General features: G+C 44.7%; 56 protein-coding genes and 1 tRNA gene (1 of these 57 cut by a window edge). 46 read left to right on the plus strand and 11 right to left on the minus strand.

Annotation, left to right across the window (positions count from 1 at the left end):
- The 5 genes from ACOMA8_RS08660 to ACOMA8_RS08680 form a co-directional block, all read left to right on the plus strand.
- On the plus strand, positions 1 to 837 hold the 3' portion of the coding sequence (locus ACOMA8_RS08660) for an ABC transporter permease (protein WP_421370081.1). The gene continues 123 nt to the left of window position 1, outside the view; 837 of the gene's 960 nt are visible here — the last part of the coding sequence; the start codon falls outside the window, past its left edge; it ends in the stop codon at positions 835 to 837.
- Entirely contained in the window at positions 834 to 1,667 is an 834-nt protein-coding gene (locus ACOMA8_RS08665) for an ABC transporter permease (protein ID WP_421370083.1), read from the plus strand. Before ACOMA8_RS08660 ends, ACOMA8_RS08665 begins: the two co-directional genes overlap by 4 nt.
- A 2-nt stretch (positions 1,668 to 1,669) precedes the next feature.
- Positions 1,670 to 2,461 carry an ABC transporter ATP-binding protein gene (locus tag ACOMA8_RS08670; protein ID WP_161898241.1) on the plus strand — a complete coding sequence of 264 codons (792 nt, stop codon included), beginning with the start codon at positions 1,670 to 1,672 and terminating at the stop codon, positions 2,459 to 2,461.
- On the plus strand, positions 2,458 to 3,345 hold the full coding sequence (locus ACOMA8_RS08675) for an ATP-binding cassette domain-containing protein (RefSeq protein WP_421370085.1): 888 nt from the start codon (positions 2,458 to 2,460) through the stop codon (positions 3,343 to 3,345). Before ACOMA8_RS08670 ends, ACOMA8_RS08675 begins: the two co-directional genes overlap by 4 nt.
- A 146-nt stretch (positions 3,346 to 3,491) precedes the next feature.
- On the plus strand, positions 3,492 to 3,893 hold the full coding sequence (locus tag ACOMA8_RS08680; protein ID WP_161898239.1) for an OsmC family protein: 402 nt from the start codon (positions 3,492 to 3,494) through the stop codon (positions 3,891 to 3,893).
- Positions 3,894 to 4,070: 177 nt separating this feature from the next.
- Here ACOMA8_RS08680 and ACOMA8_RS08685 read toward each other — a convergent pair whose 3' ends face one another.
- Positions 4,071 to 4,355 carry a DUF1905 domain-containing protein gene (locus ACOMA8_RS08685; protein WP_161898238.1) on the minus strand — a complete coding sequence of 95 codons (285 nt, stop codon included), beginning with the start codon at positions 4,353 to 4,355 and terminating at the stop codon, positions 4,071 to 4,073.
- Positions 4,356 to 4,441: 86 nt separating this feature from the next.
- Between ACOMA8_RS08685 and ACOMA8_RS08690 the strand changes: the two genes are divergently transcribed.
- Complete coding sequence (locus ACOMA8_RS08690) at positions 4,442 to 5,917, plus strand: amidase (protein ID WP_421370088.1); 1,476 nt, start codon at positions 4,442 to 4,444, stop codon at positions 5,915 to 5,917.
- A 165-nt stretch (positions 5,918 to 6,082) separates the two neighbouring features.
- Here ACOMA8_RS08690 and rnhC read toward each other — a convergent pair whose 3' ends face one another.
- Positions 6,083 to 7,042, minus strand: a complete 960-nt coding sequence (gene rnhC / locus ACOMA8_RS08695) for a ribonuclease HIII (RefSeq protein ID WP_421370090.1) — start codon at positions 7,040 to 7,042, stop codon at positions 6,083 to 6,085.
- Positions 7,043 to 7,430: 388 nt separating this feature from the next.
- On the opposite strand from rnhC, the gene zapA reads away from it, so the two are divergent.
- The 8 genes from zapA to ACOMA8_RS08735 all read left to right on the plus strand — a co-directional run bounded on the left by zapA (position 7,431) and on the right by ACOMA8_RS08735 (position 17,093).
- Entirely contained in the window at positions 7,431 to 7,901 is a 471-nt protein-coding gene (gene zapA, locus ACOMA8_RS08700) for a cell division protein ZapA (RefSeq protein WP_161898235.1), read from the plus strand.
- A gap of 136 nt (positions 7,902 to 8,037) precedes the next feature.
- Positions 8,038 to 8,586 (plus strand): CvpA family protein, encoded by a 549-nt coding sequence (locus ACOMA8_RS08705; protein WP_161898234.1) that lies wholly within the window; start codon positions 8,038 to 8,040, stop codon positions 8,584 to 8,586.
- 124 nt (positions 8,587 to 8,710) lie between these two features.
- Entirely contained in the window at positions 8,711 to 11,074 is a 2,364-nt protein-coding gene (locus ACOMA8_RS08710; protein WP_421370093.1) for an endonuclease MutS2, read from the plus strand.
- 184 nt (positions 11,075 to 11,258) lie between these two features.
- A complete protein-coding gene (gene trxA, locus ACOMA8_RS08715; protein ID WP_161898232.1) occupies positions 11,259 to 11,573 on the plus strand; it encodes a thioredoxin in 315 nt (104 codons plus the stop codon).
- A gap of 180 nt (positions 11,574 to 11,753) precedes the next feature.
- Positions 11,754 to 13,583 (plus strand): excinuclease ABC subunit UvrC, encoded by a 1,830-nt coding sequence (gene uvrC / locus ACOMA8_RS08720; RefSeq protein ID WP_421370095.1) that lies wholly within the window; start codon positions 11,754 to 11,756, stop codon positions 13,581 to 13,583.
- Positions 13,584 to 13,942: 359 nt separating this feature from the next.
- A complete protein-coding gene (locus ACOMA8_RS08725; protein ID WP_421370097.1) occupies positions 13,943 to 14,557 on the plus strand; it encodes a hypothetical protein in 615 nt (204 codons plus the stop codon).
- 384 nt (positions 14,558 to 14,941) lie between these two features.
- A complete protein-coding gene (locus tag ACOMA8_RS08730) occupies positions 14,942 to 15,841 on the plus strand; it encodes an ABC transporter ATP-binding protein (RefSeq protein ID WP_421370099.1) in 900 nt (299 codons plus the stop codon).
- Positions 15,834 to 17,093, plus strand: a complete 1,260-nt coding sequence (locus tag ACOMA8_RS08735) for an ABC transporter permease (protein ID WP_421370101.1) — start codon at positions 15,834 to 15,836, stop codon at positions 17,091 to 17,093. The genes ACOMA8_RS08730 and ACOMA8_RS08735 overlap by 8 nt, the downstream gene beginning before the upstream one ends.
- A 427-nt stretch (positions 17,094 to 17,520) precedes the next feature.
- On the opposite strand, the gene ACOMA8_RS08740 is transcribed toward ACOMA8_RS08735, so the two are convergent.
- Both ACOMA8_RS08740 and gloA read right to left on the minus strand, forming a co-directional pair.
- Positions 17,521 to 18,234 carry a gamma-glutamyl-gamma-aminobutyrate hydrolase family protein gene (locus ACOMA8_RS08740; RefSeq protein WP_421370103.1) on the minus strand — a complete coding sequence of 238 codons (714 nt, stop codon included), beginning with the start codon at positions 18,232 to 18,234 and terminating at the stop codon, positions 17,521 to 17,523.
- Positions 18,235 to 18,275: 41 nt separating this feature from the next.
- A complete protein-coding gene (gene gloA / locus ACOMA8_RS08745) occupies positions 18,276 to 18,650 on the minus strand; it encodes a lactoylglutathione lyase (RefSeq protein ID WP_421370105.1) in 375 nt (124 codons plus the stop codon).
- A gap of 182 nt (positions 18,651 to 18,832) precedes the next feature.
- Here gloA and ACOMA8_RS08750 point away from each other — a divergent pair, with 182 nt between their 5' ends.
- The gene (locus tag ACOMA8_RS08750) at positions 18,833 to 19,279 is read left to right on the plus strand and encodes an NUDIX hydrolase (protein ID WP_161900206.1); all 447 of its coding nucleotides are present in this window, start codon (positions 18,833 to 18,835) and stop codon (positions 19,277 to 19,279) included.
- Between the two features lie 413 nt (positions 19,280 to 19,692).
- On the opposite strand, the gene yidA is transcribed toward ACOMA8_RS08750, so the two are convergent.
- From yidA to ACOMA8_RS08765, 3 genes are all read right to left on the minus strand, one after another.
- Complete coding sequence (yidA, locus tag ACOMA8_RS08755) at positions 19,693 to 20,505, minus strand: sugar-phosphatase (RefSeq protein ID WP_161900205.1); 813 nt, start codon at positions 20,503 to 20,505, stop codon at positions 19,693 to 19,695.
- 227 nt (positions 20,506 to 20,732) lie between these two features.
- Positions 20,733 to 22,067: an HD domain-containing protein gene (locus ACOMA8_RS08760; RefSeq protein WP_421370237.1), complete on the minus strand. Its 1,335-nt coding sequence runs from the start codon at positions 22,065 to 22,067 to the stop codon at positions 20,733 to 20,735.
- Positions 22,068 to 22,074: 7 nt separating this feature from the next.
- Positions 22,075 to 22,899 (minus strand): lipoate--protein ligase family protein, encoded by an 825-nt coding sequence (locus ACOMA8_RS08765; RefSeq protein ID WP_421370108.1) that lies wholly within the window; start codon positions 22,897 to 22,899, stop codon positions 22,075 to 22,077.
- A gap of 276 nt (positions 22,900 to 23,175) precedes the next feature.
- Here ACOMA8_RS08765 and ACOMA8_RS08770 point away from each other — a divergent pair, with 276 nt between their 5' ends.
- Together ACOMA8_RS08770 and rpoE are read left to right on the plus strand one after the other, a co-directional pair.
- Entirely contained in the window at positions 23,176 to 23,610 is a 435-nt protein-coding gene (locus ACOMA8_RS08770; RefSeq protein ID WP_421370110.1) for a YwiB family protein, read from the plus strand.
- Between the two features lie 163 nt (positions 23,611 to 23,773).
- Positions 23,774 to 24,397 (plus strand): DNA-directed RNA polymerase subunit delta, encoded by a 624-nt coding sequence (rpoE, locus tag ACOMA8_RS08775; protein WP_161900202.1) that lies wholly within the window; start codon positions 23,774 to 23,776, stop codon positions 24,395 to 24,397.
- 543 nt (positions 24,398 to 24,940) lie between these two features.
- Here the strand turns inward: rpoE and ACOMA8_RS08780 are convergent.
- Positions 24,941 to 25,012: transfer RNA gene (locus tag ACOMA8_RS08780), tRNA-Arg, on the minus strand.
- A 52-nt stretch (positions 25,013 to 25,064) separates the two neighbouring features.
- On the opposite strand from ACOMA8_RS08780, the gene rpoN reads away from it, so the two are divergent.
- From rpoN to ACOMA8_RS08815, 7 genes are all read left to right on the plus strand, one after another.
- Positions 25,065 to 26,384: an RNA polymerase factor sigma-54 gene (gene rpoN, locus ACOMA8_RS08785; protein WP_421370112.1), complete on the plus strand. Its 1,320-nt coding sequence runs from the start codon at positions 25,065 to 25,067 to the stop codon at positions 26,382 to 26,384.
- 179 nt (positions 26,385 to 26,563) lie between these two features.
- Complete coding sequence (locus ACOMA8_RS08790) at positions 26,564 to 27,655, plus strand: sugar-binding transcriptional regulator (protein WP_202622216.1); 1,092 nt, start codon at positions 26,564 to 26,566, stop codon at positions 27,653 to 27,655.
- A 41-nt stretch (positions 27,656 to 27,696) separates the two neighbouring features.
- A complete protein-coding gene (gap, locus tag ACOMA8_RS08795) occupies positions 27,697 to 28,698 on the plus strand; it encodes a type I glyceraldehyde-3-phosphate dehydrogenase (RefSeq protein ID WP_161900199.1) in 1,002 nt (333 codons plus the stop codon).
- A gap of 134 nt (positions 28,699 to 28,832) precedes the next feature.
- Positions 28,833 to 30,023, plus strand: a complete 1,191-nt coding sequence (locus ACOMA8_RS08800; RefSeq protein WP_161900198.1) for a phosphoglycerate kinase — start codon at positions 28,833 to 28,835, stop codon at positions 30,021 to 30,023.
- A gap of 111 nt (positions 30,024 to 30,134) precedes the next feature.
- Positions 30,135 to 30,890, plus strand: coding sequence for a triose-phosphate isomerase (gene tpiA, locus ACOMA8_RS08805; protein WP_421370115.1), 756 nt, complete (start codon positions 30,135 to 30,137; stop codon positions 30,888 to 30,890).
- A 118-nt stretch (positions 30,891 to 31,008) separates the two neighbouring features.
- On the plus strand, positions 31,009 to 32,313 hold the full coding sequence (gene eno / locus ACOMA8_RS08810) for a phosphopyruvate hydratase (protein WP_161900196.1): 1,305 nt from the start codon (positions 31,009 to 31,011) through the stop codon (positions 32,311 to 32,313).
- A gap of 264 nt (positions 32,314 to 32,577) precedes the next feature.
- Complete coding sequence (locus ACOMA8_RS08815; protein WP_421370117.1) at positions 32,578 to 33,603, plus strand: branched-chain amino acid aminotransferase; 1,026 nt, start codon at positions 32,578 to 32,580, stop codon at positions 33,601 to 33,603.
- A gap of 82 nt (positions 33,604 to 33,685) precedes the next feature.
- Here ACOMA8_RS08815 and spxB read toward each other — a convergent pair whose 3' ends face one another.
- Positions 33,686 to 35,413 carry a pyruvate oxidase gene (spxB, locus tag ACOMA8_RS08820; protein WP_421370119.1) on the minus strand — a complete coding sequence of 576 codons (1,728 nt, stop codon included), beginning with the start codon at positions 35,411 to 35,413 and terminating at the stop codon, positions 33,686 to 33,688.
- A gap of 139 nt (positions 35,414 to 35,552) precedes the next feature.
- Positions 35,553 to 36,257: a TIGR00266 family protein gene (locus ACOMA8_RS08825; RefSeq protein ID WP_421370121.1), complete on the minus strand. Its 705-nt coding sequence runs from the start codon at positions 36,255 to 36,257 to the stop codon at positions 35,553 to 35,555.
- Between the two features lie 332 nt (positions 36,258 to 36,589).
- Here ACOMA8_RS08825 and ACOMA8_RS08830 point away from each other — a divergent pair, with 332 nt between their 5' ends.
- From ACOMA8_RS08830 to ACOMA8_RS08915, 18 genes are all read left to right on the plus strand, one after another.
- Positions 36,590 to 37,564 (plus strand): alpha/beta hydrolase, encoded by a 975-nt coding sequence (locus ACOMA8_RS08830; protein ID WP_421370123.1) that lies wholly within the window; start codon positions 36,590 to 36,592, stop codon positions 37,562 to 37,564.
- A 1,064-nt stretch (positions 37,565 to 38,628) separates the two neighbouring features.
- A complete protein-coding gene (locus ACOMA8_RS08835; RefSeq protein WP_421370125.1) occupies positions 38,629 to 38,895 on the plus strand; it encodes a (4Fe-4S)-binding protein in 267 nt (88 codons plus the stop codon).
- Between the two features lie 59 nt (positions 38,896 to 38,954).
- On the plus strand, positions 38,955 to 39,230 hold the full coding sequence (locus ACOMA8_RS08840) for a GNAT family N-acetyltransferase (RefSeq protein WP_161900190.1): 276 nt from the start codon (positions 38,955 to 38,957) through the stop codon (positions 39,228 to 39,230).
- Positions 39,231 to 39,500: 270 nt separating this feature from the next.
- Complete coding sequence (gene secG, locus ACOMA8_RS08845; RefSeq protein WP_161900189.1) at positions 39,501 to 39,737, plus strand: preprotein translocase subunit SecG; 237 nt, start codon at positions 39,501 to 39,503, stop codon at positions 39,735 to 39,737.
- Positions 39,738 to 40,060: 323 nt separating this feature from the next.
- A complete protein-coding gene (locus ACOMA8_RS08850; protein ID WP_421370128.1) occupies positions 40,061 to 40,822 on the plus strand; it encodes an alpha/beta hydrolase in 762 nt (253 codons plus the stop codon).
- Complete coding sequence (gene rnr, locus ACOMA8_RS08855) at positions 40,819 to 43,188, plus strand: ribonuclease R (RefSeq protein ID WP_421370239.1); 2,370 nt, start codon at positions 40,819 to 40,821, stop codon at positions 43,186 to 43,188. Before ACOMA8_RS08850 ends, rnr begins: the two co-directional genes overlap by 4 nt.
- Before the next feature lie 92 nt (positions 43,189 to 43,280).
- Complete coding sequence (gene smpB, locus ACOMA8_RS08860) at positions 43,281 to 43,742, plus strand: SsrA-binding protein SmpB (RefSeq protein ID WP_161900186.1); 462 nt, start codon at positions 43,281 to 43,283, stop codon at positions 43,740 to 43,742.
- 442 nt (positions 43,743 to 44,184) lie between these two features.
- A complete protein-coding gene (gene atpB / locus ACOMA8_RS08865) occupies positions 44,185 to 44,913 on the plus strand; it encodes a F0F1 ATP synthase subunit A (protein ID WP_161900185.1) in 729 nt (242 codons plus the stop codon).
- A gap of 52 nt (positions 44,914 to 44,965) precedes the next feature.
- Positions 44,966 to 45,178 (plus strand): ATP synthase F0 subunit C, encoded by a 213-nt coding sequence (atpE, locus tag ACOMA8_RS08870; RefSeq protein ID WP_161869654.1) that lies wholly within the window; start codon positions 44,966 to 44,968, stop codon positions 45,176 to 45,178.
- Positions 45,179 to 45,282: 104 nt separating this feature from the next.
- Positions 45,283 to 45,807, plus strand: a complete 525-nt coding sequence (gene atpF, locus ACOMA8_RS08875; protein WP_161900184.1) for a F0F1 ATP synthase subunit B — start codon at positions 45,283 to 45,285, stop codon at positions 45,805 to 45,807.
- The gene (locus ACOMA8_RS08880) at positions 45,794 to 46,333 is read left to right on the plus strand and encodes a F0F1 ATP synthase subunit delta (protein ID WP_421370131.1); all 540 of its coding nucleotides are present in this window, start codon (positions 45,794 to 45,796) and stop codon (positions 46,331 to 46,333) included. The genes atpF and ACOMA8_RS08880 overlap by 14 nt, the downstream gene beginning before the upstream one ends.
- A 60-nt stretch (positions 46,334 to 46,393) precedes the next feature.
- Positions 46,394 to 47,956 carry a F0F1 ATP synthase subunit alpha gene (atpA, locus tag ACOMA8_RS08885; RefSeq protein ID WP_161900182.1) on the plus strand — a complete coding sequence of 521 codons (1,563 nt, stop codon included), beginning with the start codon at positions 46,394 to 46,396 and terminating at the stop codon, positions 47,954 to 47,956.
- Between the two features lie 50 nt (positions 47,957 to 48,006).
- Complete coding sequence (locus ACOMA8_RS08890; protein ID WP_161900181.1) at positions 48,007 to 48,909, plus strand: F0F1 ATP synthase subunit gamma; 903 nt, start codon at positions 48,007 to 48,009, stop codon at positions 48,907 to 48,909.
- Positions 48,910 to 49,095: 186 nt separating this feature from the next.
- On the plus strand, positions 49,096 to 50,502 hold the full coding sequence (atpD, locus tag ACOMA8_RS08895; RefSeq protein WP_421370134.1) for a F0F1 ATP synthase subunit beta: 1,407 nt from the start codon (positions 49,096 to 49,098) through the stop codon (positions 50,500 to 50,502).
- 45 nt (positions 50,503 to 50,547) lie between these two features.
- A complete protein-coding gene (locus tag ACOMA8_RS08900) occupies positions 50,548 to 50,973 on the plus strand; it encodes a F0F1 ATP synthase subunit epsilon (protein WP_161900179.1) in 426 nt (141 codons plus the stop codon).
- A 444-nt stretch (positions 50,974 to 51,417) separates the two neighbouring features.
- Positions 51,418 to 51,654, plus strand: coding sequence for a DUF1146 family protein (locus ACOMA8_RS08905; protein WP_161900178.1), 237 nt, complete (start codon positions 51,418 to 51,420; stop codon positions 51,652 to 51,654).
- A gap of 94 nt (positions 51,655 to 51,748) precedes the next feature.
- The gene (murA, locus tag ACOMA8_RS08910; RefSeq protein ID WP_161900177.1) at positions 51,749 to 53,050 is read left to right on the plus strand and encodes a UDP-N-acetylglucosamine 1-carboxyvinyltransferase; all 1,302 of its coding nucleotides are present in this window, start codon (positions 51,749 to 51,751) and stop codon (positions 53,048 to 53,050) included.
- Between the two features lie 63 nt (positions 53,051 to 53,113).
- A complete protein-coding gene (locus ACOMA8_RS08915; RefSeq protein ID WP_421370136.1) occupies positions 53,114 to 53,290 on the plus strand; it encodes a DNA-directed RNA polymerase subunit beta in 177 nt (58 codons plus the stop codon).
- Between the two features lie 102 nt (positions 53,291 to 53,392).
- Here ACOMA8_RS08915 and ACOMA8_RS08920 read toward each other — a convergent pair whose 3' ends face one another.
- Positions 53,393 to 53,896 (minus strand): TetR/AcrR family transcriptional regulator, encoded by a 504-nt coding sequence (locus ACOMA8_RS08920; RefSeq protein ID WP_421370138.1) that lies wholly within the window; start codon positions 53,894 to 53,896, stop codon positions 53,393 to 53,395.
- Between the two features lie 144 nt (positions 53,897 to 54,040).
- On the opposite strand from ACOMA8_RS08920, the gene ACOMA8_RS08925 reads away from it, so the two are divergent.
- The 4 genes from ACOMA8_RS08925 (at position 54,041) to ACOMA8_RS08940 (ending at position 57,397) form a co-directional block, all read left to right on the plus strand.
- Entirely contained in the window at positions 54,041 to 55,000 is a 960-nt protein-coding gene (locus tag ACOMA8_RS08925; RefSeq protein ID WP_421370140.1) for a 2-dehydropantoate 2-reductase N-terminal domain-containing protein, read from the plus strand.
- A 496-nt stretch (positions 55,001 to 55,496) separates the two neighbouring features.
- Positions 55,497 to 56,204 (plus strand): 3D domain-containing protein, encoded by a 708-nt coding sequence (locus ACOMA8_RS08930; RefSeq protein ID WP_421370142.1) that lies wholly within the window; start codon positions 55,497 to 55,499, stop codon positions 56,202 to 56,204.
- 408 nt (positions 56,205 to 56,612) lie between these two features.
- Positions 56,613 to 56,900: a membrane protein insertion efficiency factor YidD gene (gene yidD / locus ACOMA8_RS08935; protein WP_161900172.1), complete on the plus strand. Its 288-nt coding sequence runs from the start codon at positions 56,613 to 56,615 to the stop codon at positions 56,898 to 56,900.
- Positions 56,897 to 57,397: a GNAT family N-acetyltransferase gene (locus ACOMA8_RS08940; RefSeq protein ID WP_421370144.1), complete on the plus strand. Its 501-nt coding sequence runs from the start codon at positions 56,897 to 56,899 to the stop codon at positions 57,395 to 57,397. Before yidD ends, ACOMA8_RS08940 begins: the two co-directional genes overlap by 4 nt.
- The last annotated feature ends 274 nt before the right edge of the window (positions 57,398 to 57,671 follow it).

The following is a 57,671-nucleotide window of genomic DNA, read 5'->3' on the forward strand; positions in this document are numbered from 1 at the left end:
AACATGAGTCAGGCCCAAATTGATCTGTTGCGACAAAAAAATGGGTTAGATCAGCCATTTTTGATTCAGTATTTTTTGTGGCTGAAAAATATCTTGCATGGTGATTTTGGCCATTCTTTGGTATCGCAAACCAGTATCGCTCAAGAGTTGGCGGTGCGGATACCCAATACCATCAAGCTGGTCGTACCGGCTTATTTGACAGCCTTGTTGTTGGCCTTTCTTTTGGGACTGGCTGCAGCGGCACACAAAGATCGCTGGCCAGACCGACTGATTAATGGGATTGCCTCATTTGGAATTGCTGTACCGACGTTTTGGTTTGCCATGATTTTGATTTATCTCTTGGGGTATCGGCTGAATGTGTTTCCGATTATCGGTATGCACACGGTGGGGCAAGAAGGCTCTTTTGCGGATTTTCTGGCGCATTTTTTCATGCCTTACCTGACGTTGACGGTGGCTTTTTTCCCAGAGTTGACGCGCTATATCCGATCATCAGCACTGCAGCAGGTGGCAGAAGACTATGTCACGGTTCAAAAAGCTTTTAAAGCAACTCGCTGGCAGATTTTCAAACGCCACATTAGTCGCAACGTCTTGGTTCCGGTAGTCACACAGTTGGGGATGGCATTGCCGATGCTAGTGACTGGTGCGATTATTACCGAAAGTATCTTCGGCTGGCCGGGAGTTGGCCCTTATCTTATGAACAGCACCAAAAGTTTGGATTATCCGGTCATTATGGCATTGATGTTGTTGTCAGCGACCTTGGTAATTTTGGGGAATCTGCTGTCTGATATTTTGTATTCTTTGGTGGATCCCCGCATCAGAAAAGGAGGACAGTCATGACCCGACGATTTCAAAAAAGCCGGCAGGCGCTGTTTTCCTCGCCGGTCTATCTCTTTAGTTTTTTCTTTCTGACGTTGTTGATCTTATTGTCATTGGCAGCACCCTTGATTCCCATCGATCCAAACGCTACCGATGTCAGCCAGATGTCACAAGCCCCCAGCTGGCAGCACTTATTCGGAACGGATGAAGTAGGAAGAGATTACTTTATCCGCGTGTTGTACGGTGGGCGGATATCCCTTTTGGTGGGTGTCTTGGCGATGCTGACAGCAACAACGATTGGGACAGTAGTTGGTCTAGCTGCCGGCTATTTCGGTGGCTGGCTGGACAATCTTTTGATGCGCTTAGTGGATATTTTATCTTCAATCCCTTGGCTGGTTTTAGTCATTGTTTTGAGTGTCTTTTTGAAACCGGGATTGTCGACGATTATCATCGTGATTGGTGGTTTTTCCTGGATGAGTATTGCCCGCTTGATTCGCGGCGAGACGTTGGCGGTTAAGGAGCGGGAATACGTGTTATACAGTCAATTTGTCGGGGTGACTACTCCCAAGATTATCCGTCGTCATATTTTGCCGGCGGTTTTGCCTACATTAACTGTGGCGGCTTCAAACAGTATATCCAGTGCTATCATGACTGAATCGGCACTGAGCTTTTTGGGGATGGGCATCCAACAACCGCTGGCATCATGGGGCAGTTTATTGCAAAATGCCCAAAACAGTTTGCAACGAGCACCATATATGGCGATTTTGCCAGGACTGTTTGTGGCACTAACTGTTTATTCATTCAATAATCTCGGGGATTATCTTAAATCTCTGTTGCAACGGGAGGGCTGAAAATGACTGAACTGATTGAGGTTCGTCACCTAAAAGTGCGACATGTACCGAAGAAAGCAGCGGCCAAAGAATTGGTCAAAGGCATTGATTTAAGTATTACTAAAGGCCGAATTATCGGTATTATCGGTGAATCCGGTAGTGGAAAAAGTATGGCGATGAAGGCTTTGATGGGGTTGTTACCAGAAGGAGTCCAAGCTGAAAGCCAAAGCTATCTTTTTGACGGACAAGCAGTGAAAGATGCGGCAGACTTGCCCATCAGTATGATTTTTCAAGATCCTATGACTTCGTTAGATCCGGTACGCACAGTGGGCTATCATCTGCGAGAGGTGATTTTTCGACAACAAAAATTGTCAAAGGCTGCATGCGACCAATTGGCTATTCAACAATTAGAAAAAGTTGGAATTCCGCAACCGGAGCAACGATTGAAACAATATCCTCATGAGCTATCCGGTGGCATGCGGCAGCGGGTCATGATTGCGATGGCTTTGTTGACAAATGCCCAGGTATTGATTGCCGATGAGCCGACAACGGCACTGGATGTAACTGTGCAGGCCCAGATTTTGGCGCTGATTCAGCAATTACAAGAAGAAACGGAACTGACGGTGATTTTAGTTTCCCATGATTTCGGAGTTGTCGCTGGCATGTGTGACGAGGTGCATGTGATGTTAGAAGGACAATTTGTAGAATCTGGCAGTGGCGAAGATATTTTTTATCGTCCACAACATCCATATACGAAGAAATTATTGCAAGCCGCAGCTTTTGTTGAAGAAGATCAAGGAGGGGCATCTCTGTGAAAAAAGAATTGATTCGTGTAGAGGGGGCCTCCAAGATTTTTCGCTCCCGTAACTGGCGTGGCCAAAATCTCACCGTTGAAGCGGTGAAAGAAGTCGATATGGTAGTATATGAAGGAGAAACAGTTGGACTTGTCGGAGAATCCGGAAGTGGCAAGACTACTTTAGGCCGTAGTATTTTGGGCTTAGAAGCGTTGACTGCCGGAGACGTTTTCTTTGAAGGCACTTCTTTAGACAGCCTCGAAAAAAGTGAACGCAAACGTCGTTATCAGCAGATGCAAATCATTTTTCAAGACCCATATTCTGCATTGAATCCGCGCATGACGGCATTGGAATTGGTGCAAGAACCATTGTTGAACGTCCCTCGCAAGACTGCCCAGGACAAGGCAGTGGCCATGCTTTCGTTAGTGGGTATTACAGGAGAAGATGTTCATAAATTGCCGCGGGCGTTTAGCGGCGGGCAACGGCAGCGCATTGGGATTGCTCGGGCCTTAATCAATGAGCCGCGATTTGTCTTGTGCGATGAACCAACTTCCGCACTGGACGTGTCGATTCAGGCCCAGATATTGAAACTCTTGGCGGAGCTGCAACAAAAAATTGGGGTGACGTATCTGTTTATTTCTCATGATTTGAATGTGATTCGCCACATCAGTGATCGGATTTTTGTGATGTACCAAGGGCAAGTCGTCGAGGCTGGCCCAGCAGCTGCCATTTTCAATGACCCGCAGCACGCCTATACGAAACGATTACTGGCAGCAGCCCCGATTCCGGATCCCCAAAAGGCGCGAAAAGCTTTAAAACAATGGCGAGGCATCAATGGCAAAGCAGAAATCGTGGTGGGCAATCAGTTAGTACCCTATGCCAATGAGCATTTCGTTCGGATTTGATTGTTGGACTTGCAATTTTTTGTGGTTGGTTTAGCATGGGAGAAAAGCGCGAGCTAAGCTGAGACCGGTTAGAATGTTGACAAAGAGTTGTCGGAGTTGTTAGGGCAACTTTGAGATAACTAAAAACTTATGAGGAGTGGATTTTTATGAGTAATGGACAAAATGAATTGCAGCTAATCAGTGGGGAGCACGGCTTTGAACTGCCCCGAGAAGGCAGCGAAAACTGGGTGTTGCGAAAGGAATTTGGCTATTCACCAGTCCAAAGTTTAGTAGCAGCGGTGGGGGCTTGTGGCGGATACGTCTATCAGGAAGTCCTGGAAAATTCCAAGATTCCGGCTGTTTTTCATAAAGTGGAACTGCGCTATGAGCGAAATCCAGACAAGAAAGCGGAACCTTTGAAACGCATCGAAGTAACCTTCTTTGTGACTGTGGCAGAGGAATTAAAAGGCCGGGCGGAGCGGAGTGTACGCTTGGTATCTCAACACTGCCCGGTTATCCAATCTTTGGACCCAGCGATTGAAGTTGTGGAAAAAGTCGAATTTATTTGATTGGTGACTAGCTGTAAAACTTGAAGGTGTCGGTGAAACAGTTTGTGAAAGTAGCGATCCTTATCGCGATACGAAGCAGTAAAAAAGAGCGGGAATCTCCAGCGATATCGTCATCGTCGGTGTTTCCCACTCTTTTTTAGGTTAGTGGTTCAATAAGCTGCAATGTGGGCACTAAGCTTATGTTCGTTCAACGACCGTCACTTGTAGAAAATCACCAATCGTTTTACCCAGCTGTTGCCGGATATCTTTGCGGACTCCTAGAATATAGCAGATTTGGTCTTTGTTTTTGACACCCATATTGACGATGCTGCCCTCATAGGGAATGCCGTCAAACTCGGCATGCACTTTCACTCGACCTTTGCCAAATTCTTCACGGATATTATAGGGGAAGATTACGTAGGCTCCCCCTTTACCGACTTCTGAGGGAAGAATTTCAGCTGTAAAGTGGTATGTTTTATTCATAGGGATCATCTGCTTTCTAAATCGTCTTTTCTCATAGTATAATCGTTTCAAACACCGGAGCAACTTTCCGAATCGGAGGCACAAATATGCAAGATGCAACTTATTGGGCCGAAGCCCTCAGAAAAAAAACGATTAGCTTTGGCGAACTGGTAGCTCAAATCAAGGAAAAGGTCGAAAAAGAGAATCCAGCCCTAAATGCCTTGGTGGCCATCGACTATCAAGCAGCACAGGCAGAATATGAAAAACGCGCCGCGACTGAAAATTTGTCCGACAGCCTTTTTGCCGGATTACCGGTACCCTTGAAGATTCTCGGCCAAGCAAAAAAAGGCTGGCAAGATAGTGGTGGTTCCCGCTTGTTTGCTGACGCGGTCTCTTCAGAAAGCAATCATTTTGTGAAACAGATGGAGAGTTTGGGTATTGTTCCTATGGGTCAGACCAATGCGCCGGAGTTTGGCTTTAAAAATATCACAGATCCTGAACTTTTTGGTCCCACTCGCAATCCATGGGATCAGGCTCGCTATCCTGGTGGCTCTAGTGGTGGGGCAGCAGCGGCAGTCGCCAGTGGCATGTTTCCGCTGGCCGGGTCTAGTGATGGAGGCGGCTCCATTCGTATTCCTGCTTCTTTTAGCGGATTGATTGGTTTGAAGCCTACGCGAGGAACGATGCCGGTGGGACCGGATGGCTGGCGAGGCTGGCAAGGTGCGTCGATCAATTTTGCTCTTACTGTTTCCATGCGAGATACAGCGGCCTTTTTCTACGGGATGAGAGGCACCGAAAATGCGGCGCCTTACCAAGCGCCGCGCAATGAATGGCAGCACGATCAGAACCAAAAATTACAGTTACAGCGCCCCTTGAAAATTGCTTTTACGACAGTTTCTCCGGTAGGCAGCGCAGTCTCTGCTGAGGCCGTTGCAGCTGTTCATCAAGCGGTCAGCTTTTTGACAGCAACAGGACACCAAGTGACGGAAATCAAGTATCCTTTAGATGGTGATCGGATTATTCGCAGTTATTATCAGATGAACGGGGCCGAGACGGCGGCGATGTTTGATAATATTCAAGCTGGTTTGCAGCGACCAGTGTCTAAAAACGAGGTAGAATTGATGACATGGGGGATTTGGCAGTATGGCCGCAAGTTACCGGCTGCCGGGTATGTGAACTCTTTGGCTGTCTGGGATCAAGCAGCAGCTGAGATGAGTCGCCTTCATGAAACCTATGACCTGTTTTTGACCCCCACCACCGCACAAGTGGCTCCTCGCTTGGATCAAGAGCTGGTCAGTCAAAAAATAGTTGAAGAGCTGGCCGTGATGGATCAGAAAACGACTGAAGCAGGAGCAGAGCTGATTTATCGTATGTTTGAAAAAAGTCTGGCCCTCTCTCCATTTACACAGCTGGCAAATCTGACGGGACAGCCGGCAATCAGCCTACCGACGCATGTGACAAAAGCAGGACTGCCACTGGGAATCCAATTTATGGCTCAAAAAGGGCGGGAAGACCTATTGTTGGCAATCGGTCGTAGTTTTGAAGCAGCGGGCTTGTTCCGACTACCGACTGCATGGCAATAGGTGGCATTAGCTGTTAGCTTTTGACGTCTAAGAGTAATTGAAAAAAGCAAGGCGGCCGCAGAGAAAATTAATCGATGCGGTTTGCCTTACTTTTTTGTGTAGCTATTTATGTGAGATATGGGCAGTTCTTGTGATCCTTAAGCTATCAACTGATTACTGGAAATATTACTTTCCAGCGATTTTCAATGCCTTTTGGGTATTGGCAAAGTGGAGCTTAGCATAGTTGCCTAATAGCTCCAAGCCACCTTTTTGAATGAGGCGGGCAGCCACTTGATCGGATTTCGCACCGGCTCCTGAAGGGAGAGTCAGCCCTGCTTCGGCAGATTCCTTCTCCAGTTCTTCTAAGAAACTCGCCCGGCATAAAATAGAGGCCGCTGCTACAGCAAGGTGATATTGCTCTCCTTTTGTTACGAAATACATGGGTTCAGTCACTTTGTGAGACTCATCTTTCAGATAGTTGCGGTAATTCGCGGGACTGGTGAATTGATCCACCAAGATACCGTCGGGTTCTTCCGGAGCGATTTCTTGTAAAAGCAAATACAAGGCTTGATTATGCAAGACGGCTTTCATATGAACAGCATTGTAACGAGGCTGAACGGCATTGTATTTTTCTGGTGTAACGACTAGTTTACGATAAGGCACCAACTCCATGATTGCCGGAGCCATTTGCCGAATCTGAACATCCGTCAGCATTTTTGAATCCTTGACTCCTAGTTTTTGCAAAGCGGGTAATTTTTCTTTTGCCGCATAGACGGCACAAACCACCAGGGGGCCAAAGTAGCTGCCGTTGCCGACTTCATCAGAGCCCGCCACACTCCAGCCGGCAAAGCCGGCGGGAAGTTTAGCTGTGTCGACAGCAGCAGATTTTCCCTTAGATGTGGTTGTTTTTTTTATTGACTTAGAGTTGGAGGCTGTCGGGGAAACTGACTGCCAGCGCCCGGCTTCTTTTTCGGCACCGCCGCCTTGGAACATCACTTTTCCAGAGCTGTAAGCGGTGATAGTGACGGCGCCGACTTTGGCAGTAAAGGCGGCATAGGGATTTTTATTTGGTATTAGCTGCGGCTGATAGTGCTTTTTCATGGCCTGCAGCTGGGCAGTATCTGGTTTCAAAACGACTTGTGTCATAGCTCTCATCCATTCTGTAAATTGTCGAGGATAAGTGTAACATAATTGCTCAGTTTTTTGCCGATGATGACTAAAAACTGTAAGAAATCGTTGTGGCTTATATTTAGACGTGGAAATTCACCGTCGTTTAACATATAATGTATAGGTGTTTTCGTGTGCCGTGAAGAGCGACTTCGGGATTGTGGCAGAAGATTCGTGGGCATAGAAAAAAACGGCTGCCTTAGCTTCTATTTTTTCAGCAAGTCTGAAAAGCAGCCAATTAGGCTTCAAGGCGTAAGTACTGGCGACCCTTGGGGAAACGGCAGTAAGCAGACGAAATTGCGGATGCGGCAGAAGCAAGTGTTCTGCGGCGCCTTTTTGTACATCATTACAGGAGGAATCAGTGGGCATGCCTGCAGAAAAGAAACGTTACAAAGCAGTGATCGCCAATCAAACCTATACCATCATCGGTCATGAAACGGCCGCCCATATGGATATGGTGATCAAACTGGTAAATGACCAGTTAAAAGAAATCAAAAGTCTTTCACCCGCCATTGATAACGAACAGGCCGCCATTCTTTTGGCAGTCAATGCAATCAGTGATCAATTGAAGCGGCAAGAAGAGTTGTTAAAGCTGCAAAAGAAAAATCGGGAACTGCGAACACAGGCGTTGAAAGCGACAGAATTGGAAAATCGCATCAAACGCATTGAAGCAATCGAAGCTGAAGCCAAGCAGGTATTGGAACAGTCTGGTCGCAGCGATATTGTAATTCACAATCATGTGGAAGCACAGCAAATTCTAAATCAACATCGTAAACAAGAAATTCGTGGCAAAGTGCCACAGGAAAAACAGGAGACTGGCGGACCGCAAACTAAGTGAGCGGAAAGCGGCTATTTTCTGGGTAAAGCTACCACGGGTAGCGGTAGCGTCTGCCGCCACCTTCAAGACTTATTGAAGGCAGGCGGATAGAAATAGTGTTGGGCAGGCAGTACCTGCAGACAGAAAGGAACGATATATGATCGGGTTAATCATCCTTATTCTCCTAATTGTCGCTTTTTATGTGGGTGGCAGACGAGGAGCGCCGTTGCAGATTTCATATTCTGTCGGTTATCTGATCGCTTTTATAGTTGCATGCAGCAAGTATCAAGGTCTTGCCAAAAAGCTTGAACTTTATATCCCTTATCTTTCAGTGACCCAAGACAGTAAGTTAGTATTTTATACGATGGAACAGGCATTGGATTTGGACAAGTCCTATTATGCTGCTGTTGCTTTTATCATCATTTTATTTGTTGGTTGGCTGATTACGAAGTTTTTAGGCATCTTTTTGTATAATCTGCGCTTCAAGCGGATGACGGAAAATTTTGACTGGCTAATCAGTGGCATACTGAATGTGCTGACCGTCTATCTGGTGATTTTTCTACTACTTTCGGTGTTGTCCATGATTCCATTGGCAACCGTCCAAAATCTTTTCCGCAAGAGCTTTGCGGCCCGCACCATCGTGGAGCATTCGCTTTTCTTTTCTAACTTTTTTGAAGGCTTGTGGTTTACGAATATCTTGAAATAATTGCAGGGCAGACGGTGAGACACGGTCTGCCTTTGATGCATTCTTTGCAAAAATTGCCCGCAGATCGTAGTTTTGCTCAGTTAAAAACACGTTGCGGGAACTATTAAACAGGCAGGTGAACAACGTGAATGAACGTATATTGAATACATTGGAATTTCATGCAGTCAAACAGATGGTAGCCAACTTTTTGGTAACAGAACCGGGCAAAGAAGAGCTGGCCCAGTTACAACCCACCGATGAAGCAGTCACCATTGCCCAGTGGCTGCAAGAGACTTCAGACGGCCTAAAAGTCCAACGGTTGCGAGGGGGAATTCCAATCCCAAAAATTGAAAATATCCGTCCACAAATGAAACGGATTGAAATCGGTGCGGATTTGAACGGCATCGAATTGGCTCAAGTGACACGAGTTTTGACGACCGCCAGTGAGCTGACGCGCTTTTTGGATGATTTAGAAGAAGCGGAAATCGAGTTTGAACGACTGTATGAGTGGCGGGACAAATTAGTCACTTTACCGGAACTGACCAGACAGTTGAAGACCGCCATCGATGAAGACGGGCGGGTGACCGATGATGCTTCACCGGAATTAAAGACAATCCGCAACAGCATTCGCCGCAGTGAACAGACTGTCAGAGAGCAGCTTGACAGCATTATCCGCGGAGGCAATGCCAAATACTTGAGTGATGCGATCGTCACGATGCGAAACGATCGTTACGTGATTCCTGTTAAACAAGAATACCGTGGTGTCTTTGGCGGCGTCGTCCATGATCAAAGTGCTTCTGGACAAACGCTTTTCATCGAGCCTAAACAAATCGTAGAAGCCAATAATCGGCTGCGTTCCCAACAGATTGCCGAACGTCGGGAAATTGAACGGATCTTGGCGGAGCTTTCAGCAGCTTTGGTCCCTTATCGCCGAGATATTTTGCAAAACGCTTATGTGATTGGCCGTTTGGATTTCATCAATGGGAAAGCACGCTTTGGTCAAGATTTAAAAGCAGTGGTGCCAGCTGTCAGTCCAGAAAATCATGTGATTTTCAAACAAGCACGACATCCTTTAATTGATCAGGAAAAAGTCGTTGCCAACGATATTTTAATCGGGCAAGAATATCAAGCAGTAGTAATCACAGGGCCGAATACCGGTGGGAAGACGATCACATTGAAGACGTTGGGACTTTTGCAATTGATGGGTCAAGCCGGCCTGCCTATTCCGGTAGAAGAAGAGAGCCAGATGGGGATTTTTGATGAGATTTTCGCCGATATTGGCGACGAACAGTCTATCGAACAAAGCCTGTCCACTTTTTCTTCACACATGACCAACATTGTCTCGATTTTGAAGAAGGTCGATGCCCATAGTCTGGTGCTGTTTGACGAGTTGGGGGCTGGTACAGATCCACAGGAAGGGGCAGCGCTGGCGATTTCTATCTTAGATGAGCTGGGGGGAAAATCCGCTTATGTCATGGCGACTACCCATTACCCAGAACTGAAAGTCTATGGTTACAATCGTGCCAACACAATCAATGCATCGATGGAATTCGACGTGGATACACTGAGCCCCACCTATCGACTTTTAATTGGTGTTCCCGGGCGGTCCAATGCCTTTGAAATCTCTAAACGCTTAGGCTTAGACGGACATGTAATCGATGCTGCCAAAGCAATTATGGATGGTGAAAGTCAAGACCTGAATGAAATGATCGCAGACCTGGAAAATCGTCGCAAAATGACGGAGACTGAATACTTGGAGCTGCGGCATCACGTCGAAGAAGCCGAAAAACTCCATCGTGATCTACAGCAAGCATATACGTATTTCTTTGAAGAACGAGAAAAAGAAATGACCAAAGCCAAGCGTAAGGCCAATGAGTTAGTGGAAGAAGCCAAAGATGATGCGGAAGCAATTATTTCCGATCTGCGGAAGCTGCAGTTGGCAGGGGGCCAAAACAAGGTCAAAGAGCATGAACTCATCGATGCTAAGAGCCGCTTGAATGATTTACATCAAGAAGAACACCTGCAAAAAAATAAAGTGCTACAAAAGGCCAAGGCCGCTAAAAAACTAAAAGCCGGCGATGAGGTCTTGGTGACTTCTTATGGTCAGCGAGGAGTATTGGTACAAAAAGTCGGCAAGGATCAATGGCAGGTTCAGTTGGGGATTTTGAAGATGACCTTGCCAGAAGCCGACTTGCAATCGGTCACACCGGCTAAAGAACCTGTTCAACGTATGGTTAGCACGGTTCGTTCTGACAATGCGTCTCATGTCTCTACACAATTGGACCTGCGAGGCAAGCGCTATGAAGAAGCGTTGAACGAGGTGGATCAATACCTGGATGCTGCAATCTTAGCTGGCTATCCGCAAGTGACGATTGTGCATGGGAAAGGGACTGGTGCCTTACGACAAGGCATCACCGATTATCTTAAAAACCATCGCAGTGTAAAATCCTTTGAATTTGCTCCAGCTAACCAAGGCGGCAATGGAGCCACCATCGTGAAATTCAAATAGCCTGCGGGGATTTCTTGGGAATCTTACAAATTGTAAGCAGAACAATGTTCATTGAATGAGTTGCGTGCTATAATATTCTCAGTGAACGAGGGAAACCTCAAAATAACAAAATTAAGCAGACTGAGATGCATTTTTCACAAGTTGATTGATGTTTTCAGTGGGCAAAATAACTGGAGGTATAGACATGGCTAAGGCTATTTCTGATGCAACTTTCTCACAAGAAACTGACAACGGATTGGTTTTGATCGACTTTTGGGCAACTTGGTGTGGCCCTTGTCGGATGCAAGCTCCGATTTTGGAACAACTTTCCGGAGAATACAGCGAAGACGAATTGAAGATCGTAAAAATGGATGTGGATGAAAATCCTGAAACACCAAGCCAATTTGGCATCATGTCAATTCCTACCTTGTTGTTGAAAAAAGACGGCGAAGTGGTAGACAAAGTTGTTGGGGTACACACGAAGGAACAATTGCAACAATTGATCCAACCCCACATGTAAAAACAGCGTAAAACATCCAAATGAATTCCTGCCAGCTCGGACTTTTGCAGTAACTGCTTTTTAATAAGCAGTTGCCCAATGGTTCGGGCTGGCACTTTTTCGGTCGCTTTAGTATAGTCAAAACGTAAGCGGCGTCTTTTTTTCGCAGCAAGTTTGGGATCCAACAGGAAGGTGAGGCTTTTGAACGAACGGATCAAAAATAAATTAGCTCTTTTGCCGGATCAGCCAGGCTGTTATCTGATGAAGGATAAAAATGGAACGATTATTTATGTAGGTAAAGCCAAGATTCTGAAAAATCGGGTGCGTTCGTATTTTACCGGCAGTCATGATACCAAGACCGAGCGACTGGTATCTGAGATTGAGGATTTCGAATACATTGTTACCGAATCAAATATTGAAGCACTACTGTTAGAGATCAACCTTATCAAAAAGAATGATCCTAAATACAATATCATGCTCAAAGATGACAAGACCTATCCTTTCATCAAGATTACCAACGAAGATTATCCTCGTCTGCTGATCACTCGGAAGGTCTTAAAAGATAAAGCATTTTACTTTGGGCCTTACCCGGATGTCGGTGCAGCCAATGAGACAAAAAAACTGCTGGATCGATTGTTTCCGCTGCGAAAGTGTAAGGTGTTACCTAAGGAAGTCTGCCTGTATTACCACATGGGCCAATGCCTGGCACCTTGTGTTTTTGACATTCCCAAGCAGACTTATGTGGATATGGTCAAAGAGATCAAGCAGTTTTTAAATGGTGGCCACAGTGAGATCCAGCATGACTTACAAGAAAAAATGACCACTGCTGCTGAAAATATGGAATTTGAAAAAGCCGCGGAATATCGGGATCAGATCAAAGCCATCGAAACTGTCATGACCCGACAAAAGATGACGCAAACTGACTTTATGGATCGAGACGTCTTTGGCTACTCAGTGGACAAAGGCTGGATGTGTGTTCAGGTCTTTTTTGTTCGTCAAGGAAAACTGATTGAACGGGATGTCTCGATCTTTCCTTTCTATAATGACGCTCCCGATGATTTTTTGACTTATATCGGCCAGTTTTATCAAGAAAACGAACACTTTGTTCCTAAAGAAGTGTTGATTCCTGATGATATCGATTCAGAGTCAGTCGAAGCACTGTTGCAAACCAAAGTTTTACAGCCGAAGCGAGGGGAAAAGAAGAAATTAGTCGACCTTGCTGGGAAAAACGCTCGCGTTGCTTTGAGCGAAAAATTCCAGTTGATTGAGCGCAAAGAAGAACGAACAATCGGCGCAGTGCAAAAGCTGGGGGATGCGATGAACATTCCGACACCGATTCGAATCGAAGCCTTCGACAACTCCAACATCCAAGGTTCAGATCCAGTGTCTGCCATGATCGTCTTTATTGACGGTAAGCCAGCCAAAAACGAATACCGCAAATACAAAATCAAAACTGTAGTAGGGCCGGATGACTATGCCTCGATGCGAGAGGTCATCTACCGCCGCTATTCTCGAGTCTTGAAAGAGGGCTTGCCGTTTCCAGATCTGGTGGTGATTGACGGTGGGAAAGGCCAGGTAGATGTAGCACGAGATGTCTTGGAAAATCAGCTGGGATTAGATATTCCCATTGCCGGTTTGGCTAAAAATGACAAGCATAAAACCAGTGAGCTGCTTTTTGGACCAGAGTTGTCTGTAGTACCGTTGGCGCGGAATTCGCCAGAGTTTTTCTTGCTGCAGCGAATCCAAGATGAAGTCCACCGTTTTGCCATCACCTTTCATCGGCAACTCCGCAGTAAAAACAGCTTTTCTTCTAAGCTGGACGGCGTCGAGGGCTTAGGACCTAAGCGTAAAAAGCTTTTGCTGAAGGAATTCAAATCATTGAAGAACATTCAAGCAGCAAGTATTGAAGAAATTCGCCTGTTGGGGATTCCAGAAAAAGTGGCTCAGGCAGTAAAACACGCACTAGGAGATCCCTCACAACCAGAGACACCAGAGACTTCAGAAAAAGCCGATGATGCCTCAATTGATTAAAAATGGCCGGCAGCTTTTTATAGAGTTGCCGGTCTTTGCTTTTGTTAAGTACTAGATAGCCCTGGGGCAGTCTGATCTGAAAGAGACAGCCATTCTTCTGTTTTTTAATTTTTGACGACGATGCTTCGAAAATGCCACCTAATTTAGAGATAGATCATAAAAATTGAAGGACGAGAGCTGCAGGTAAAGAGTGATTAAGGGAAATTTAACCATGGTAAAAACAGTTAAAATTTCGTAGATTAATTTTATTTTAAATGTTTTATAATCGCTGTAAGGCTTGAAAACATTTAAATTTAGATGGAAAGAGCTTATTTGTTTTGTTATAATAAGCGAAAATGCAATTTGAGGGGGATTGATTTGTGGAAGCTTCGACTATCGCGATCATTGCGTGTGTAATTGCACTGACAGCTGTGGCTGTATCGGCATTGAGTCAATACAACAGTCGCAAACAGATCACGCAAATGGGACGTCGTTTATACGAAATGAACAATGAGCAAGAGAAAAAAAAGGGTGAAATTGAGCGGGTGGTGGCGACGTTGCGTCAAGAGGTTGTCAATGAGTGCCGCAATTTGACACAGGAAGAAACATCCCTACTAAAAAAGAACCTTCACGACAGTTTGAAGGAAGAAGGTCTTTTGTTGAACCAGCTTTCTGAAGAACTGATCGCATTGCAAGATAAAACGGCAGCTGAGTTCGATGGTATGCTGACATGGCGCCAAGAGTTGGAAACAACGATGGGGATCCAAGTAGAAAATCAAGGTGTCTTTGTGGATCATGTCCGCACCCAGCTGGATGAGTTTGCCAAACACAGCCGTAGTTTGCCGGATCAACTGGATACCATTGCTGGTAAGCTGGAACAGATTCGCCGGTTAAAACGGGAATTGGCAGAAGTACAGCAGCCGATTCAATTGGATGCTTGGAAGGACGAACATTTTACTGAAGAGGTTGCATCAGTGACTGAAGGCGCCGTCTAAGAGCCAAAAAATGGTAAAAAAGCTAAAATCATTATAAGCTAGTCGATCCTGCAGAGGGTCGGCTTTTTTTGATTTGAGACAGTTTGGTTGGCTGATACGCTTATGCAACAGCTGATTACAATTTCGGCGACGTATCGCAAAGGACAACCTGTGGATTGTAATCAGCTGTTTTTAGGTCAAGGCTGAATTTAACAGTTGATTTCACCAAATGACAAAAAAATTCTTTGTGTTTCTAAAAAAAATTGCAAGAACTCTTTGTATTCTTTCTGGTTTCAGATAGAATAGAAAAAGGAAACGATTGTGAGGTTAACGCAATCTGCTGGTCGCCGGTTACTTAGAGTTTGGTAGGGCTGCGGCAAAATTATGGCAAAGGAGCAATGAAAGATGTTAGAGGTCAAAAACTTAAAGAAGACTTTCGGCGATTACACCGCGGTAGATGATTTGTCTTTTACCATCAATGATGGGACAATCATGGGTCTGATTGGTCAAAATGGCGCCGGGAAAACGACGACTTTTCGACTAATTTTAGACTTTTTGGAAGCTGATCGAGGCGAAGTGTTATGGAATGGACATGCAATCAGCAGCAAAGAATATAACTTAATTGGTTATCTGCCGGAAGAACGAGGGCTGTACCCTAAAGTTTCCATTCAGGATCAGCTGGTTTTCTTTGCAGAACTGCGAGGGAAAAGCCGTAAAGAGATTCTGCCAAAAATTGATGAGTGGATGGATAAATTTCAGGTGAAAGGTAAGAAAACCGATAAAGTAAAATCTTTGTCTAAAGGGAATCAGCAGAAGGTCCAACTGATTGCCACCTTGATCCATGAGCCGAAATTAGTCATTTTGGATGAGCCTTTTAGCGGATTGGATCCGGTCAATGCTGAATTGCTGAAAGACGGAATTATTGAACTGAAAGCCAAAGGATCCTGTGTCATTTTTTCCAGTCACAATATGGACAACGTTGAAAAAATTTGCGACCACCTAATCATGTTGAATAATGGTGTAACGGTGTTGAACGGAAAAGTCCACGATATCCGTGAATCCTTTGGTCGTACCAAATTGTTCTTGGAATCAGGGCTTAGTCAAGACCAATTGGCGAATTTGTCAGGCGTACAGACGGTTGCCACCAGAGAAGACGGCAGCTTGGAAGTCACCTTGTCTGATCCCAATGTCGGTCGCGACATCTTCTCATTGGCTACTGCTGATGGCTATATCCCAATGTTTAATCAGCAGCCGCCTACTCTGGAAGAGATCTTCAAAATGAAAGCAGGTGAGCACCATGAGTAAGTTTTGGGTGATCGCAGGAGATGTGTATAAGAAAAATGTAAAATCCGCTAGTTTTGCTATCTTGATTTTGGCGCCATTTTTATTCGGAGCATTTTTCTGGTTTGTAAATAACATTGCTTCCGGCAGTGATTTAAATCAGATTGGTGTTTATGCGGCAGATGCCGGTGTGGCAGAAGCTTTTACCAAAATGGAGGGGGATGACTACGAATTTGTAGCGGTGGACAGCGAAGAAACGGCTAAAAAGCAGTTGAAAGAGGAAAAACTAGATGCTTATCTGGTCTTGAAGATGTCTGATGAAGCTGTAGAGGGCACCATTTTTTCCGAATCTTCGGTGGGGACTACATTGCAGATGACTGTTCAGCAGATTTTGAACAGCATGCAGCGTAGCGCCCGTTCACAAGCGTTGGGACTGACAGCAGAGCAAGTTGCGCAATTGGACCAGCCGGCAGTCTTTAAAACTCAGAAAGTCAGCTTTGACGAATCTGGGAAGATGGAAGACAAAGACGACCATAGCTCTATTCAAAATATTGTAGCAATGGTGGCAACGATTTTGCTTTTGGTTTTCATCATGACTTACGCAAGCATTATTGCACAAGAAATTGCTTCGGAAAAAGGTACTCGAATCATGGAAGTTATCTTGTCGTCTACCAAAGCGCAAACTCATTACTATGGAAAATTAGCAGGAGTGCTGCTGGTGGCTTTGACCCAGATGGTTATCTATGTAGTGATGGGGATCATTGGTTGGCAAAAATTCAAAGACATGGATGTGGTGAAAGAATTTTTAGGAGAGGCTTCTCTTGAAAAACTCTTCGGTCCATTTTTGATTTTTACGGTGATCTTCGTATTGCTGGGAATCTTGATTTATTCCGTGTTGGCTGCGTTATGCGGCTCTCTGGTCAACAAAGCGGAAGATACTGCCAAAGCCATCGTTCCGGTGACCTACTTGTCTATGGCCGGCTACTTTATCGCTTATCTGATGGGATTGATGGATCCTCATAGCGCCATTTTGCGGGTAACCTCTTATATTCCATTTTTCTCCAGCTTTTCCATGCCGGTGCGACTGGCTTCGGATACGGCCACCGTTTCAAGTGCCGTCGTGTCGGTAGTAATTTTAGCGGTCGTCACACTGGTGATGATGCTGGTTTCTGCGGGGCTGTATAAATCCAATGTGCTGGTTTACAACGACAACGGCTTTTTTGCTTCGTTGAAACAATCTCTTATGTTGTTGAAAAACGACCGCAAAAAGGGCTGATAATAAAAATTGCCTGCTGGGAATGTGACAATAGTTGAGTCACCGTCCTACGAAGCGAACACTACCGAATGTGAGCTCCCAAAAGCCGACGATCTTCCATTAAAATCATTGGAAGATCGTCGGCTTTTCATAGCTAAAAATTTCAGACATAGACTTTCCTTGATTTCATTAAGGAAAGTCAGCCTCATTCACTTCTCTTTACACGTATGGTCATGTTCTCTCCTCGGACGAAGACATCAAGAGGATCACAAATCTTTCTCATCCGGATACTTTTTATTAATTGTGGCTAAACAGCCGCTGTTTAGCCCTTGGAAATTACTTATGTCACAGCCCCAGCAGACGGTTTATTGAGCTTCCCAATATAGAAAATAGTGGGCAACTCCTCAGTACCGGGAATACTTATCCAGAGGGCAGTATCATAAAGAGACTATAGTTGTTGAACGAAAAATTCAAAAATCTGCTGCTCTGTTTCAATCTGTCCACAGGTCAGCTCCGGATGCCATTGGATTCCTAAAATTCGTTGTTCTTTATGTTCCAACCCTTCAACAACCCCATCAGGAGCGGTGGCAATAACAGCAAGCTTTGGTGCTACCGCAGCAATCGTCTGATGGTGAAACGAATTGACTTGATAGTCTTGATCTGTCGGTAAGACGGCAGCTAAGAGGCTGTCTTTAGCAATCGTCACTGGATGCGTTGGTTGATGAAAAGGTGTCGGTACTTGGACGTGTTTCAGGGCTTTTTCCGGGCGCAAAGAAAGGTCTTGATAAAGTGTTCCACCAAAGGCAACATTCAATAGCTGCATTCCGCGACAAACACCAAAGATGGGCTTTTGCTGCGTGACAGCTTCTTTGACCAAGGCTAGTTCAAAAGCGTCCCGCTGCGGATTTGTGCCACCGAGGGTTTGATCCGGCAGCTGCCCATAATGCTTGGGATCAATATCCTGACCACCGGCAAGCAGCAACTTGTCGATACTTGCGATATAGCGGGGAACGTCAGCTAGATCACCGATAGGCAGGATTAACGGAATCCCACCGGCGCGCTTTACGCCAGTGACAAAATTTTTAGGGGTGTAACTGATCCAATGACTGTCGGCATCCACCATAACGGTTTCATTGCCGGCAATGCCGATGATTGGCTTCATGAAAATTCCTCGTTTCTCGTTACCGCAAAGATTTGCGGCACTTATTTTTCACGGATGATTTCGATTTTATAACCGTCGGGATCGACGATGAAATAGTAAGAAGGGGCAGTTCCCGGCAAACCTTTGAGTTCAGTAATTTCAAAACCAGCTGTTTGATGTTTTTCATGAAGAGCTTCCAGGTCACTGACAGCAATGGCGATATGACCGTACCCATTGCCAAGATCATAAGCTTCATGATCGTAATTGTAGGTCAGTTCCAACTCGTAGTTGTCATTTGGTAATGTCAGATAAACCAGCGTAAATTTGTTTTCGGGAAAGTCGCGACGAGAGGTTTCCACAAAATCAAATGCGGATTGATAAAAATTTAGTGAGGCCTCCAGATCTTTGACCCGAACGCAGGTGTGTGCCATTTTCATAGAAGGATCTTCCTTTCTTTTTGAGGCAGCGAGACTGCCGATAGTTTGAAAATAACAGGTCTGGCCTGTCATTATCATCTTAACACAGCAACAAAGCAGTGATAAGAAATCAGCTCTTTGCTTGTACATCGGCGCAGGATTCGGTAAAATTATCAGAAAATGGGGAAATGGGGAGTTTGTGGATGGAAAGACCGGTATTTGGTGAGAAAGTAACAGATAAAAATTATCAGGCCCGTTATGGCGCTTATGTAGTGATTCCGCGGGCTACTGGGGAAATTGTTTTGGTTCAGGCGCCGAATGGGGCGTATTTTTTACCAGGAGGCGAGATTGAAGCAGGCGAGGATCACGAGATGGCCATCCGGCGGGAAATGCTGGAAGAAGTTGGTTTTGAAGTGGTTATCGGTGAATACCTGGGAGAAGCGGTGGAGTATTTTTATTCCCGCCACCGGGACACTTATTTTTATCATCCGGGCTATTTTTATGAAGTCACCTCTTTTAGCCAGGTTGCAGAACCCACCGAGAAAACCAATGTTATCGAGTGGCATGCGCCTGAAAAAGCTCTGATGCTGTTAAAACGCGGCAGCCATCGTTGGGCAGTAGAACAATGGCTGCTGACACGTCACAGTTGATCGAGTATCATACCGGTATGTAATAAAGAGACGGTGACGATCCTTGTGTCAGACTCAGAAAAAGGCACACTACCATACGTCTAAGATTATTCTATGTTTGAAATTTTAACAACTAAAAGCCAGGTTCCTTCCACTGTTTTTACGGAAGGTACCTGGCTTTTACTGTAACTCACGTTTGGTAGTACTCGCTTCGTATGAGGTTAACTAGACGATTGCCACAATTCTTTTTGTGAAAGAGCGGACTTGCTGTCCACTTGTGCAAAACAGCACTCGTCAGTTGCTCTACTAATGAGGATTGTAAAAAGATGAGAGTCGCAAAAAATAGGGTGGTGCTGGTTTATGATAACCGACTTCTTTTAGGCGCGCATGTAACGATTTTTGTCTTCAAAATGGACTATTTATCAAAGCAAGCCTTAAAGAACGTACTGTTCAACGATTAAAGCCACGCCGTCTTCATCGTTGGAAGCAGTGGTGACGTCGGCTGCCTCTTTGACTTCATCGATGGCATTTGCCATGGCGACACCAATTCCAGCGTAATCGATCATGGTCAGATCGTTTTCGTTGTCGCCAATCGCCATTACTTCATCTGCTTTTAAGCCAAGATGATTGGCCAAGTGTGACAAGGCGACACCTTTACTGGCCCCTTGATGCAGGATCTCCAGATAAAAAGGCGCACTTTTTACGACGGTGTAGCGTTCTCTAAACTCAGCTGGCAGTTGCGTAATCGCCGCATCTAATATTTCTGGTTCGTCAATCATCATCATTTTGATGATTGCTACTGGATCGGCCATCATTTCGTCTGCACTACGGTATTTGATGGGCATATGCACCAGAAAAGACTCATAGACAGTGTAAGGACTGATGTCGCGATTAGCAGTGTAGATGGCATCTGTCGAAGACGTGTGTAGATGGACGCCTAGTTTTTGTGCCATGTAATTGATCTCTAAAAAGTCGTCGTTGGTCAGCCCGGCAGAGAAAATCGTGTCTTTTGTGCCGACATTTTGAACCAGCGAGCCGTTATAAGTGATGACATAATCTTGAGCGGTCACTAGCCCCAGCTCAGCTAGTTCCGGTTCGACGCCTGGAAAAGGACGACCGGTGCAAAGAACAATCTTGACGCCTTTTTCTCGGGCAGTCATCAGTGTTTGTTTGACCTTTTCGGTGATTTTTCGCTCTGAATTAACCAGGGTGCCATCGATATCAATGGCAATCATGCGGATTGACATAGTGTAATTCTCCTTTTGCAGTATTGAACACCCGTGGCGCTGTGCAATTTGAAGCCAGTAGCCAGCTGCATTTTATTTAGCGTGAGGAGTAACGGCTTTTCATACTATTAGGCAATAAAAAAGTAAAACTGCTCAGCCGGGCGGGGTGTTCTTGCTTTTTTAGGATACTGAAAGCTGAAAAAACGAGGGACCGCTTAGGCGATTCCTCGTTTTAAATCCTTCGAGTATCAGATCAGGGCGCCGTTATGGATATGGACGGCAAATTCCTGATACGTATCGCTAAATAAATCATAGTTGGCGGAAGCTTTACGGTCAACCATTTCTTTTGGAAAATAAAAACGGTGATCAATGGTTTTCTGACCAGCGATAGCGGCCACCAGCTGGCTGACTTTTGACAACTCTATCAAGGTGCCATCGTTTTGCTGCAGTTCAATCTGGGTACGATGAACGCCAGATTTCGGTCGGTAAAAGTCATAGGGCAGATCATAGCTGGAATTGATAGCCGTGTAATACTGCGGGTCAAAGCCGACTGTTTCAACCAGATGTTTCAATTCAGCAATCAAAGGCAGCTGTGTTTCTTCATCAAAAGCAGCAGATTTCAATGGCTTGCGATTCAGCCAACGTTTCGCTAAATCACTCAAAAGTGGATCTGCTTCATCGGCCCACTGGATGAAATAAGTGGTCAAAACACCGTCGTCCAACTTCAAGTAATCGGCCAAGGTGAACTCTTCTTTTAGAAAAGGGATTAAAAGCTGGGAATGCATCGCAAAGATTTCCGGAGAATCCTGATAAAGCTCGTGTGCGCGATCCAGTAAATGTTCCAGCATAACTTCCATCCCCCGGGAGACTTTGTGGAAATAGACTTGGACATACATTTGGTAGCGACTAACGATGTAATCCTCTACTGCGTGCATCCCACTGTATGAAAATGCGATTCCCCCTTCATACGGCCGAATCACTCGCAAAATACGAGTCAAATCAAAGGTTCCGTATTCGGTACCGGTAAAATACGCATCTCGCAACAGGTAATCCATACGGTCAGCATCAATCTGACTTGAAATCATCTGAACTACTTGCGGATTGGGATATTCATGAGTGATAACACTAGCAACTTTTTCTGGGAAGCCGGCTTCGACTCGATTGAGAATCTGAAAAATTTCTGTTTCCGGTGAAGTGATAATTTCAACGGTGACAGCCTCATGATCTGTGTGGAAAATATGCTCAAAGGTGTGAGAAAAGGGCCCATGTCCTAAATCATGAAGTAAGGCAGCACACAGCGTAACGAGACGCTCACTATCATCCCAGCCGCCAGGGCCGATTTTTTCAACCGAATAATTGCGGACGAAAATATCACAGATTCTTCTGGCAATCTCATAAACTCCTAACGAGTGGGCAAAGCGGGTATGCTCGGCACCATGGAAGGTAAAAGAAGAAGTTCCTAATTGCTTGACTCGGCGCAATCGTTGGAATTCTTTGGCGTTGATCAAATCAAGAATCACCTGATGCTGAACATGGATATAATTGTGGACGGGATCACGAAATACTTTTTCAATGGGGAGCATTTGCTCTTTATAACAGATCACTTTCTGTCAACTCCTTTATTAACTGATTGCGTTGGATCATGCTGTTGATCCGCTGTTGGTACAGCTCAAGGTCGCCATTTTCCAGCAGCCATTGACTGCTGTTTATGATTTGAGCAGCTGGATGAAAGGCAGTACAAAAGCGTTGGGTCGCTTCTTTGATACTAATAGGAGATGCCAAACAGTCGGCCACCGTTGTCATACTGTCTGGGTCTACTGGCGGATAGCCATCGGTTCCAAATGCTTGTTGCAGGCCTTGATGATAGAAGTCTTCAACGATTTGCCCCCGTTGCTGTTGATCACCGTTGACACTCAGATACATCATTACCGCCACACCTTGTTTGATCCGTCGTTGGGCAATGCCGGCGATTTTGCGACCGTTGACGCTGAGATCAAATTCACCTGGACAATAAGAAGTTGTAACTTCACCGGTAGTGAGACTCAGTTCCGGAAAGGCTCGTTGGGTCAAGGCCAGCATTTTTTCGTAGGCTGCAGCAGTGGTTAAGGGGGTGTCTTTCAAAGGGAGAATCAAAGAAATATTGAGTACACCAGCATCGGCAATTACGCCCAGCCCCCCGGAATTTCGGACAACTACGTCCATTCCGGCTTGTTGCAGGGAAGCTAACCCAGCATTTAAATGAGGCACCCGGGTATCTTTCATGCCCAAGATCATCGTGTGTTCCAATTGCCAGAAGTGCAGCAGGGGTTCCTCGTGATTGCCGATATATTCCGTCAGCACGTCCGTGATTGCAAAAGGCAGCAAATTTTGATCTGGCGGGTAAAGCGTTTGATCTAAAATCAGGGGGGTACCCATAAAAAAACTCCTTTAATTGAAGATTTACACCAATATTATAAACGAAAAGCCATAAATAAATAACCTATATGTCCTGAGAAAAAGCGATTGATTGACAAAAAGTAAAAATCCGTTAACAATAAAGAAAAAACGGCGGAGCAGACAAGTGACTTACGGCGATCATGGGCAGAGAAGCTGTCACAAAAATCCGCCTCAAAGAAAAAGCTCTGCACTGGCACCTCCCAAATCAGAGTAGCCGGGACAGTGCGGGAAGATTCAAGAAGGGAAGTATCAATTATGGCAATCAAAAACGGACTGCCGGTGTCTATCAACTTGGCCACCAAAGTCACGCAACACGGGGAAACCCAGGATTTTTATTTCGATATTAGCGGTCAAATCGTCAATATTGGCGATACCTTGTACATTCGCTACCAGGAGCTGCAACCAGACGGTGTTGAAGTGCCGGTCACAATTAAAATTATGCCAGACGGTGCCGTTCAGCTGACCCGCTCAGGTGAGATGCGCTTGAAATTGAAATTCGTCTATCGGGAAACGGTGAAGACCAGTTATCGAACTCCTTATGGCGAGATGTTATTTGGCACTTACACTCGGAATTTGCGGGTTAGCCTAAAAGATCGACCGACATCTGGTAAGATTTTTGTTGAATACGATTTGTTTATGGCAGATGAACTGGTAGGAAATTATCAGATTGATTTGGACTTTACGGCTTGATTTTTTCCAAAGAATTTTTCGGTGGATGAAGATTTGCCTGCCCATGTCGGGAGTTACTCGTCTAAGGGAAAGATAAGTTTGCCGACAGTCTGAAAATTAAAATTGATTTTTGCGGTTGGTTTTTGTATGATAAAGGGTAGACTGTGAAAGGACGTGTCCTAATTTGGAAATTAAAGTATTTGAAGGGCTCAACAAGAATGAGCTGTCCATGATCGAAGTTGCCCATGCAATTTTGGAACAAACAGGCGATGTAATGGATTTTTCTGATTTGGTCAACCAAATCCAAAATTATCTTGGCAAATCCGACAGCGAGATTCGCGATTCTCTGGCTCAGTTTTATACTGACTTGAACATCGACGGCAGTTTCATCTCATTGGGAGAAAACCGCTGGGGATTGCGTTCTTGGTATGCAATTGACTCCATCGATGAAGAGCTGAACTCCGGCTTGGAAGATGAGGACGAAGAAACTACACCTAAAAAACGCAAGCGCAAACGTGTCAATGCGTTTATCAATGATGACGATGATGCAATCGATTATAACGACGATGATCCGGAAGACACCGATCTGACGGAAGATGAAGACGATAAAGAATTGTATGACGACGATGACGACGATGATGAAGAAATCGCTGAATACGATTCTGATCTGCAGGAAATCGGTGCAGATGAACCATCAGATGATGAAGAAGAAGTCCCTGGTGGTATCGAAGAAGATCTTTCCATTATTGATGATGACGACGTAGATGACGACTTCGATGATGAGGATGAAGACGAAGAAAAACACTGATCTTAATGAGGAACGGTGACAATAGTCTAAGCAATCTCTTACGAAGCGAACACTATCAAACGTGAGTTACAATAAAAGCCAAGTCACTTCCATTAAAAAATAGTGGAGGGGACTTGGTTTTTCATTGTTCAAAATTTGAAACGCTGACTAATCTTGATCTCATCAAGGCAAGCCAGTGTCATTCACTTCTATTTATATGTATGGCGATGTTCTTTCTAGAGGCTTTGACACAGAAATTGTCGCAACCATTTGGATTATCCGCGAAAAAGAATTTATTTTTAGAAGAAATCCAAGCGTGGGGTTATCAATGAAACCAATTCCAAAAGAAATTATGCCAAGCTGGTGAGAGTAGCTAGCCTGCAATGAGCATCGTCGTAATCCATTTGATAGTAGTTTCCAACAAGATGATTGGCTTGTTAAATTCAGAAGTTCGTTGGTTCATAGACAGCTAGAGTAAAAAACACCGCCTCCAATTAGGAAGCGGTGCACTCTGGTTTTGATTATCCGGAAAAATTCCAGTATAATCAACTATGTTGCTAATGACGCGCTCTAAGGGAATCGAACCCCTGTCTCAAGAACCGGAATCTTACGTGATATCCACTACACTAAGAGCGCCGAACAATAAGTAGTGTAACGAATAATCCATAAAAAGACAAGAGGAAATTTCATGAAATTTCAACAAAATTTTTCGCAAGCGCAATCACAAAAGCAAAAGCTTGCTCTGACGCAGAAATTGCAGCAATCCATCCAAGTACTGCAATACTCAGTGGAAGAACTGTCTGAATTTGTAGACAGTGAAGCCATGGAGAATCCGCTCATTGAAGTGATTGAGCCTAACTATACATTGAATTATTCAAAGCCAATGTCAAACAGTGGAACCGAAATCAATTACCTTAATCAAATCCCGGATACCCGTATTTCACTGTTTGAGCATCTGATTGATCAAATTCATTTGAACTATCGCGATACTTATTTACGAACACTGGTACTTTATCTGGTAGAGTATATCGATCTCAACGGATTTTTGACCACCACGTTAGATGAGGCCTGTGATCAAACAGGGGCAAATGCCGTTCAGATGCTGGATGCACTGACGCTGATTCAACAGTTGGATCCACCGGGAGTCGGGGCTCGAGATTTGCAAGAGTGCTTGATGTTACAGACAGAACGAGATGATGCGGCGCCGGAGATTGCTTATTTAGTATTGGAAGAGCATTTTCAAGAGCTGGTGGATCGCAAATGGCCAGAAATCGCTAAAGCGTTGACGGTGCCGGTTTCTGACATTCAGCGGGTATTTGACTTTATTCAAACTCTGACGCCTACCCCCGGTGCGAGTTTTGGTTCGACAGATGGCTTATACATTATTCCAGACGTGCTGGTAAAAGTAACAGGAGAAGAGATTCTTGTTTCTTCCAATCGCCGCGGCATGCCGGAAGTTAAATTCCAACAAACGTATTTTGATCAGATGACCAAAAGCAAGGACCCTGAAGTAATCAAGTATTTAGAAGAAAAGAAGCAGGATTTCCAATGGCTGCAAAAGACGATTCAACAGCGGGGAGATACAATCCTACGAGCCGCCGGGGCAATTGTTGAACATCAGCGAGACTTCTTTATGCAGGAACATCGGCCACTGAAACCACTGACCATGAAAGTAATCGCTGATGAACTGGAAGTACATGAATCCACAGTAAGTCGCGCAGTTAATGGAAAATATATGGAAACGAAGTTCGGTGTCTTCGAACTCAAAAGCTTCTTCAGTCAAAAAGTGGGCGGTCAAAACGAAGACGGTGAAGACATCTCAGCCAATACCATCAAAAAACGACTGCGAGAGCTGATTAATGACGAAGATAAAGGAAAACCACTCTCTGATCAAAAGCTGGTCGAATTATTGAAAGCCGAATCATTTGAGCTTTCTCGACGGACGGTTGCAAAATATCGCGAAGCACTGAAAATCCCCAGCTCATCCAAAAGAAAACGGTTTGACTAAAGGCAGGATTAATAAAAACACAGCAAAGGAGACTGCTGTGTTTTTTTGTTATCGTAAAAAAATCTATGAAAAGCTGTTGGAAAGATAGGTTGTTTCGGTTGCATGAACTGCTCAGAAATGGTACTATCATTCATGTGAGGTCGTTGATTTTTCAGCGTGTTTCATTTTTTTTAGACCAGATGGGTCACTTTAGGTCTATGTTGGACGAAAATAGTCCCTCGGAGGGGTGCCGTGTGCTGGATGAATTAAAATTGATCGAAACAGTCGCACCGGATATCCTGGCTGTGCTGCAGGAACGCTTCAAAATTCTGCGGAATATCTATTGGATGCAGCCCATTGGCCGACGCAATCTGGCGGAAAGTTTGGAATTGACAGAACGTGTCTTACGTTCTGAGACCGACACATTGAAAAAGCTGCAATTGATTAATGCTGATAAAAGTGGCATGACCTTGACTGAAAAAGGCGAAGACGTCTATAACAGCCTCGGAAAAATCATGGATCAGCTCTTCGGGATGCACCAGATTGAAAAAAAGCTAGCCGATCATTTTGGAATTCAGCGTTGCTTAGTTTCAGTTGGTGACAGTGATCGACAGCAAAAAATCGTCGCAGAGTTCGGTGACTGTTTAAACGAATCATTGGACTTATTGCTTCCGGAAGGTAATAATATAATAGCGGTAATGGGCGGTTCAACGATGGCCGCTGCGGCAGAACGCTTGACCAATTTGGAAAGCGAAAAACGCCACAACCTGTTTGTACCTGCCCGCGGAGGAATCGGCGAAGCAGTGACGGTACAGGCCAATTCCGTTGCTTCTGTTATGGCAATGCGAACGAATGGAGACTACCGAGCTTTGTATGTCCCAGAACAATTGAGTGCTGCCACCTATCGCTCCTTGTTGACTGAGCCTTCCATCCAAGAAGTTTTGGATTTGATCAGTCACGCAAATTGTGTAATTCACAGTATTGGACGCGCTGTTCACATGGCTGCACGCCGTAAGATGACCGAAGACGAGATCGTGATGCTCAAACAGCAAAACGCCGTTGCCGAGTCATTTGGCTATTTCTTCAATGAACAAGGAGAAGTGGTTCATAAAGTCCCCCGGATTGGCATCGAGTTGGCAGAACTGAAGAAAGTTCCCATCATCGTCGCAATCGCCGGTGGCAAAAGCAAGGCAAAAGCAATCGGTGCCTATATGAAAAATGCACCGAAGCAAACGTGGCTCATCACAGATGAAGCCGCTGCAAACGAGATTTTAAAAGGGGCGACCCTTTAAAATAAATAACTTTTTTGATTTTCATAAGGAGGAAATCTCAAATGACAGTTAAAGTAGGTATTAATGGTTTCGGACGTATCGGACGCTTGGCATTCCGTCGTATCCAAGATGTAGATGGAATCGAAGTAGTAGCAATCAACGACTTGACAGATGCTAAAATGTTGGCTCACTTGTTGAAATACGACACAACTCAAGGTCGTTTCAACGGTACTGTTGAAGTTCACGAAGGTTCATTCAACGTAAACGGCAAAGAAGTTAAAGTCTTGGCTAACCGCAACCCTGAAGAACTGCCTTGGGGCGAACTTGGCGTAGATATCGTTTTGGAATGTACAGGTTTCTTCACTTCTAAAGAAAAAGCTGAATTGCACTTGAAAGCCGGCGCTAAACGCGTGGTTATCTCTGCTCCTGGTGGTAACGATGTACCAACAATCGTTTACAACGTTAACCACGAAACTTTGACTGGCGAAGAAACAGTTATTTCTGGTGCTTCATGTACTACTAACTGCTTGGCTCCTATGGCTAAAACTTTGCAAGACAAATTCGGTATCGTTGAAGGCTTGATGACAACTATCCACGCTTACACAGGCGACCAAAACACTTTGGATGCTCCACACCCTAAAGGTGACTTCCGTCGTGCCCGTGCAGCTGCTGCTAACATTGTTCCTAACACAACTGGTGCTGCTAAAGCAATCGGTTTGGTTATCCCTGAACTGAACGGCAAATTGGATGGTGCTGCGCAACGTGTACCAGTTCCAACTGGTTCATTGACTGAATTAGTAACTGTTTTGGAAAAACCAGTTACAGCTGACGAAATCAATGCAGCAATGAAAGAAGCTTCAAACGAATCTTACGGTTACACTGCTGACCCAATCGTTTCTTCTGATATCGTAGGCATGACTTTCGGTTCATTGTTTGACGAAACTCAAACAAAAGTAATGACAATTGGCGACAAACAATTGGTTAAAACAGTTGCTTGGTACGACAATGAAATGTCTTACACTGCTCAATTGGTTCGTACTTTGGAATACTTCGCTAACTTGTAAGATTCCTTACAATAACGCGTTCATAGTTTGAACTTGAAGCGGGGAAGCGCGTCGCTTCCCCGCTTTTTTTCTTCCGATCTGTTACTGAACAGCTCGTTTGCAATGAAATCAATGTACTGGAGGAATGAACCAACATGGCTAAAAAAACTATCGAAGATCTTGATTTAAAAGATAAAAAAGTCTTGGTCCGTGTCGACTTCAACGTGCCTTTGAAAGATGGCGTGATTGGCGACGATACTCGTATCAAAGCAGCCCTGCCAACTATCAAATATGTAATTGATCATGGCGGAAAAGCTATTCTGTTTTCTCACCTTGGCCGTGTGAAAACTGAAGAAGATAAAGCTGGCAAATCTTTGGCGCCAGTTGCTAAACGTTTGGGTGAATTGTTAGGCAAAGAAGTTACTTTCGTGCCTGAAACGCGTGGCGAAAAATTGGAAGCTGCAATTGCTGACATGAAAGACGGCGACGTTTTGGTATTTGAAAACACTCGCTTCGAAGATATCGACGGTAAAAAAGAAAGTAAAAACGATTCTGAATTGGGCAAATACTGGGCATCTCTTGGGGATGTTTTTGTTAATGATGCCTTCGGGACTGCACACCGGGCCCACGCTTCAAACGTAGGTATTGCTTCTACAGGTATCCCAACTGTTGCCGGTTTCTTGATGGAAAAAGAAATCAAGTTCATCGGTGAAGCAGTTGAAGATCCAAAACGTCCAATGATCGCTATCTTGGGTGGCGCAAAAGTATCTGACAAAATCGGCGTAATCAAAAACTTGATTCCAAAAGCGGACAAGATCTTGATCGGTGGCGGTATGACTTATACTTTCTACGCTGCAAAAGGCATGAAAATCGGTAAATCATTGGTTGAAGCTGACAAAATCGAATTGGCAAAAGAATTAATCGCTGAAGCCGGCGACAAATTAGTATTGCCAATCGACAATGTTTGTGCAGCAGAATTCTCAAACGATGTCCCTGTAGAAACTATCGAAGGGGAAATAGAAGGCGACGTAATGGCATTGGACATCGGTCCTGCGTCTATCGCTTTGTTTGCTGAAACTTTGGCTGGTGCAAAGACTGTCGTTTGGAACGGACCTATGGGTGTGTTTGAAATGTCTAATTTTGCGAACGGTACAATCGGTGTATGTGAAGCAATTGCCAACTTGGAAGGTGCAACTACAATTATCGGTGGTGGCGATTCTGCAGCAGCAGCTGAACAATTGGGCTTTGCTGACAAATTCACACACATTTCTACTGGTGGTGGTGCTTCCTTGGAACTCTTGGAAGGCAAAACACTTCCTGGCTTGGCTGCAATCAACGATAAATAATTTCGAAACGGAAAAAGGTTCTTCCGAGGCTCCCCTCGGTTGGACCGGTTCCCGTGTTTTCTGTCGTACTCAACCGAGTACTGCAAGCGAATTTTAAAGGAGATAACTCAAATGCGTAAACCAATCATCGCAGGCAACTGGAAAATGAACAAAACATTGTCCGAAGCCAAAGAATTTGCTTTGGCTGTCAAAGATGCAATCCCTTCAAAAGATGTTGTGGATTCAGTCATCGGTTCTCCGGCATTGTTCTTGGCACCACTGCGCTGCAAAACCAAAGGCTCAGAAGTACAATTAGCAGCTCAAAACTGCTACTGGGAAAATGCCGGTGCCTTCACTGGTGAAACTTCTCCAGCAGCTTTGGCTGACATGGGAATCGAATACGTCATCATCGGCCATTCCGAACGTCGTGAATACTTCCATGAAACAGACGAAGAAATCAACAAAAAAGCGAAAGCAATCTTTGCAAACGGCATGACACCAATCTTGTGCTGTGGCGAATCATTGGAAACTTATGAAGCAGGCAAAACAGCGGAATGGATTGAAACACAAATCACTGCTGGCTTGAAAGATTTGACTCCTGGTCAAGTCTCCAACATGGTTATCGCTTACGAACCAATTTGGGCTATTGGCACTGGTAAATCTGCGGATGCTAATATTGCAGATGAAATCTGTGGTGTGGTTCGTAAAACAGTTGAAAAATTGTATGACAATGAAGTTTCTGAAAGCGTTCGGATCCAATACGGCGGTTCTGTCAAACCAGAAAACATCGCTGAATATATGGCGAAAGAAAACGTTGACGGCGCATTGGTCGGCGGCGCTAGTTTGGAAGCAGATTCATTCTTAGCTTTGTTGAAAGCTGTAAAATAATCTGAATTTCTTATGAGAATTGCGAGTTTTGATTTGCAGAAATTCCATAAGTTCAATAAAATTGTTCATAGAGGCTTCGGCCTTTTAGAAAAACAAACTCAAAGGAGAGAGACAAAACATGTCAATTATTACTGATGTTTATGCACGCGAAGTCCTGGATTCACGTGGTAATCCAACAATCGAAGTAGAAGTTTACACTGAATCAGGTGCATTCGGCCGCGGTATGGTTCCTTCTGGTGCCTCTACTGGGGAACATGAAGCAGTTGAATTGCGTGACGGCGACAAATCCCGTTACGGCGGCAAAGGCGTTCAAAAAGCTGTTGACAATGTAAACAACATCTTGGCTGAAGCTATCATCGGTTACGATGTCCGCGATCAAATGGCTATCGACAAAGCGATGATCGCTTTGGACGGCACTGCTAACAAAGGCAAATTGGGCGCCAACGCTATCTTGGGCGTATCAATCGCTGTTGCGCGTGCAGCTGCTGACTACTTGGAAGTTCCTTTGTATCACTACTTGGGCGGCTTCAACACTAAAGTTTTGCCTACTCCAATGATGAACATCATCAACGGTGGTTCTCACTCTGATGCACCAATCGCTTTCCAAGAATTCATGATCTTGCCAGTCGGCGCACCTACTTTCAAAGAAGGTTTGCGGATGGGTGCCGAAGTATTCCACGCTTTGAAATCTATCTTGGCAGAACGCGGCTTGGAAACTTCTGTTGGTGACGAAGGTGGTTTCGCACCTCGTTTTGACGGAACTGAAGATGCTGTTGAAACAATCGTTAAAGCAATTGAAAAAGCAGGCTACAAAGTTGGCGACGATGTACGTCTTGGCTTTGACTGTGCAGCTTCTGAATTCTACGAAGACGGCGTTTACAACTACGCTAAATTCGAAGGCGAAGGCGGAGCAAAACGCACTTCTGCTGAACAAGTTGAATACTTGGCTGAATTGGTTGAAAAATACCCATTCATCATCACTATCGAAGACGGTATGGATGAAAACGACTGGGATGGTTGGAAATTGTTGACTGACCGTTTGGGAGACAAAATCCAATTGGTTGGTGATGACTTGTTCGTAACCAACACTGAAAAATTGGCTGAAGGTATCGAAAAAGGGATTGGTAACTCAATCTTGATCAAAGTGAACCAAATCGGTACTTTGACTGAAACTTTCAACGCTATCGAAATGGCGAAAGAAGCTGGCTACACTGCAGTTGTTTCTCACCGTTCAGGCGAAACAGAAGATTCTACAATCTCTGACATCGCTGTTGCAACAAACGCTGGTCAAATCAAAACAGGTTCTCTGTCACGTACTGACCGTATCGCAAAATACAACCAATTGTTGCGTATCGAAGACCAATTGGGTGAAGTTGCTGAATACAAAGGCGTTAACGCATTCTACAACTTGAAAAACAAATAATCTGCGAAATTTATGTTACTCTCGCTGAGAAACTTGTTGTTTCGCAGTGATTCGTAAGGAAAGATTCGCGCTGAATGAAGGCTCCTATTTGACAATCTTGTCAAGTAGGGCCTTTTTAAGTTATTGCCCTCCGACAGCATGAAATAAGCTTCCTGCAAATGGAAGAAAACAGCTGCTTGCAATAATCTGAAAATTTTTACAACATTTTCATGACAGCAGCAAAAAATTGTAGTACCATAGAAAAAATAGATCGGAGGGATCAGGATGGTTGATATTAAGTGGGATGAGCTAGGATTTTCCTACATCAAAACCCCATTTCGTTTTATTGCTCATTGGAAAAACGGCGCCTGGGATGAAGGGGAACTAATTGAGGACAATATCCTGCATATACATGAGGGTTCGCCAGCAATACACTATGGGCAGCAATGTTTTGAAGGATTGAAAGCTTATCGCCGCAAAGATGGCGCAATCAATCTTTTCCGCCCGGATCAGAATAGCCAGCGAATGAATCGGAGTGCACGACGGCTGTTGATGCCGATGGTTCCGGAAGACTTGTTTTTGAAAGGTGTTAAGGAAACAGTCAAAGCCAATGAAGAGTATGTTCCGCCTTATGGGACGGGAGCTACGTTATACATTCGACCGATTTTGATTGGTGTGGGTGAAAATATCGGCGTCCATCCTGCTAATGAGTATATTTTTTTAGTTTTCTGTATGCCTGTAGGGGCTTATTTCAAAGGAGGACTGGCACCGACAAACTTTATCGTGTCTGATTACGATCGAGCCGCACCACAAGGAACCGGAGCCGCTAAAGTGGGAGGAAACTATGCTGCGAGCTTGCTGCCGGGAGAATTGGCTCATGAAAGGAATTTTTCCGACTGCATTTATTTGGATCCGGAAACCCATACTAAAATCGAAGAAGTAGGTTCTGCCAATTTCTTTGGAATTACGGCTGACGGAACATTTGTAACTCCTAAATCCCCCTCTATCCTGCCAAGCATCACGAAGTATTCGCTATTGTACTTAGCCGAGCATCGTTTGGGATTGGCAGTGGCAGAAGGAGACTGCCCAATTGCTGAGTTGGATCGTTTTGTAGAGGCGGGTGCTTGCGGAACTGCAGCGGTTATCAGTCCGATTGGTGGTATTCAATATGGTGATGATTTCCATGTGTTCTATTCGGAAACCGCAGTCGGTCCGGTGACTCGTAAACTATATGAGGAACTGACGGGCATCCAGTTTGGCGATAGTTCAGCACCAGAGGGTTGGATTCAAACAATCTCGGTAAAGGATTAATCGCTTACTGACGAGGTAAGATAAATAGCAGAATAAAAAACCTCCGACGAAAAATTCTCGTCGGAGGCTTTTATCTGTCAGCTTATTTACTTAAAAGTTCATTCAATGTAGGCATATCGTGAACGTGGAACTTATCAGAGAAGGCTTCGATTTGTTCGTCTGAGAACTTGGAAGGATCCAATTGCAAAGCTTCTACAGGTAGTGGATCTTCGTTTTTGATTTTAACTTCGATCACGACTGGACCTTCTGCTTTAGCAGCAGCATCAAAGGCTGGCCGCAACTGGTCGTAACTGGTTACAGTGAATCCTTTAGCTCCCAGTGCTTCAGAAGCTTTACCAAAGTCAGCATCTGCCAAATCAACACCAAACAGCGCGGTGTTAGTCGTTTCTTGCTCTGCTTGAATAAAGCCTAATGTATCATTTGTCAACACAACATTGATGATTGGCAATTTGTATTTGACTTGGGTGATGATGTCGGGCATGTTCATGGCATAACCACCGTCACCAGAGAAGGTGAACACTTGGCGATTTGGGTAGCTGAGTTTCGCAGCAATCCCACCAGGTACCCCGTAACCCATCGTTGCAAACCATCCGGATGTCGTGAAGGCTTGCTTGCCGTTCATATCCAGATGACGTACGGAATGAGTAGTGACGTTACCGACGTCTACAACGAAAATCGCATCGTCTTTGGCGATTCGGTTAACTTCCGCATAGACTGGTTCAGGACGCAACAATTTATCATCGTCGAAGTTGTCGAAGCTGTGGCGCCATGCATGCCAGTTTTTGATATTTTCTTGATTTGCTTTCAACCATTCATCAGCTGGACGGGAAGCTCCCAGCTCTACTAAGCGGTCCAAAGCTTGGGCACCGTCTGCTAAGATAGCAACGTCAGCTTTGTGGCGACGGCCAAATTTGGAAGCATCGATGTCAATTTGAATAAATTTCGCTGCCGGGTTAACGAAGAATTGGGTAAAGGGCATATCTGTACCGACATAAACGACCAAATCGGCAGCAGCGGCAGCTTCGTTGGCAGGTTTGGTTGCGACCCGGGCAGCTGAACCGAGATAGTTTTCGTAACGATCTGGAACGATGCCTTTAGCTAAAACTGCATTGATGATCGGCATGCTGAAGTGTTCAGAAAAGGCTTTAATCGCATCAAAATGTCCTCGTAACCCTTGACCAATGTAAAGCACCGGTTGTTTGGCTTCTTCAATGAGAGGTAGTGCTTTTTCCAATTGCGCTTCGTCCAGTTGTGGCAAACTTGTTTGACGGGTATAGGCAGTTGGCAAGTAGTTGTCTTCGATTTCTGCATAGCCGAAATCAACCGGAATTGTAACTACAGCCACACCGTTGTATTGGTAAGCGGCTTTGATTGCTTCGTCTACGACATGGGGCAAACTTTCTGGTGTCATAACTGTTCGGTTATAGACACTGACATCGGCGAACATTGGATTTTCATTCAATTCTTGGAAAGAATTGTAGTTCATAGCTGTGCTGGCTACTTGACCAAGTAATGCCAATACTGGAACGTGGTCCATTTGGGCATCGTAAAGACCATTGATTAAATGGCTCGCACCGGGACCAGCTGAACCAAAGACAGCACCCACTTTGCCGGTTAATTTTGCATCAGCCGCAGCTGCCAACGAACCTGCTTCTTCATGCCGTACTTGAATGTATTTGATTTCATCTTGTTCTTTGTATAATGCGTCCATGGTGGAGTTGAAGGAACCTCCAGGAATGCCATAAATGTGGTCAATTCCCCAAGCCTTCATGACTTTGACCATTGCCACGCCTGCATTGATTGTTGACATACTGTCCACTTCTTTCTGATAGTTGTTTGATAACTTACTTTATTATTGTATTCCCACTTTGAAAAAAGTACAAAACATAAGCTTACAAATAGATAGTAAAACGTTTTCTTGCGTTTTTTGAGAAGCAGGCGGCTAGTTGTCAGTTATTGCTGCTGGTGCTGATATAAGGACTGATCAAACCTGCTAGGGCTTCGATATTGCGGCTTTGAATCAGAATTGTCCCGCTGCCGGTAAAGGTATTGACTAGTCCTTCGCCGGTTTTGAAGCCAAAGACTCCAGAGGCCACTTCGATTTGGTAATTCAAACTGTCACTCCAAGCGACAACATGATGGTTATCTACGACAAAAGGATGGCTGCCATCCAGTGTGACTTCCACGATATCTCCATAGCCGGTCACCAGCATCGTTCCGCTACCGGCTGTTTCCATCACGAATAAGCCGCCAGTGCCACCAAAGAGGGCGCCACCGATATTCTGCCGAACCATGTTGTAATGAACGCCGCTGTCAGAACTCAAATAGGCCCCAGTATTCAAGCGCCATTGAGTAGCTCCAATGGCTAGTTCTCGGATTGTGCCGGGTGTCGAGGGTGCGATGGCGATCACAGCATTGTCAGCTTTGCCGGTAGCGGTGGTGATGAAAAAGCTCTCTCCGCTGGTAACTGAACGACTCAGCGCACGCAAAGCACCGCCGATTCCTTTCTTTCCGTTGGCATTCATGTGTCCTTCAAGATCAATTTGACCGTTGTGATAAACCATTGCTCCGGATTCTAACTGAATCTGTTCGCCTTTCCTCAATGTAATTTCTACTAATGGAAAAACGGATTGTGACGTCAGACGATAATTCATTTTGCTCCCTCATTTCTTTGATGTGTGAGATTTGTCAGTCAAAGGACGCAAGAGCGGTACCTTGTCGTCCTTTACGAGTTTGATTATACGGGATTGCCGAAAATTAAGCCCGCGTAAAGGTTGTGACAATTTTTTGGTAACGGCTGTAAACCGTGTTAAACTAAAAAGTGAGTTTTCTTGGGAAAGACAGAGGCGAGTCCCGAGAGTTTTAAGAGAGCTGATTTTATCGGACGATTGAGGACTTTTGGTTAGCCTGTTATCGCTGGCAAATTTTGCCTTGAAGGAATGAATCGTAATCAAAGCATCAAAAGTAATGGGTAAGGATGAATTTAATGATAAAATGGATAATTTTGGTTCTGATAGTGCTGTTGGCGCTCCTTGCTTCAGGATTGATTTACTTGAACCGTTGGGCGAAGTTCTTTGTGAATGCAGCCGTGGAACGAGAGAATGATTGGTTTATGAAAGACGGCGCCCGCCTGTTGAATCCCGGTTGGGAAGATGTGACCGACTCCAAGCAGCAGGAGCGAGCTGATTTTTGGCTGCAGGAAAACACTTGGCAGATTGAAACACCGGATCGTCTGCGGCTGACCGGTGCCGCCTTTTTGCAGGAAGGGCAGCGGTGGGTCATCGCCGTTCATGGCTACCGCAGTACCGGATTTCAAGATATGGCTGATGTTGCTATGCATTATTATCATGAAGGATATAACGTTTTGGTTCCGGATCTGCGGGGACACGGGCGCAGCGAGGGAAAAATCATTGGCATGGGGTGGTTAGACCGTCTTGACTTGGTGCAATGGATCCAAGTAATTTGTGAGCAGGACCCCGCTGCAAAAATCATTCTCCATGGCTGTTCTTTAGGTGCAGCGGCTGTTTTGATGGCGAGCGGTGAAAAATTGCCGGACAATGTCAAACTGATTATTTCCGACAGCGCTTATACCTCTGTTTACAGTGAGTTCAAGTGGCTGCTGCACAAATACACCAAATATCCGGTGAATCGGTTTATGGTATTAGCCAACCGTTATGCTCGTCGCAAAATGGGCTATTCTTTAATCCGGGCTTCAGTGACCCGCCAGTTGGGGAGCAATCATCTGCCGGTACTGTTTCTTCATGATCGGCAAGATCCATTGGTACCCGTAACGGAGACGACGACTTTGATGGAGGCTACCGCTGGTGAGAAAAGCTGTGTCATCTTTGAAACGACAGGACACATGCAGGCAAAAACACAGCAGCCCGCTGACTATTGGGAAACGGTAGCTACGTTTATTTCTACTCATTTTCCGAAAGCGGCTAAATCAAAAAACAACTGAATCAAAAAAGGTTCGACTGAGGGGCGTTAATTGCCCGCAGTCGAACCTTTTTTACATTTTTACTCCTTTACTCCGCATTTCGTGCTGAGAGCACCGTATCTCCAGGCGGCGTTTTTTTTGTTAAAAGCTGCAGGGGAGCGGCACTGAGGCTTAAGAGGACTTGGGCTGGAAAATAAAAGAACCACATCAACGGACCGACAAGTCTCTGGGTGCTTCCCGGTAACAAATTAAAAGCTGCTACCGTGATATCGCAAAGTAAAAATAAGAGGAGTGCAACTTGTAGAAGCTGTCGTTTGGGATGCTGTGATCGAAAGGTTGAAATGACATCTGTCAGCAAAAAAACAGCGTAAAACAGACCGGAAGAAAAGGTACTGTACGACCATTTCTGTTGTATGCCTAATAGCAAAAGTAGCGCACCACCAACATATGCGAGGACAATCTTTTTTTGTAGCTGGGGAAAGTTGCGATGACTGTAGATTACATGGACACCGGCAAAGATCAGAAGTGGAAAAAAGGCGGAATCCGTAAATAACAAGAAGTAGTCGCAACCGCAAGTCAGAGCCAGCCCCCAAAATAAATGATGCCAATCGATTGGATCAGCTTGTTTTCTGTGTAAAATGACGAAGCCGAGACACGACAACAGTCCACAGTATTTCAACGGGTCACTGAATCTTTCAGGACTATTTGGGAGCAAGTCTAAACAAAGAAAGACCACCCAGATTGTACCTTGAAAGATCAGATAGCTTTTTTTGATCATCTTTTCACCTCAAATCAATTATAGCAACTTTCGGTTTTTTCAGACATTGTGACGATGAATACAAATACTTGTAACATTTTCCCTTCGCTGATAAAATGTAAGTGATTTGAGACAAGCGTTTTCTTATTGAGAGAAAGCCATGTGTGTTCCTTCAATTAAAGTGGTTATTTTAAAAAGGGATATCTGTGGGGGACTGCATAGCAGAGCACAGCTCAATGACAGATTATTGCATGAAAAATTCATCATGTCGCAGTTGCGTTAGTCAGAAAATAAATGATTGACGTGAGTGTAAAAAGGAGGAAATACAATGGACGGAAGCAGAATCGGTGATGCACAGAACACTGAGGAATTATTGCTGGCTCAAGGGTATCGGAAATATACCGGTGAAGACATCGACATTTATTACAACAAGGACATCTGTGCCCATGTTGGAAACTGCGTGCGAGGCAATCCTGCTGTATTTGAAGTAGGTCGCCGCCCTTGGATCATCGCCGATAACGGTGGTGCCGATGACAACGAACGGGTAATTAATACCTGTCCCACCGGCGCATTGAAGTTTATTCGCAAAAACTAACAATCGGAATACTTGATTGTTCAGTTGATGCCATCAATAACAGAAAGCAGGAGTAAATTATGGAAATCAAAGAAGAAAAAAATCGTTTTGCCCTCTACAATGACGAAGGAGCGGAAATCGGTGAAATGACTTGGTCAAATGCTGGTGATGAACTGATCATTATCGACCACACTTATGTAGACCCCGCATACCGCGGCCAAAGCTACGCTGAAAAATTAGTTAAAGCAGGCGTAGAAAAAGCTCGTCGCGACAATTTGAAAATTATTCCATTGTGTCCATTTGCGAAAAAGGAATTCAATGAAAAAGCGGAATACGGCGACGTATTGCGCAAATAGTGAGAGTTTTATCCAGCGAGGGTCTTGACTACAGATTGTTTCGCTGTTACCGCTGGTCTTTAGAGATCAGCGGTTTTTTGATGAAAGGTAGAGGGACAAGCAGGCTTTCATTTTTTATTCTTGAAAAATTTCCTTTCGTACAAGCTTGTAGGTTTACTGACCTTGAAAACAGAATGCAATTTTTTTGGAAGCCGTTTTCAGGTAGCCAAAAAAGTGGGGATATGGTAAAGTATATTAGACGTATTTCGCAATGAAGGGAGCTATCACCGAATGTATGAATTTCTACTGGCTTTGGTCATCATCTTGTCGGTTTTGATCATTATTGCCATCATGATGCAACCAAGCAAGCAAAACAGTGCTGCCAGTGCCTTTTCAGGCGGAGCTGGTGAATTGTTCGGTAAGCAGAAGGCCCGCGGGTTTGAAGCTGTCATGCAACGAGCAACGGCGATCATGGGTGCTACCTGGATGATCTTGCTGTTCTTATTGGCTTATCTGTCATCAAAATAAGCACACTGTACCGTGACCTGTAAAGCTGCAGGTCACGGTTTTTTGCTAAAAAGGCTAATTTATTGTTCAGTCTACAACTGCGTAATGGAGGAAGAAATACTGGAAAGCTCCTCTTCCGATGAATTAAACTGGCGACAGTGGGCTTTCTTCAATAATCGCTAAAAACAGTCAGCTTTTCACTACCCCAGCTCTTAAAATAGTAGCAACTAGTTTACTTGTATTGTTTAGTTTGTGCACGACAGCCACGTAGGATGCGCCTGCGTTTCTTTTTGCCGATATTTCTGCTGCGTTGTGATAGAATGGGATTTGCGAGGTGAGAAAAGATGCAACGAAAACCAAGTTTACCGCGGCCTTTTTTTGTGAAAAAAAGTCGGCGAGGCGTTCTACTATTACATGCATATTCCGGGAGCTCCAATGATGTACGGATGCTCAGTCGGATTTTGGAAAAAAACGATTATACAGTGTCGGCACCTATCTTAACTGGACACGGCACGTTTGAGCCATTGGATATCTTGGCGGCTTCGGTTGAGGATTGGCGACAAGATGCTCGACAGGCATTTTTGCAGTTGCGCAAAGAATGTGAGAAAGTAGCCATTTTCGGCTTGTCTATGGGCGGCATTTTGGCGATGGACTTGCTGGAAGAAGAGCACCCGGAGAGTATCGGTGGGGGCCTTTTTTGCTCACCACTGTTCAAAACTGAAAATCAAGTACCGGAAAACTTTTTCCGTTATGCCGAACAAGTCTATCAAACAGTCGGTCTTGACCCTGTGTTACAAGCAGAGAAGTTGGGACAGATTAGCGAATTGGTTGGCGGACAGCTGCAAGCAATCGAAGCTCTAGGGGAGCAGGTTGCAAAACGACTCTCGCTTCTACAGGTGCCAATCTATCTGGCACAAGGAGGCAAAGACGAGATGATCGCGGCAACAACGGTTTATCAAACGCTACAAGCATTGCCGCAAACAGATGTCAGTCTTCACTGGTTTGCCGAAAGTGGGCATGTGATCACCGTTGATCCTGTCCATAAACAATTTGAAGCGACCGTCTTGAACTTTATTGAAAATCTACCTTGGAATGAGGAAAAATAGTGAAAGAAAATTTGAAAGAACAGATTCGGCGGTATATCGGCGGCCAGGAGAAAAAGAGTTTTTCCGCCGAAGAGATTGCAGCCGGTCTGAAATTACAAAAAAGTGCGGATTACAAAGCGCTGGTGCAGACCATTGCAGCCATGGAACGAGAAGGCAGTCTAGTCTTTACCAAAAAAGGAAAAATCAAGCTGCCTGAACCGCAAGTTTTAATTGAAGGCGTCTTTCGGGGAAATGAGCGTGGCTTTGGCTTTGTCGATTATGACACGGAAGAAGAGGATATCTATATTCCCAAAGGGGCAACCGGCTATGCCATGGATGGTGATACTGTTGCTGTGGATATCACAGCCGCTGCGGATCCCTTTGGCGACAAGGGACCCGAAGGCAAAGTGGTAGAAGTTCGTAAACGGGCCATCACGCAGTTGGTAGGAGAGTTCACTTTGTTTTCCGAAGAAGAAATCGCGGAAACCGATTTATATGGTGTTGTGAAACCTAAAGACAAAAAGCAAGCGGAATTAAAAGTAATGGTAGCCGCTGAAGGCATTCGACCGGTGGATGGCGCCATCGTGTTGGTGGAAATCACCCATTATCCGGAACAAGGCTATGCCACTAGTCTGGAAGGAATCGTCAAATCCGTATTGGGACACAAAAATGATCCGGGAATGGATATTTTGTCGATTATTGCTGCACATGGGATTCCGACAGCTTTTCCGGAAGCGGTGTTGAAACAGGCGGATAGCGTTCCTGACAGCATTGATCCTGAGGCGTTTCCAGAACGACGGGATTTGCGGGAGCAACTGATTGTAACAATCGATGGAGAAGATGCCAAAGATCTGGATGATGCGGTGACCGTTCGTAAATTGGAAAATGGCCATTACTTTTTAGGGGTGCATATAGCTGACGTTTCTTATTATGTTACGGAGGACAGCCCCTTGGATGGAGAAGCTTTTGAACGAGGGACGAGTGTCTATTTGACTGACCGGGTAATTCCAATGATTCCACAGCGCTTGTCTAATGGCATTTGTTCCTTGAACCCCCGCGTGCCGCGACTCACTATGAGCTGTGAAATGGAAATTAATGAAAATGGGGATGTGGTGGCACACGAAATCTTTTCCAGTATTATCCAAACGACTGAGCGTATGACCTATACTGCTGTCAATCAAATACTTGAAACAGCCGATGAAGAGACGATGACTCGCTACCACGCTTTGGTACCTATGTTTCAGGAGATGGCAGAGCTGCACCGTATTTTAGAAAACAAACGAATCCGCCGTGGTGCTGTTTCTTTTGAAGATCGAGAAGCTAAAGTGTTGGTGGATGAAAATGGCAATCCCCAAGATATTCTGTTGCGAGAGCGTGGGGTAGGAGAGCGCTTAATTGAGTCCTTCATGCTGGCTGCCAATGAAACCGTCGCGGAGCATTTCAATCGACGCCACTTGCCATTTATCTACCGGATTCACGAAGAACCAAAAGAAGACAAGTTGCGACGCTTCTTTGATTTTGCGGCAACATTGGGGTTAGTAGTGAGAGCCACTAAAGGCAGCATCACTCCAAAAGATCTGCAAAAAGTGGTGGCCGACGTCGCCGAAAAACCAGAGTCCTTCGTGGTAAATACCATGTTACTGCGCTCTATGCAACAAGCGAAGTATTCCGAGGAAAACCTGGGACATTACGGCTTGGCTGCGGATTACTATACTCACTTTACTTCACCGATTCGCCGTTACCCTGATTTGATCGTGCATCGTCTGATCCGCTCTTATTCAGAAGATATCCGTAGTGAAAATCAGGAGAAATGGGCTGAAAAATTGCCAGAGATTGCGCTGCATTCGTCTCAGATGGAACGGCGGGCCGTGGATTGTGAACGTGAAGTCGATGCCATGAAAAAAGCCGAATACATGGCCGAACACGTTGGAGAAGAGTTTGATGGCATCATCAGCTCTGTGGTGAAATTTGGACTTTTCATAGAACTTCCTAATACAATCGAAGGTCTGATTCATATCAATACTTTGAAACAAGACTATTTCCATTATATGGAAACCCAGCTGGTTTTGGTGGGGGAACGCACGGGGCTGACGTTTAAAATTGGTCAAAAGGTCAGAGTAAAAGTCGTCAAAGCCGATCCGGTAACCCAGGACATTGATTTTGAGCTGGTATCTGCTGAGGAAGTTGAACCGATGCAACGACCGCAAGTAAACCGCAAACGTCGACGGAATAACGACAAGCGGGAGCGTCAAAGTAATAGTAACCAAAAAGCCGGCAAGAAAAATGCCCATCGTTCCGCAGAATCTGCTGGAAAAAAAGGACGAAAAGATAAGAGCAAAACGAAAAAGCCTTTTTATAAAGGGATAAAGAAAAAAGGCCGTAAGTAACAATAAAGCATTGGAAAGCTCACTGGTAAACCGCGCAAACCGCTTTTCATAGCTGCAAAACGAGAAATTTTTACTAGAAATGAGGAAGCCACATGCCAAAAGGTGAGGGCCGACTGATCGCCCAAAATAAAAAAGCCCGTCATGATTACACAATCGTGGATACCATCGAGGCGGGAATGGTTCTGCAAGGAACTGAAATCAAGGCAATCCGCAACAGCCGGATTAATTTGAAGGACGGCTTTGTCCGAATCCGCAACGGCGAGGCCTTTTTGTACAACGTCCACATCAGCCCTTATGAGCAGGGCAACATTTTTAATCACGATCCTTTGCGAACCCGTAAATTGTTGATGCACCGCAAACAGATTGACCGCTTATATGGAGAAATGAAGCAAGCAGGAATGGCGGTGGTCCCTTTGAAAGTCTATATCAAAGATGGTTATGCCAAAGTATTGATTGGTTTGGCCAAAGGGAAAAAGCAATATGACAAACGGGAAACATTGAAGAGAAAAGACCAAGAACGTCAGATTTCACGAGCTTTGAAGGATCGGGGCTGACAATAGAACAGTCTGAGAATGTCTTGAAGAAAACCAAAAGAAGGGCGGCTGTAAGGGCTGCTACCTGAAATCAACAATTCTTCCTTGAAAAAAGTACAATTTAGAAAACAAGCATTTTCTCTCATCTGCTTCTTATCTAAATTCTTTGTGACCAACCAAGGGCTATTGCTTTATTAAATCAGGCCTTTTTGTTAGCATTTAATCAATAATAGAAGGTCTTTGACTAAAAAAAGATCTTTCTGTTGTGAATATCCAATGTGGGAAATGCCGTCGCGTCATCCAAAAATAGGCAAAAATTTGTGATTGTCTAATTTTCGTGAAAATACTTTGAAATTTTCTTTTCACGGTGGTATGATACCCAGTGGTTACCCGCCTTAAAGCTTTTTTGGCATTATTTACCAAAATATTTTGAGGGATCTTGCAGGAAAAGAGGTGAGGAATTTTGAAAGAAAAATCCTTGATGTTCCAAATCGGTCCAGTCTGGTTCGATGGTACTGTGGTGATCATGACTTTGCTTAGTTGTATTATTGTATTTGCCTTTGTCTTCATATGTACCCGCAACTTGCAATTGAGGCCAAAGGGAAAGCAGAATGTGATCGAATGGTTGATCGATTTTGTGCGGGGCATCTTGAAAGACAATCTTTCGACAAAAGAAGTCAACAACTTTCATTTGCTGTCAGTGACCTTGTTTCTGTTCATTTTCGTTGCAAATGAAATTGGTCTGGTCACTAAGATCGCTGTTGAAAGCGGCGGACAAGAGCTTTCTCTATGGAAGAGTCCCACAGCCGACCCGATCGTTACGATGTCTCTTGCTATGATGATGATCGTCATGACTCATTTCTTCGGGGTCCAAAAATTTGGATTTGGCGGTTACATCAAGAACTCCTTCCTGGAGCCGGTGGCGTTTTTGCTGCCAATCAAGATCATTGAAGAGTTCACCAACGTGATCACGTTGGGGTTACGTCTTTATGGGAATATCTATGCCGGCGAAGTTTTGCTGGGATTAATCGTTACGATGGCCAACGGTTTAGGCTGGTGGTCACTACCGATTGTGATGCCCCTTGAGATGATCTGGATCGGATTCTCACTGTTTATCGGTGCGATCCAAGCTTATGTATTCGTCACTTTGTCCATGGTATTCATGAGCCACAAGGTGGAGTCAGAACACTGATGCATCAAACATTATCAATTTTCACAACTTTAGGAGGAAAAAAATTATGGACTTGAATTCAATCGCAGCAGCAATCGCAGTATTAGGTGCCGCAATCGGTGCCGGTTATGGTAACGGACGCGTTATCTCACAAACTTTGGAATCAATGGCTCGTCAACCTGAGATTGCCGGTCAATTACGTTCAACGATGTTTATCGGGGTTGCCCTGGTAGAAGCTGTGCCAATCTTGGGTATCGTAATTGCTTTTATTCTCGTTTTGATGTAGAAGATTATAAAAGCGAAAAGCAAACGTTACGCGATGGGTGCCTTTCGCTTTTTTACATGCACCTGAACGCAACGTTATCAGCCTAAGTAAAGGAGTACAAGCGTATGCTGAATCATCTGGTACTTGCCGAGATTCAAAACACAACAATCTCGAGCATGGTGGTGGTAACGGGATCGTTTTTGATTCTGTTAATCCTGTTGAAGAAATTCGCATGGGGACCAATCACCGATATAATGAAGAAACGTGAAGATCAGATCGCCAATGATTTAGATTCAGCGGAGCAGTCGCGGCTCAAAGCTGCCAAGATGGAAGAAGAACGTCAACAAAAATTGATGTCTTCGCAATCTGAAGCTGCTGAAATTATTAAAACCGCGAAAGACAGTGGAGAATCCAGCCGTCAAAAGATCTTGGATGAAACTAAAGAAGAGGTTTCCCGTTTGAAGGACAAAGCTCAAGCGGATATCGAAATGCAAAAAGAAACAGCCATGACGTCTGTCAAAGACGACGTCGCTGACCTTTCTTTGCAAATCGCAGCCAAGATTTTGAATAAGGAACTCACTGCCGATGCCCACGAATCATTGATCAACCAATATATCGAAGGTTTGGGTTCACAAAATGAAGCTAAATAAATACACCGTAGGCAAGCGATACGGCAAAGCTCTCTTCGAACTGGCGGCAGAGGAGAATCAGTCGGAAGCGGTCTACAATGATTTATTGAGCCTCCGCAAAATTTACGAAGAGATTCCAGATTTGGGAAACTTGCTTAGTGATGTCCGCTTAGATCTGTCAGCGAAACGACAGTTGTTAGATCAGTTGACAGCACCGTTTTCCGGGATTATGAAGAACTTCCTGCTAGTGGTCAATCGCTACAATCGTCTGGCGGATTTGCCGTTGATCATCGACGAATTCGAACGTCGTTACGATGAAGAACAAGGCTTGATTTTAGGTCAGGTGACAACAGCTGTCCCTATGACTAATCAGCAAAAGAGCCGTTTGGAAGCGTCGATTGCCAAACGACTGGGATATGAAACTGCGCAGTTGACCGAAAAAGTTGATCCTGCTATTGTCGGCGGCGTGATCGTCGAAGTTCAGGATCGGGTAATTGACGGTAGTGTTGCGACCCAGTTGACAAAACTGCGGGAATTATTGAAGTAGAAGCTCGTCGGCATTGGCCTAGTCAATGCTGTCCAGCACATTAGTAAAGAGGTGAATCGAATGGCCATCAAAGCTGAAGAAATCAGCGCTTTGATCAAAGAACAGATCAAAAATTACCAAAGTGAGCTTTCAGTTGAAGAAGTCGGCACTGTCACCTATGTTGGGGACGGTATCGCGCGGGCTCACGGTTTGGAAAATGCCATGAGTGGTGAGCTGTTGGAATTCTCCAACGGTGCATTCGGTATGGCGCAAAACTTGGAAACAAATGACGTCGGGATTATCATCCTGGGGGATTTCGAAACCATTCGTGAAGGTGACAAAGTTAAACGTACTGGTAAAATCATGGAAGTTCCTGTTGGGGACGCTATGATTGGTCGTGTCGTCAATCCTTTGGGGCAACCCATCGATGGTTTAGGTCCAATCAATACGACTAAATTCCGACCAGTAGAAGCGATGGCACCGGGAGTTATGCAGCGTAAATCAGTTTCTGAACCGATGCAGACCGGCTTGAAGGCCATCGATGCCTTGGTTCCAATCGGCCGCGGCCAACGGGAACTGGTTATCGGTGACCGGAAAACCGGGAAAACTTCAATTGCTATCGATGCGATCATCAACCAAAAAGGTCAAGACATGATCTGTATTTATGTAGCGATTGGTCAAAAAGACTCAACTGTCCGGGCACAGGTGGAAACACTGCGGAAATTTGGCGCATTGGATTACACGATTGTCGTTTCAGCTGGGGCTTCTCAGCCAGCACCAATGTTGTACATCGCACCTTATGCAGGTACAGCAATGGGTGAAGAATTCATGTACAACGGCAAACATGTATTGATCGTCTTTGATGACTTGTCCAAACAGGCGGTTGCTTATCGTGAATTGTCACTGCTTTTGCGCCGGCCACCCGGTCGTGAAGCCTACCCAGGGGATGTCTTCTATCTGCATTCTCGCTTATTGGAACGGGCTGCTAAGTTATCCGATGAATTAGGCGGCGGTTCTATGACTGCACTGCCATTTGTTGAAACCCAAGCCGGTGATATTTCGGCTTATATCCCAACCAACGTTATCTCCATCACTGATGGTCAGATTTTCTTGGAAAGCGACCTGTTTTATGCTGGTACGCGTCCAGCGATTGATGCTGGGTTGTCAGTTTCCCGTGTTGGGGGTTCTGCTCAAATCAAAGCGATGAAAAAAGTTGCCGGCACGCTGCGGCTGGATTTGGCCAGCTACCGGGAACTGGAAGCCTTCACTCAATTTGGTTCTGATTTAGACCAGGCGACGCAAGCAAAATTAAACCGCGGTCGTCGAACTGTTGAAGTATTGAAGCAAAAACTGCACAATCCGTTGGCAGTAGAAAAACAAGTTGTGATTTTATATGCCTTAACTCACGGCTTTATCGACAGTATCCCAGTGGGCAAAGTCTTGGACTTCCAAGAGTTTTTGTTTGAACAAATTGAAGCGAGTCACGATGACTTGTTTGAAACCATCCGGACCACTAAGGACTTGCCGGATGCACAAGAGTTGGATGCAGCAATCAAAGAAGCCAAAGACTTATTTATGGCTTCCAATAGCCGCACTGCAACACCACAAGAAAAATTGAAGACGATGGAAGAAGACCGTTCTTAATTTTTTCGGGAACTAAGACTTTACTTTAGTACAAGAAAGGATGATCGGACATGGGTGCTTCCTTGAATGAGATCAAGCAACGCATCGCTTCTACGAAAAAAACCAGTCAGATCACCAATGCGATGCAGATGGTATCTGCCGCAAAACTGACCAAATCTGAAAGTCATTCAAAACACTTTCAGATTTATGCTCAGAAAGTACGAGAAGTGGTCACTCATATGACAGCACAAGAGTTGACAGACATCTACACCAACAATGTGCAAGACGGCGTCAACTACAATAGTATGCTTATCAGTCGCCCAGTGAAAAAAACCGGCTATATCGTCATCACTTCTGATGGCGGACTGGTGGGCGGATATAACAGCTCTATTTTGAAACAGATGATGACGATGCTCCAAGACGATCACACATCACAAGAGGACTATGTGATGATTGCCATCGGAGCGACGGGTGCAGATTTTTTCAAGGCTCGAGGCATCAATCTTGCATACGAGCTGCGTAATTTGTCAGATCAACCTGGCTTTGAAGAAGTACGGAAGATTGTGACGATGGCAACGACGATGTATCAAAATGAAGTTTTTGATGAGCTGTACGTATGTTATAACCACCATATCAACTCTCTGACCAGTCAATTCCGCGTGGAAAAGATGCTGCCTATCACCGACTTGGATCCTGACGAAGCCGAAAGCTACGAACAGGAGTACTTGTTTGAGCCTTCGAAAGAAGCAATTTTAGATCAACTGTTACCGCAATACGCGGAAAGCTTGATTTACGGAGCAATCGTGGATGCCAAAACGGCAGAACATGCTGCCGGAATGACTGCCATGAAGACAGCCACCGACAACGCTCGTAATATTATCGGCGACTTGACGATCTCTTACAATCGAGCTCGCCAAGGTGCGATTACACAAGAAATCACCGAAATTGTTGCCGGGGCAGCAGCTCTGGAATGATTACGAAATAACCGGTGCTGACAAACTGTCGTGTGTTGGCAGTCGGTTCGCTCCGACAATTACAACACACAACCGTTTCAGAGAAAGAGAATACGTGGCTCATTGGGGGAGTCTTCCCCAGTGAAACGACGATTTTCAAGAGCTTGAAACGAGCGCTCTCAGCACACGAAGCAAGGAGGAAAACACATGAGTTCAGGCAAGATTGTTCAGGTCATCGGTCCCGTTGTCGACGTGGAATTCTCGTTGGATCAATCATTACCGGATATCAATAACGCCCTTGTGGTGTACCGCAACGATGAACAAAAAAGCAAGATCGTTTTGGAAGCAGCTTTGGAGCTGGGTGACGGTGTCATTCGGACCATTGCCATGGAATCAACAGACGGTCTGCAACGGGGAATGGAGGTTGTCGATACCGGCAGCTCTATCTCCGTACCAGTTGGACAAGACACCCTAGGTCGTGTGTTCAACGTTTTAGGTGACACAATCGATATGGAGGCACCTTTTGCCAAAGATGCCGAACGTAGCAGTATCCATAAAAGTGCACCAGCCTTTGATGAATTGTCTACCAGTACTGAAATCCTGGAAACTGGGATCAAAGTTATCGACTTGTTGGCCCCTTATTTAAAAGGTGGTAAAGTCGGACTGTTCGGTGGTGCCGGTGTTGGTAAAACCGTCTTGATCCAAGAATTGATTCACAATATCGCCCAAGAACATGGCGGTATTTCAGTCTTCACCGGTGTCGGCGAACGTACCCGTGAAGGGAATGACCTGTATTACGAAATGAAAGATTCAGGCGTTATCGAGAAGACAGCCATGGTGTTTGGTCAGATGAATGAGCCGCCTGGTGCCCGGATGCGGGTGGCCCTGACAGGCTTGACAATCGCAGAATATTTCCGTGATGAAGCCGGCCAAGACGTGCTGTTGTTTATTGATAATATTTTCCGTTTTACTCAAGCGGGTTCCGAAGTATCCGCTCTGTTAGGACGGATGCCGTCAGCCGTGGGTTATCAACCAACATTGGCGACAGAAATGGGTCAATTGCAAGAACGTATTACGTCGACTAAGAAGGGTTCTATTACTTCAATTCAAGCGATCTATGTTCCTGCCGATGACTATACTGACCCGGCGCCGGCAACAGCTTTCGCCCATTTGGATGCGACTACCAACTTGGAACGTAAATTGACCGAACAAGGGATTTATCCTGCGGTGGATCCGTTGGCATCTTCTTCAAGTGCTTTGGCACCTGAAATTGTCGGCGAAGAACACTACCAGGTTGCGACAGAAGTCCAACACGTTTTGCAACGCTACCGTGAACTGCAAGACATCATCGCCATTTTGGGGATGGATGAATTGTCAGATGAAGAAAAAGTGCTGGTTGCCCGGGCTCGCCGGATCCAGTTCTTCTTGTCGCAAAACTTCCATGTCGCTGAACAATTTACTGGCCTGCCGGGTTCATATGTTCCAGTTGAAGAAACCATCAAGGGCTTCCGCGAAATCCTTGAAGGCAAATATGACGACCTTCCTGAAGAAGCCTTCCGTAGTGTTGGACGAATCGAAGAAGTCGCTGAAAAAGCGAAAAAACTGGGATATTAGCAGCTGACGGCTTGAACTAGCTGTGCAGTCAGAAAGAGGTGGCCCATGGAAGAAAGATATTTGACCGTAAACGTGGTAACACCTGATGGTCTGGTGTATGAACACCATGCGCGGATCGTCGTTGCGAAAACACTCAGTGGTGAAATCGGAATTATGGCGCGGCATGCACCAATCATCGCGCCTTTGGCAATCGATGAGGTCCGTGTAAAACGGGTAGATTCCGATACCCACGTTGACTGGATTGCAGTCAATGGGGGGATCATGGAAGTGCGTGACGATGTTGTTTCGATCATTGCTGACAGTGCCGAACGAGAACGAGATATCGATGTTTCTCGTGCCGAACGGGCAAAGATCAGAGCAGAGAAGATGATCGAAGAAGCCAAACAGTCAGACGATGTCGACCAGTTGCGACGGGCAACAGTTGCATTGCATCGTGCCATCAATCGGATCAATGTATCCAAACACGGTTAATCTGCAATAAATCGAGGATCGCCGGATTTTTTCCGGCGGTTTTTTATTTTGAACGAAGAGGATTTTTGAAGAAGAGCAGTAAAACAACTGCTTCGAAGAGCCTCCCAAGCAAGTAATGATTGGTTTGAACGTGTCTGAAACCGGTTAAACTCTTTTTCCAATCAATCGATGTCAGAAAAAATCTTAAACAACAATTAATAAAAACTTTAGATTCTCTAGTGAACGAAAGACCTGCTGATTCGATGAACCCAGAATGCTTGAAGATTTGAAAAAAATTTACATAAATCTGATGATAATTGTTTCAAATAAATGACAGAAGCCGGTAGAATGAGGAGAAGACTTTTAAAAAACCGTTGAAAGTTTTCAGGCGAGGAAAGTAATTTTTCATTCTGACGTATTTATGGTAGTATCTACGTATTGAGTTTTTTTGAAAGCAGGGGTGCTATGGCGTTCTATGGAATTGATGCGATGTTACGGATCGTAAGTCATTTCGCATTTATTTATCTCGCATTTTGGAGTCTGAAGGCGATTCGGTTGGATACTTTTTTTCGGTCGTACCACACTCCTCAAGTTCGGTTACTCCTGTCATTGGTAGCTATCGTCATTGGCTATCAGGCCAGTTCTTTCTTTTTGGAGATTTTGGCTCTGTGCAGAAACCTCTTTTTGACATTTAATAATTGAAAAATAAAATGGTACTAATTTTATCGGTATATGGTATAATAGTACAGATTTTGGGCTTTTTTTCATGCTCAAAGCTATTTCTGGAGGGAAAATTATGGAAGAGATCATCGTCCACGGTGGTAATCAATTAAAAGGTACAGTTAAAATCGAAGGAGCCAAGAATGCAGTACTTCCGATTTTAGCAGCAACATTGTTGGCTGAAGAAGGCGTTACAACCCTTAAAAATGTACCAATCCTGTCAGATGTCTTGACGATGAACGAAGTAATTCGTCAGCTGAATGTAGCTGTCGATTTTGATCAAGCAATGAATCAAGTAACTATCGATGCTTCAAAGCCTTTGAAGGAAGAAGCACCTTATGAATTGGTGAGTCAAATGCGGGCGTCTATCGTTGTTATGGGACCACTGTTGGCCCGCAATGGTCATGCAAAAGTTGCTATGCCTGGTGGCTGTGCAATCGGTAAGCGACCGATAGACTTGCATTTGAAAGGTTTTGCAGCATTGGGAGCAACCATCCATCAACGAGATGGCTACATTGAGGCAATCGCTGAAAATGGTCTGCAAGGCAATACTGTCTACTTAGATTTCCCAAGTGTCGGTGCGACTCAAAATATCATGATGGCGGCCGTCAAAGCCAAAGGGACAACGATCATTGAAAACGTGGCTCGTGAACCGGAAATTGTCGACTTGGCAAACATCCTGAACAAAATGGGAGCATCTGTCCACGGTGCAGGTACTGAGACAATGCGAATTGAAGGTGTGGATCATCTTCATGCGGTTAATCACTCCATTGTTCAAGACCGTATCGAAGCGGGTACTTTTATGGTGGCAGCTGCTATGACACAAGGTGACGTCTTGATTTTGGATGCGATTAGCGAACACAACCGCCCATTGATTTCTAAATTGACAGAAATGGGTGCCAAAATCACTGAAGAAGCAGACGGACTCCGAGTAGTAGGCCCAGCTGTATTGAAACCAACGGATGTCAAAACCATGCCTCACCCTGGCTTCCCAACAGATATGCAAGCACAAATGACTGCGATTCAAATGTTGGCCCAAGGAACGAGCATTGTTACCGAAACAGTCTTTGAAAATCGTTTCCAACATTTAGAAGAAATGCGCCGCATGAACGCCCATGTTAAGATTGATGGCAGTGTAGCTGTCATTGAAGGGGGTCATCAAATGCAAGGTGCACTGGTTTATGCAACAGATTTGCGAGCGGCTGCAGCATTGATTTTGGTAGGTTTGACTGCGACTGGTATCACTCGTGTTCGTAACTTGAAATATCTTGATCGTGGCTACTATAAATTCCATGAAAAACTGCAAAAATTAGGGGCATCAGTTGAACGTGTTGATAGTCAGTCAGTTTCCGATAAAAAGTCAGCAGTAACTGCGTAAGCTTATCCTACGTAATAATAGAAATTGAAAGCTGTTCATTAAAAGAAAGGGGAAATTAGACCTATGCGGTTGAACCGTTACATTTTGACGACATTGGTGAAGATCTTAATCGTGATCTTATTGGCTATGGGTATGTTTATACTCGGGACCATGATCGGCTACGGTGGGATCGGCGGCGGTATGCCGTTAAAGGTGTTCTACCTAGGTTTATGGACCCACATTCTTGAATTCATCAAATAATAATGAAAAGAAGCCACCGCTACTTGCGGAAAAAGGCTTCTTTTTTTTTGCTTATACCAGCAGCTGTTTGTCTCTTTCAGCTTGCTACACTGCTGTAAATGACTAGACTTTTTTGAATTTGGCAATAAAGACTTCCAGCTCTATCAGTTCGTTTCCGTTGCTTTTAGGATTTAATAAAAAGTTTTTCAAAACGCCAACTACGCCATTTGCGATAAAGATGGCTTCGGTTTGGCTGCTGCTGGCATTGGCCAATTCACTTTTCAATAAGTACCGCACGAGATAAGAACTAAACACATCTTGTGTGTCGGCTTTTATAAGAAGACTAAAACGGTTTTTGTGCTCTGTTAAGTAGGCAAAGGTGGCAGTCAATGGTTGGGAAGTGTCCTCGCTTGTTTGACAATAGGTAATCAAGGTGTCGATCTCTGTTTGGATAACTCTTTCCAACAAGTCAAACTTGTCGAGATAATTCAAATAGAAGGTCCCGCGATTGATATCAGCCAGCTCACAAAGCTGACTAACTGTTATTGTGGCAAAGTCGCTTTTTTGCAGCTGGGACAAAAGTGCTTGTGTAATGGCCGCTTGTGTTTTTCGCTTTCTTCGATCCATAGGAAGGATAGCTCCTAACAATTTCATTTTTTTGTTGGTTACTCAACAGCTTCGTCTTTTTGTTGATTGTAGTGCCAGTTGTTCTTCCTTACTATAATGTACGAATGAATAGTAATCAACACCTGTTGAGAAAAGGAGAACGAGATGCGAATTTTAATTTATGGTGCAGGCATTCAGGGAAGCTATTTAGCCTCTGTTTTGGCACAGAATATTGAAAATGAGGTGACGCTATTAGCGCGTAATCAACGTAAAAGCGATTTAGAGGCGCAGGGATTGGTTTTGTATCATCAATTGCAGCGTAAAACGACGCGACAGCGAATCAACGTGATTGAAGAGTTGAAAAGCCAAGATTTCTATGATCTCGTTTTTGTCACGATGAAATACAGTGATTTTAACACGGTCCTGCCCATTTTAGCCGGTAATGCCAGTCAACACATTATCTTTGTAGGCAATCAGATGGATACAACTGGTTTAGCGACAGCCTTAAAAGCACAAAGCCAGTCGAAAAAGAACATTGCGTTTGGCTTTCAAACGACCGGTGGCATACGACGCGCTGGGAAGATTGCGATTTTACGATTTGGGACAGGCGGTTTAAAAGTCAGTCAGCCCTCTTCAGCAGCAATTGAACCCATACTAGCAGCAGCGTTTGCTACGACAGCTTTTAAATGGAAAATTGATTCAGAGCTTGATCAGTGGTTGAAAAGTCATGGTGGTTTTGTGATGATCTTAAACAGCTTGGACTATTTGTTCCAGCAAAATGATTATTCAAAAGAAGAGAAAGAGAAAATCATGCGCCTGGCTGCCGCTGCTTATCCAGAAATGTTTCGGATCTTGACTCAAAATGGGTATTCTGTCACACCTAGTTGGTTTCTGAAGCTATTTGGCAAGGCAAATAGCGCTTACCGGATACTACGAGGCCTCTATGGAACCCCAATCTTAAAAATGCAACAAGGGGATTTTGCTGAGATTGTAGCGCTGTATACCGCTTTTGATGAATTCAAACAAAAAAAATACCTGAATCTTCCAAACTATGAAAAACTGCGGCAATTGGCGCTAGCTGCTTATGAAAAAGATGGGGGAATCACGACTAAATCATTAAAATAGCTGTTTAAGGCTAGTTTCATTGGAGCATAGAAAGGACAATTCTGGTCTTCACCCGAGTATTTTTTTGTTGCCGCTTTAAAAAATCTCTTCTGGCTGGTTTACCTGCTCGGATTATTCTGGCGACAGAAAGTCAATTATGGACTATGCCAGACTGAATTAATTGTTACTGTTTTGTAATATTGGCCTATTTTAGCTGAAAAAGTACAATGATTTCCGAGTTTTTTATCGGATTTTCAAGAATCCATCTGTTGTAAGAGGTGGGAATCCAATTATCATTTTAATTTAATCTTTTTAGAAGAGATTCCTGTTGTATCAGGCTCTTTTAACGATTCGGCTTTTAGTTAAAATTAAATTACACAGAGTTTATTTCATTTGTAACGAAAAATGAAGCGTTTTCTATTTTTGTGTCAAAGAGCCTTAACAGGACTGTAACCAAAGGGGGGAGACCCCGTGATAAGATACCCTTCGTGAGCTACTTAGGAGGGAAAACGACTTTATGAATACTCGTTTATGGCCATTGATTGGTGCAACTGCTGTCTTGGCATTTGGAAGTCTGTTACCAGTATATGCAAATGAAAACCAACCGGAAGAAGCGACGATTGATACACAAATCGTTGCAAAAGATACGGTAATGAATTTGTCTACGTCACTTGCTGAAGTCAGCAAAGACAATCAAGCAGTGACACTTGTGAGAAAAGATATTGCTGCCAAGGAAAAGGCAGCCAAAGAAAAAGCGGCTCGTGAAAAAGCCGCCAAAGAGAAGGCCGCAAAAGAAAAAGCAGCGAAAGAAAAAGCAGCAAAAGAAGCAGCTGAAAAAGCCGCTAAAGAAAAGGCTGAACAGGAAGCAGCTGAACAAGCGGCAGCCGAACAAGCCGCTGCACAAGAAGCAACGAGTGCAGCGCCAAGTGGTGGCCGGACACTTATTATGGAATCCACCGCGTATAGTTCCGATCCTGCTGATGCGTTAGGTGGCGGTACTGTTACTGCTACTGGGCAAAACCTGTTGAGCAATCCGATTGCAGTGGCAGTGGATCCGAGTGTGATTCCGTTGGGCACACGGCTCTACGTTGAAGGCTATGGTGAAGCTTATGCCGTAGATACAGGTAGCGCAATCAAAGGCAATATTATCGATGTACACTTTTCTACCGCTGACCAATGTTATGCTTGGGGCCGGCGTCAGGTTCAAGTGACGATTTTAGGCTGATAATGACAATATGACCGGGATAAATAGTTGAGTCCCCGTCCTACGAACCGAACAATACCAAACGTGAGGCCCCAAAAAAGCCGACGATCTTCCATTAAAAACACTGGAAGATCGTCGGCTTTTCATTGCTAAAAATTTTAAATGCTGACTTCTCTTGACACGGATGGTCATGTTCTCTCTTCGGACTAAAACATGGATAGGGTCACAACTTTTCCTCATCCGTATACTTTTTATTCATTGCGATTAAACATCCGCTGTTTAGCACTTGGAAATTACTTGGGGCACATTCCTTTTGCATTCAAAAGATAGCTGTTTCGGCTAAGCGATGGGTGAAAATGAGTTGTTTCCTTGTTTTTTAGTTGGAAAGAAGCTATGATTTGAAAAACAATAAAAGAAGGGATTCACCTTATGAAACGTCTGTTAATTGGTATGGTACGGGGCTACCAACGCTTTATTTCACCTTTGTTTCCTCCTAGCTGCCGTTATTATCCTACGTGTTCCAGTTATATGATTCAGGCGATCCAAGTCCACGGGGCTATAAAAGGGTTGTTGATGGGCATAGCGCGGATTCTTCGGTGCCACCCCTTTGTCAAAGGTGGTATCGATTATGTTCCCCGCAAGTTTTCCTTGAAACGCAATACTGTGGATAAGGAACGACCGATATATACTTATCGAAAAGGAGCACCTGCCAAATGAAGCTGAAAATCTCAGAAATCGATCCGCAACAGCAAAAGGAACTGCTGCCCTGGTCGTTACTTTTAGATGCTGATCCTGATCGGCAGCTGGTCGCGAGTTATCTGGAGCGCAGCCGGGTGCTGATTGCGTGGGAAGAGAAGGCTGAGGCGCTATCTCTTCTGACTGCTTCCGGGGCTGTGGGTGTTACCGTTTTTGAAGAACGAGCTGAGGAATTTGAGATTTTAAACGTTGCGGTTGCTCAACAGTTTCAAAATCAGGGGATCGGCAGTCGCCTGTTAGATGAGTGTCTGTCACTGACAACGGCGCAAGCACCGCAAAAGCCTGTTCTAATCAAGACTGGGGATTTGACTTCGCCAGCGCTTTCCTTGTATCAAAAAAAGGGCTTTCGCCAAATTGCGGTGGTTAAAGACTACTTTATCCAGCACTATGCAGAACCGATTTATGAAGAGGGCGTTCGCTTGAGAAATCAAGTAATCCTGCAGCGAAGAGGAAGTTAATTCTCCTTGATGCAGAACAAAATGCCGCTGTGAGCCATCCTGATGTCTCTTAGACTGTCTTGCGGCAAACCCGCCGACTTAGAAATAATAAGGAAACGATAAACATGAAAGCTGCTGCAATTTTTTGCGGCAGCTTTTTTGATGATCGTAAATTCTTTTAAGAAGCTGAGACTTACAATAGCCGCGTTTTCAGAGTGTTGGTGTTGTAAGAAGAGAGCTGTCAAAGCTGGCGCTGAAAAGCTGCTGTTTGGGAGCAGTTGAGGTATTATTTTTC

Origin of the sequence: Enterococcus infantis (assembly GCF_049166715.1) — a bacterium.
Classification (GTDB): Bacteria; Bacillota; Bacilli; order Lactobacillales; family Enterococcaceae; genus Enterococcus_C; species Enterococcus_C leclercqii.

Coding starts and splice junctions, on each gene's coding strand:
- ACOMA8_RS08665 (WP_421370083.1), top strand. CDS start 834: ATGACCCGACGATTTCAAAAAAGCCGGCAGGCGCTGTTTTCCTCGCCG.
- ACOMA8_RS08670 (WP_161898241.1), top strand. CDS start 1,670: ATGACTGAACTGATTGAGGTTCGTCACCTAAAAGTGCGACATGTACCG.
- ACOMA8_RS08680 (WP_161898239.1), top strand. CDS start 3,492: ATGAGTAATGGACAAAATGAATTGCAGCTAATCAGTGGGGAGCACGGC.
- ACOMA8_RS08685 (WP_161898238.1), bottom strand. CDS start 4,355: ATGAATAAAACATACCACTTTACAGCTGAAATTCTTCCCTCAGAAGTC.
- ACOMA8_RS08690 (WP_421370088.1), top strand. CDS start 4,442: ATGCAAGATGCAACTTATTGGGCCGAAGCCCTCAGAAAAAAAACGATT.
- rnhC (WP_421370090.1), bottom strand. CDS start 7,042: ATGACACAAGTCGTTTTGAAACCAGATACTGCCCAGCTGCAGGCCATG.
- zapA (WP_161898235.1), top strand. CDS start 7,431: ATGCCTGCAGAAAAGAAACGTTACAAAGCAGTGATCGCCAATCAAACC.
- ACOMA8_RS08705 (WP_161898234.1), top strand. CDS start 8,038: ATGATCGGGTTAATCATCCTTATTCTCCTAATTGTCGCTTTTTATGTG.
- trxA (WP_161898232.1), top strand. CDS start 11,259: ATGGCTAAGGCTATTTCTGATGCAACTTTCTCACAAGAAACTGACAAC.
- ACOMA8_RS08730 (WP_421370099.1), top strand. CDS start 14,942: ATGTTAGAGGTCAAAAACTTAAAGAAGACTTTCGGCGATTACACCGCG.
- ACOMA8_RS08735 (WP_421370101.1), top strand. CDS start 15,834: ATGAGTAAGTTTTGGGTGATCGCAGGAGATGTGTATAAGAAAAATGTA.
- ACOMA8_RS08740 (WP_421370103.1), bottom strand. CDS start 18,234: ATGAAGCCAATCATCGGCATTGCCGGCAATGAAACCGTTATGGTGGAT.
- gloA (WP_421370105.1), bottom strand. CDS start 18,650: ATGAAAATGGCACACACCTGCGTTCGGGTCAAAGATCTGGAGGCCTCA.
- ACOMA8_RS08750 (WP_161900206.1), top strand. CDS start 18,833: ATGGAAAGACCGGTATTTGGTGAGAAAGTAACAGATAAAAATTATCAG.
- yidA (WP_161900205.1), bottom strand. CDS start 20,505: ATGTCAATCCGCATGATTGCCATTGATATCGATGGCACCCTGGTTAAT.
- ACOMA8_RS08760 (WP_421370237.1), bottom strand. CDS start 22,067: ATGCTCCCCATTGAAAAAGTATTTCGTGATCCCGTCCACAATTATATC.
- ACOMA8_RS08765 (WP_421370108.1), bottom strand. CDS start 22,899: ATGGGTACCCCCCTGATTTTAGATCAAACGCTTTACCCGCCAGATCAA.
- ACOMA8_RS08770 (WP_421370110.1), top strand. CDS start 23,176: ATGGCAATCAAAAACGGACTGCCGGTGTCTATCAACTTGGCCACCAAA.
- rpoN (WP_421370112.1), top strand. CDS start 25,065: ATGAAATTTCAACAAAATTTTTCGCAAGCGCAATCACAAAAGCAAAAG.
- ACOMA8_RS08790 (WP_202622216.1), top strand. CDS start 26,564: ATGGGTCACTTTAGGTCTATGTTGGACGAAAATAGTCCCTCGGAGGGG.
- gap (WP_161900199.1), top strand. CDS start 27,697: ATGACAGTTAAAGTAGGTATTAATGGTTTCGGACGTATCGGACGCTTG.
- ACOMA8_RS08800 (WP_161900198.1), top strand. CDS start 28,833: ATGGCTAAAAAAACTATCGAAGATCTTGATTTAAAAGATAAAAAAGTC.
- tpiA (WP_421370115.1), top strand. CDS start 30,135: ATGCGTAAACCAATCATCGCAGGCAACTGGAAAATGAACAAAACATTG.
- eno (WP_161900196.1), top strand. CDS start 31,009: ATGTCAATTATTACTGATGTTTATGCACGCGAAGTCCTGGATTCACGT.
- ACOMA8_RS08815 (WP_421370117.1), top strand. CDS start 32,578: ATGGTTGATATTAAGTGGGATGAGCTAGGATTTTCCTACATCAAAACC.
- spxB (WP_421370119.1), bottom strand. CDS start 35,413: ATGTCAACAATCAATGCAGGCGTGGCAATGGTCAAAGTCATGAAGGCT.
- ACOMA8_RS08825 (WP_421370121.1), bottom strand. CDS start 36,257: ATGAATTATCGTCTGACGTCACAATCCGTTTTTCCATTAGTAGAAATT.
- ACOMA8_RS08830 (WP_421370123.1), top strand. CDS start 36,590: ATGATAAAATGGATAATTTTGGTTCTGATAGTGCTGTTGGCGCTCCTT.
- ACOMA8_RS08835 (WP_421370125.1), top strand. CDS start 38,629: ATGGACGGAAGCAGAATCGGTGATGCACAGAACACTGAGGAATTATTG.
- ACOMA8_RS08840 (WP_161900190.1), top strand. CDS start 38,955: ATGGAAATCAAAGAAGAAAAAAATCGTTTTGCCCTCTACAATGACGAA.
- secG (WP_161900189.1), top strand. CDS start 39,501: ATGTATGAATTTCTACTGGCTTTGGTCATCATCTTGTCGGTTTTGATC.
- ACOMA8_RS08850 (WP_421370128.1), top strand. CDS start 40,061: ATGCAACGAAAACCAAGTTTACCGCGGCCTTTTTTTGTGAAAAAAAGT.
- smpB (WP_161900186.1), top strand. CDS start 43,281: ATGCCAAAAGGTGAGGGCCGACTGATCGCCCAAAATAAAAAAGCCCGT.
- atpF (WP_161900184.1), top strand. CDS start 45,283: ATGCTGAATCATCTGGTACTTGCCGAGATTCAAAACACAACAATCTCG.
- ACOMA8_RS08880 (WP_421370131.1), top strand. CDS start 45,794: ATGAAGCTAAATAAATACACCGTAGGCAAGCGATACGGCAAAGCTCTC.
- atpA (WP_161900182.1), top strand. CDS start 46,394: ATGGCCATCAAAGCTGAAGAAATCAGCGCTTTGATCAAAGAACAGATC.
- ACOMA8_RS08890 (WP_161900181.1), top strand. CDS start 48,007: ATGGGTGCTTCCTTGAATGAGATCAAGCAACGCATCGCTTCTACGAAA.
- atpD (WP_421370134.1), top strand. CDS start 49,096: ATGAGTTCAGGCAAGATTGTTCAGGTCATCGGTCCCGTTGTCGACGTG.
- ACOMA8_RS08900 (WP_161900179.1), top strand. CDS start 50,548: ATGGAAGAAAGATATTTGACCGTAAACGTGGTAACACCTGATGGTCTG.
- ACOMA8_RS08905 (WP_161900178.1), top strand. CDS start 51,418: ATGGCGTTCTATGGAATTGATGCGATGTTACGGATCGTAAGTCATTTC.
- murA (WP_161900177.1), top strand. CDS start 51,749: ATGGAAGAGATCATCGTCCACGGTGGTAATCAATTAAAAGGTACAGTT.
- ACOMA8_RS08915 (WP_421370136.1), top strand. CDS start 53,114: ATGCGGTTGAACCGTTACATTTTGACGACATTGGTGAAGATCTTAATC.
- ACOMA8_RS08920 (WP_421370138.1), bottom strand. CDS start 53,896: ATGGATCGAAGAAAGCGAAAAACACAAGCGGCCATTACACAAGCACTT.
- ACOMA8_RS08925 (WP_421370140.1), top strand. CDS start 54,041: ATGCGAATTTTAATTTATGGTGCAGGCATTCAGGGAAGCTATTTAGCC.
- ACOMA8_RS08930 (WP_421370142.1), top strand. CDS start 55,497: ATGAATACTCGTTTATGGCCATTGATTGGTGCAACTGCTGTCTTGGCA.
- yidD (WP_161900172.1), top strand. CDS start 56,613: ATGAAACGTCTGTTAATTGGTATGGTACGGGGCTACCAACGCTTTATT.
- ACOMA8_RS08940 (WP_421370144.1), top strand. CDS start 56,897: ATGAAGCTGAAAATCTCAGAAATCGATCCGCAACAGCAAAAGGAACTG.